The sequence below is a fragment of the Breznakibacter xylanolyticus genome, assembly GCF_003254275.1.
In the GTDB taxonomy this organism is placed as follows: domain Bacteria; phylum Bacteroidota; class Bacteroidia; order Bacteroidales; family Marinilabiliaceae; genus Breznakibacter; species Breznakibacter xylanolyticus.
In genome coordinates, this window is the sequence record NZ_QKZK01000024.1 from 1 (window position 1) to 54,263 (window position 54,263).

General features: G+C 44.0%; 45 protein-coding genes and 2 tRNA genes. 28 read left to right on the forward strand and 19 right to left on the reverse strand.

Annotated features, from left to right (window positions below):
- Both LX69_RS17995 and LX69_RS12665 read left to right on the forward strand, forming a co-directional pair.
- Window positions 1-285: hypothetical protein (locus LX69_RS17995; RefSeq protein WP_221621357.1), on the forward strand; the 285-nt coding region annotated here is incomplete at its 5' end.
- Window positions 286-825: 540 nt separating this feature from the next.
- A complete protein-coding gene (locus LX69_RS12665) occupies window positions 826-2,862 on the forward strand; it encodes a substrate-binding domain-containing protein (protein WP_221621358.1) in 2,037 nt (678 codons plus the stop codon).
- Window positions 2,863-3,014: 152 nt separating this feature from the next.
- On the opposite strand, the gene recA is transcribed toward LX69_RS12665, so the two are convergent.
- The gene (recA, locus tag LX69_RS12670; protein ID WP_111446426.1) at window positions 3,015-4,034 is read right to left on the reverse strand and encodes a recombinase RecA; all 1,020 of its coding nucleotides are present in this window, start codon (window positions 4,032-4,034) and stop codon (window positions 3,015-3,017) included.
- A gap of 8 nt (window positions 4,035-4,042) precedes the next feature.
- A complete protein-coding gene (bcp, locus tag LX69_RS12675; RefSeq protein WP_111446427.1) occupies window positions 4,043-4,507 on the reverse strand; it encodes a thioredoxin-dependent thiol peroxidase in 465 nt (154 codons plus the stop codon).
- 454 nt (window positions 4,508-4,961) lie between these two features.
- On the opposite strand from bcp, the gene LX69_RS12680 reads away from it, so the two are divergent.
- The 6 genes from LX69_RS12680 (at window position 4,962) to LX69_RS12705 (ending at window position 9,583) form a co-directional block, all read left to right on the forward strand.
- A complete protein-coding gene (locus LX69_RS12680) occupies window positions 4,962-7,430 on the forward strand; it encodes a tetratricopeptide repeat protein (protein WP_111446428.1) in 2,469 nt (822 codons plus the stop codon).
- A gap of 48 nt (window positions 7,431-7,478) precedes the next feature.
- Window positions 7,479-7,757 carry an ATP-dependent Clp protease adaptor ClpS gene (locus tag LX69_RS12685; protein ID WP_111446429.1) on the forward strand — a complete coding sequence of 93 codons (279 nt, stop codon included), beginning with the start codon at window positions 7,479-7,481 and terminating at the stop codon, window positions 7,755-7,757.
- A 4-nt stretch (window positions 7,758-7,761) separates the two neighbouring features.
- Window positions 7,762-8,229, forward strand: coding sequence for an NfeD family protein (locus LX69_RS12690; protein WP_111446430.1), 468 nt, complete (start codon window positions 7,762-7,764; stop codon window positions 8,227-8,229).
- Window positions 8,230-8,235: 6 nt separating this feature from the next.
- The gene (gene floA, locus LX69_RS12695) at window positions 8,236-9,228 is read left to right on the forward strand and encodes a flotillin-like protein FloA (RefSeq protein WP_111446431.1); all 993 of its coding nucleotides are present in this window, start codon (window positions 8,236-8,238) and stop codon (window positions 9,226-9,228) included.
- 157 nt (window positions 9,229-9,385) lie between these two features.
- Window positions 9,386-9,476: transfer RNA gene (locus LX69_RS12700), tRNA-Ser, on the forward strand.
- A gap of 33 nt (window positions 9,477-9,509) precedes the next feature.
- Window positions 9,510-9,583, forward strand: a tRNA-Pro gene (locus LX69_RS12705).
- Between the two features lie 893 nt (window positions 9,584-10,476).
- Here LX69_RS12705 and LX69_RS12715 read toward each other — a convergent pair.
- From LX69_RS12715 to LX69_RS12740, 5 genes are all read right to left on the reverse strand, one after another.
- Window positions 10,477-12,390 carry a methyl-accepting chemotaxis protein gene (locus tag LX69_RS12715; protein WP_111446433.1) on the reverse strand — a complete coding sequence of 638 codons (1,914 nt, stop codon included), beginning with the start codon at window positions 12,388-12,390 and terminating at the stop codon, window positions 10,477-10,479.
- 259 nt (window positions 12,391-12,649) lie between these two features.
- A complete protein-coding gene (locus LX69_RS12720) occupies window positions 12,650-13,465 on the reverse strand; it encodes an ion transporter (RefSeq protein ID WP_111446434.1) in 816 nt (271 codons plus the stop codon).
- Window positions 13,466-13,516: 51 nt separating this feature from the next.
- Window positions 13,517-14,128: a YqaA family protein gene (locus tag LX69_RS12725; protein ID WP_111446435.1), complete on the reverse strand. Its 612-nt coding sequence runs from the start codon at window positions 14,126-14,128 to the stop codon at window positions 13,517-13,519.
- Between the two features lie 261 nt (window positions 14,129-14,389).
- Window positions 14,390-15,586, reverse strand: a complete 1,197-nt coding sequence (gene fabV / locus LX69_RS12735; protein WP_317046405.1) for an enoyl-ACP reductase FabV — start codon at window positions 15,584-15,586, stop codon at window positions 14,390-14,392.
- Between the two features lie 316 nt (window positions 15,587-15,902).
- The gene (locus LX69_RS12740) at window positions 15,903-19,385 is read right to left on the reverse strand and encodes a hypothetical protein (RefSeq protein WP_111446437.1); all 3,483 of its coding nucleotides are present in this window, start codon (window positions 19,383-19,385) and stop codon (window positions 15,903-15,905) included.
- Between the two features lie 590 nt (window positions 19,386-19,975).
- Between LX69_RS12740 and LX69_RS12745 the strand changes: the two genes are divergently transcribed.
- Together LX69_RS12745 and LX69_RS12750 are read left to right on the forward strand one after the other, a co-directional pair.
- On the forward strand, window positions 19,976-20,566 hold the full coding sequence (locus tag LX69_RS12745; RefSeq protein ID WP_111446438.1) for a hypothetical protein: 591 nt from the start codon (window positions 19,976-19,978) through the stop codon (window positions 20,564-20,566).
- 29 nt (window positions 20,567-20,595) lie between these two features.
- Window positions 20,596-20,952 carry a hypothetical protein gene (locus LX69_RS12750; RefSeq protein ID WP_111446439.1) on the forward strand — a complete coding sequence of 119 codons (357 nt, stop codon included), beginning with the start codon at window positions 20,596-20,598 and terminating at the stop codon, window positions 20,950-20,952.
- Window positions 20,953-20,967: 15 nt separating this feature from the next.
- On the opposite strand, the gene LX69_RS12755 is transcribed toward LX69_RS12750, so the two are convergent.
- Window positions 20,968-22,275: a DEAD/DEAH box helicase gene (locus LX69_RS12755; protein ID WP_111446440.1), complete on the reverse strand. Its 1,308-nt coding sequence runs from the start codon at window positions 22,273-22,275 to the stop codon at window positions 20,968-20,970.
- A gap of 847 nt (window positions 22,276-23,122) precedes the next feature.
- Here LX69_RS12755 and LX69_RS12760 point away from each other — a divergent pair.
- The 5 genes from LX69_RS12760 to LX69_RS12775 all read left to right on the forward strand — a co-directional run bounded on the left by LX69_RS12760 (window position 23,123) and on the right by LX69_RS12775 (window position 29,069).
- The gene (locus LX69_RS12760; protein WP_111446441.1) at window positions 23,123-23,860 is read left to right on the forward strand and encodes a LytR/AlgR family response regulator transcription factor; all 738 of its coding nucleotides are present in this window, start codon (window positions 23,123-23,125) and stop codon (window positions 23,858-23,860) included.
- Window positions 23,844-24,011 (forward strand): hypothetical protein, encoded by a 168-nt coding sequence (locus LX69_RS17815; RefSeq protein WP_170124384.1) that lies wholly within the window; start codon window positions 23,844-23,846, stop codon window positions 24,009-24,011. The genes LX69_RS12760 and LX69_RS17815 overlap by 17 nt, the downstream gene beginning before the upstream one ends.
- Window positions 24,012-24,263: 252 nt before the next feature.
- On the forward strand, window positions 24,264-26,915 hold the full coding sequence (locus LX69_RS12765) for a sensor histidine kinase (RefSeq protein WP_146260733.1): 2,652 nt from the start codon (window positions 24,264-24,266) through the stop codon (window positions 26,913-26,915).
- Window positions 26,887-27,555, forward strand: coding sequence for a cyclase family protein (locus LX69_RS12770; protein ID WP_111446443.1), 669 nt, complete (start codon window positions 26,887-26,889; stop codon window positions 27,553-27,555). Before LX69_RS12765 ends, LX69_RS12770 begins: the two co-directional genes overlap by 29 nt.
- A 62-nt stretch (window positions 27,556-27,617) precedes the next feature.
- A complete protein-coding gene (locus tag LX69_RS12775; RefSeq protein ID WP_111446444.1) occupies window positions 27,618-29,069 on the forward strand; it encodes a sensor histidine kinase in 1,452 nt (483 codons plus the stop codon).
- A gap of 11 nt (window positions 29,070-29,080) precedes the next feature.
- Here the strand turns inward: LX69_RS12775 and LX69_RS12780 are convergent, their stop codons facing one another.
- From LX69_RS12780 to LX69_RS12800, 5 genes are read right to left on the reverse strand one after another with little or no spacing between them, the layout of a single operon-like run.
- Window positions 29,081-31,210, reverse strand: coding sequence for a Tex family protein (locus LX69_RS12780; RefSeq protein WP_111446467.1), 2,130 nt, complete (start codon window positions 31,208-31,210; stop codon window positions 29,081-29,083).
- A gap of 15 nt (window positions 31,211-31,225) precedes the next feature.
- A complete protein-coding gene (locus LX69_RS12785; RefSeq protein ID WP_111446445.1) occupies window positions 31,226-32,476 on the reverse strand; it encodes a DEAD/DEAH box helicase in 1,251 nt (416 codons plus the stop codon).
- Between the two features lie 32 nt (window positions 32,477-32,508).
- Complete coding sequence (locus tag LX69_RS12790) at window positions 32,509-33,696, reverse strand: class I SAM-dependent rRNA methyltransferase (protein ID WP_111446468.1); 1,188 nt, start codon at window positions 33,694-33,696, stop codon at window positions 32,509-32,511.
- Between the two features lie 39 nt (window positions 33,697-33,735).
- Window positions 33,736-34,314 carry a 3'-5' exonuclease gene (locus tag LX69_RS12795; protein ID WP_245935017.1) on the reverse strand — a complete coding sequence of 193 codons (579 nt, stop codon included), beginning with the start codon at window positions 34,312-34,314 and terminating at the stop codon, window positions 33,736-33,738.
- Between the two features lie 2 nt (window positions 34,315-34,316).
- On the reverse strand, window positions 34,317-34,961 hold the full coding sequence (locus tag LX69_RS12800) for a DUF5063 domain-containing protein (protein WP_111446446.1): 645 nt from the start codon (window positions 34,959-34,961) through the stop codon (window positions 34,317-34,319).
- Window positions 34,962-35,480: 519 nt separating this feature from the next.
- Between LX69_RS12800 and LX69_RS12810 the strand changes: the two genes are divergently transcribed.
- The 8 genes from LX69_RS12810 to LX69_RS12845 all read left to right on the forward strand — a co-directional run bounded on the left by LX69_RS12810 (window position 35,481) and on the right by LX69_RS12845 (window position 43,585).
- Window positions 35,481-36,089: a V-type ATP synthase subunit E family protein gene (locus LX69_RS12810; protein WP_111446448.1), complete on the forward strand. Its 609-nt coding sequence runs from the start codon at window positions 35,481-35,483 to the stop codon at window positions 36,087-36,089.
- Between the two features lie 3 nt (window positions 36,090-36,092).
- Window positions 36,093-36,956: a DUF2764 family protein gene (locus LX69_RS12815; protein ID WP_111446449.1), complete on the forward strand. Its 864-nt coding sequence runs from the start codon at window positions 36,093-36,095 to the stop codon at window positions 36,954-36,956.
- Complete coding sequence (locus LX69_RS12820) at window positions 36,946-38,712, forward strand: V-type ATP synthase subunit A (RefSeq protein ID WP_111446470.1); 1,767 nt, start codon at window positions 36,946-36,948, stop codon at window positions 38,710-38,712. The genes LX69_RS12815 and LX69_RS12820 overlap by 11 nt, the downstream gene beginning before the upstream one ends.
- A gap of 25 nt (window positions 38,713-38,737) precedes the next feature.
- The gene (locus tag LX69_RS12825; protein WP_111446450.1) at window positions 38,738-40,087 is read left to right on the forward strand and encodes a V-type ATP synthase subunit B; all 1,350 of its coding nucleotides are present in this window, start codon (window positions 38,738-38,740) and stop codon (window positions 40,085-40,087) included.
- A 33-nt stretch (window positions 40,088-40,120) separates the two neighbouring features.
- Entirely contained in the window at window positions 40,121-40,723 is a 603-nt protein-coding gene (locus tag LX69_RS12830) for a V-type ATP synthase subunit D (RefSeq protein ID WP_111446451.1), read from the forward strand.
- A gap of 8 nt (window positions 40,724-40,731) precedes the next feature.
- Entirely contained in the window at window positions 40,732-42,528 is a 1,797-nt protein-coding gene (locus LX69_RS12835) for a V-type ATP synthase subunit I (protein WP_170124386.1), read from the forward strand.
- Between the two features lie 21 nt (window positions 42,529-42,549).
- Window positions 42,550-43,005: a V-type ATP synthase subunit K gene (locus tag LX69_RS12840; protein ID WP_111446453.1), complete on the forward strand. Its 456-nt coding sequence runs from the start codon at window positions 42,550-42,552 to the stop codon at window positions 43,003-43,005.
- A gap of 199 nt (window positions 43,006-43,204) precedes the next feature.
- Complete coding sequence (locus LX69_RS12845) at window positions 43,205-43,585, forward strand: hypothetical protein (RefSeq protein WP_170124387.1); 381 nt, start codon at window positions 43,205-43,207, stop codon at window positions 43,583-43,585.
- A gap of 1 nt (window position 43,586) precedes the next feature.
- Here the strand turns inward: LX69_RS12845 and rsgA are convergent, their stop codons facing one another.
- Complete coding sequence (rsgA, locus tag LX69_RS12850) at window positions 43,587-44,654, reverse strand: ribosome small subunit-dependent GTPase A (protein WP_111446455.1); 1,068 nt, start codon at window positions 44,652-44,654, stop codon at window positions 43,587-43,589.
- A gap of 347 nt (window positions 44,655-45,001) precedes the next feature.
- Here rsgA and LX69_RS12855 point away from each other — a divergent pair, with 347 nt between their 5' ends.
- On the forward strand, window positions 45,002-45,835 hold the full coding sequence (locus LX69_RS12855; protein ID WP_111446456.1) for a universal stress protein: 834 nt from the start codon (window positions 45,002-45,004) through the stop codon (window positions 45,833-45,835).
- A gap of 1 nt (window position 45,836) precedes the next feature.
- Here LX69_RS12855 and LX69_RS12860 read toward each other — a convergent pair whose 3' ends face one another.
- Both LX69_RS12860 and LX69_RS12865 read right to left on the reverse strand, forming a co-directional pair.
- Complete coding sequence (locus LX69_RS12860) at window positions 45,837-47,330, reverse strand: peptide MFS transporter (RefSeq protein WP_111446457.1); 1,494 nt, start codon at window positions 47,328-47,330, stop codon at window positions 45,837-45,839.
- Between the two features lie 55 nt (window positions 47,331-47,385).
- On the reverse strand, window positions 47,386-47,580 hold the full coding sequence (locus tag LX69_RS12865; RefSeq protein ID WP_111446458.1) for a hypothetical protein: 195 nt from the start codon (window positions 47,578-47,580) through the stop codon (window positions 47,386-47,388).
- A 338-nt stretch (window positions 47,581-47,918) separates the two neighbouring features.
- On the opposite strand from LX69_RS12865, the gene nrfH reads away from it, so the two are divergent.
- The 4 genes from nrfH to ccsA are packed head-to-tail and all read left to right on the forward strand — an operon-like array spanning window position 47,919 to window position 52,029.
- Window positions 47,919-48,500: a cytochrome c nitrite reductase small subunit gene (gene nrfH / locus LX69_RS12870; RefSeq protein ID WP_111446459.1), complete on the forward strand. Its 582-nt coding sequence runs from the start codon at window positions 47,919-47,921 to the stop codon at window positions 48,498-48,500.
- Window positions 48,501-48,513: 13 nt separating this feature from the next.
- Window positions 48,514-50,013, forward strand: a complete 1,500-nt coding sequence (gene nrfA, locus LX69_RS12875; RefSeq protein ID WP_111446460.1) for an ammonia-forming cytochrome c nitrite reductase — start codon at window positions 48,514-48,516, stop codon at window positions 50,011-50,013.
- On the forward strand, window positions 50,013-51,263 hold the full coding sequence (locus LX69_RS12880) for a cytochrome c biogenesis protein ResB (protein ID WP_111446461.1): 1,251 nt from the start codon (window positions 50,013-50,015) through the stop codon (window positions 51,261-51,263). Before nrfA ends, LX69_RS12880 begins: the two co-directional genes overlap by 1 nt.
- Window positions 51,250-52,029, forward strand: coding sequence for a cytochrome c biogenesis protein CcsA (ccsA, locus tag LX69_RS12885; protein WP_111446462.1), 780 nt, complete (start codon window positions 51,250-51,252; stop codon window positions 52,027-52,029). Before LX69_RS12880 ends, ccsA begins: the two co-directional genes overlap by 14 nt.
- A 101-nt stretch (window positions 52,030-52,130) precedes the next feature.
- Here the strand turns inward: ccsA and LX69_RS12890 are convergent, their stop codons facing one another.
- The 3 genes from LX69_RS12890 to LX69_RS12900 all read right to left on the reverse strand — a co-directional run bounded on the left by LX69_RS12890 (window position 52,131) and on the right by LX69_RS12900 (window position 54,175).
- Window positions 52,131-52,730, reverse strand: a complete 600-nt coding sequence (locus tag LX69_RS12890; RefSeq protein ID WP_111446463.1) for an HPP family protein — start codon at window positions 52,728-52,730, stop codon at window positions 52,131-52,133.
- Window positions 52,731-52,857: 127 nt separating this feature from the next.
- Window positions 52,858-53,196: a hypothetical protein gene (locus LX69_RS12895; RefSeq protein WP_111446464.1), complete on the reverse strand. Its 339-nt coding sequence runs from the start codon at window positions 53,194-53,196 to the stop codon at window positions 52,858-52,860.
- Between the two features lie 61 nt (window positions 53,197-53,257).
- Window positions 53,258-54,175 carry an IS1595 family transposase gene (locus LX69_RS12900; RefSeq protein WP_111446465.1) on the reverse strand — a complete coding sequence of 306 codons (918 nt, stop codon included), beginning with the start codon at window positions 54,173-54,175 and terminating at the stop codon, window positions 53,258-53,260.
- Window positions 54,176-54,263 lie beyond the last annotated feature (88 nt).

Sequence of the window (54,263 nt, forward strand, 5' to 3'; positions counted from 1 at the left end):
TTTGCTTTTCCAAATCATTCGGGCTGTTTCTGGCTAAAGAAATGCTTAAATAGTGTTTCCAGGCTTAGCACGTGTGGGTTACGAGAGAGAGGGAAATGGAATAAAGTACAGGCAATGGGCGGAAACGACGGGAAACCGGCATCTGAGATGCGGTTTGAGCGAAGTAACATGCGTCATGATGAGGCTCTCTCGTGTGGCTTTTTTCTATCAAACGCCCCTTTTGTTTTATCAATCCAACCACAACACACCCTTTTTGACGGGAAAATCACCACATCTACTATATAACAATTTTGAGTTATCTGCTTTGTTATTTAAACGCATGGCGTAACAAAATAACTCAGCGCCTTCGCGCCTTCGCGCCTTTGCGTTTATTCTGACTCCGTGATAACAACACACAAAAAGTAGCATCGTCGAAAACATACCTGTGTCGTACCTAATTCGCACCTTATTCGGGGCTTCTTCGACTCAGAGTCGAAGCCGTATCGAAGCGGGGTCGAAGAACGGTCGAAGAAACCCCGAAGCGGTCCCGAAGATGGGACGAAGCGATGTCGAAGAAAAAAACGCCAACCCAAATGAAAAAATGATCACAAATTTAAAAAGACGAGAATAAATCATTCAAGTGAATCATCGACAGAGAAGTAATTTATTCCATTTATCAACTTTTTAAACGTGTGTATCAAAATGAAATTGGCAAACGCACACAAAATTGATATCATTACAAGATAAATAAAATGACTCTACTATGATTGACACTCCTGATAACACCAAACCCTATTCAATATGACGATGTATCATACCCTGAGTAAACCGACCAGTCGTTAAATGATGAAAAACATCCTCCTTATTTTTCTGGTAGCGCTAATCTTTTGCTTGTTTACAGCGTGCGAGAAAAAAAACAAACATCTCATAGGCATCTCCCATAGCGGATTAATTGGCGAATGGGGACAAAACCAATATGATGAAATCATTCGCGAAGCTTCATTTCACACGCATCTAATTGATTTGAAATTCATTGATGCCGGAAATAATTACATAAAACAACGGCAGGATATCCAACAACTTATAAAGGACAAAATTGATGTTTTAATCGTTTTCCCATCACATCCCGATTCAATATCTGACATTATTACCCAAACTCACGACATGGGTATTCCGGTCATTGTGGTAGATCGGCTTATTAATAACGCCAAATACAACACTTTCGTAGGTACAAATGACGTCCAAATTGGGAAACAAATCGCTCAATACATCGGAAAAAGGTCTCAGTTACCAAAGAGCGCAATAGAAATAAAAGGACCATCAACCTCATTTTCGGCTCTCGACCGCAACAAAGGATTTGCTGATGAAATAGTGAATTGGCCCAACATTAGTGTGACACATTCTTTATTTTGCAAATGGGATGAATCAGCGGCTTATCAACTCTGCGATTCTCTTTTTGCAAATAACATACGCCCTGATTATATTTTTGCGCACAACGATGTACAGGCCAAGGGCATTTCTCTGGCTTGCAAGAAACATCAAATATCACCCATCATCATAGGTATCGATGCCTTGGCCAGAAAAAACGGAGGTGTCGACTTAATAATCAATGGCGAAATTACAGCAACATGGTACAATCCTCCCGGAGGCAAGGAATCTATTGAATTGGCCATCAATCTCCTGGGTCACAAAAGCACTCCCAAACACATTGAACTTGAATCATTTGTGGTTGACAGCACCAATGCAATCGTTTTAAAACGTCAATATCAGTTATTGGTCGACCAACAGCAACGAATTGACCTTCAACAAATAAAAATTAATGATTTAACAACCACCATCACCAATCAGCGACTCATATTCTCATTAATGGGAATCGTTGTGGGATTACTTATATTGGTGATTATTCTCACGGTTTATTTCGTGCGCAAAAAACAAAAATTGCTGACCACCATCAAACACCAAAAGGAACAAATCACCCAACAATTTGAGGAACAAGTTCAACTAAGAGAACTGGTTGAAGAAAAAAACACGATCCTGGCAGAACAAAATGCAGAAATTGAAGCTCAACACGATGCCATTTATGCTCAGAACCAGGAATTGACAGCTTACAGCAACCAAATGGAGCTTTTGGTTGAAAAACGTACCGAAGAACTTAAGGCGGCACTGGATAAAGCCATGGAATCTGATCGCTTGAAGACTGCGTTCTTGTCTAATCTCTCGCACGAACTCCGCACTCCGCTCAATGCCATCATTGGATTCAGTGACCTTTTTGTCATTCCCGATTGTGAATACGAAGAACGACTCGGCCTTCAACGGGTAATGAAAAAAAACACGGAAGAATTACTGGTTTTAATTAACAACATCATTGAGCTGTCAGAATTAACCACTCACCAAATTCAATTACATAAGGAATCTACTGAGCTCACAAGCCTGTTTAATGACATTCGCCAACAAATCAACGATTATCTGCACGAAGGGCTATGGGAACTTCACGAAAGCGTTGAACTATCAACATCTTGCATCGCAATACCTCCCATTATGTGTGATGGGAACCGGATTAAGGAAGTGATGACACACTTGATTCATAATGCCATTAAATACACCCAACATGGACGTATTGAATTTGGATATAAGTACTTTCCAAATGAGAGAAAAGTCAGGTTATATGTAGTTGACACCGGAACTGGCATACAACCGGAGTACCAGCCCCTCATCTTTGAACGTTTCAGAAAAATTGAGAACGACAATCTCGTGTTGTACCGAGGAGCCGGAATGGGACTCACCATCGCCCGCGCTTTAGTGAACCTGATGGGCAGTGACATAGAACTTGCTTCAGTTTATGGTAAAGGCTCCACCTTTTGGTTCGACCTCCCAACAAACTAAACTGTTACATTAAATATCATCAGTTGGTTTTATGCGAAAACAAATGAACAAAAAAAGGAGCAAGACCCATTATTGGGTGGCATTGCCCCTTTACTTATTGTGATAATATGAGTAAATCGTCCGGTGCTTATCCGTTCGATTCTATCGAACCATTAAATCTTTCCTCCAGCCACTTCGGCTCGTACTTTCTGCTCCAGTTCGTCCATCAATTCCGGATTATCACGAATCAGATCCTTAACTGCATCTCGACCTTGACCTAGTTTGGTGTCTCCGTAACTAAACCACGACCCGCTTTTTTTAACGATGTTCATTTCAACTGCCAAATCGAGGATTTCGCCCACTTTTGAAATGCCTTCGCCGTAAAGAATCTCGAATTCAGCTTTTCTGAACGGTGGTGCGACTTTATTTTTAACCACCTTAACGCGGGTTTGACTACCGATGACATTTTCACCATCTTTAATCGCCGTTACTTTTCGAATATCGAGACGTACTGACGAATAAAATTTCAATGCATTCCCCCCTGTAGTTGTTTCAGGGTTTCCAAACATCACCCCGATTTTTTCACGCAACTGGTTAATAAAAACACAGGTGGTATTTGTTTTACTGATGTTTGAAGTTAATTTGCGCAACGCCTGCGACATCAAACGCGCCTGAAGTCCCACTTTGTTCTCCCCCATCTCTCCTTCAATTTCGGCCTTTGGTGTCAAGGCTGCCACTGAGTCAATAACAATGATATCGATGGCTGACGAACGAATCAACTGATCTGCAATCTCGAGAGCCTGTTCTCCGTTATCGGGCTGAGAGATCAGCAAGTTCTCAATATCAACACCAAGCTTTTCGGCATAAAAACGATCAAATGCGTGTTCTGCATCTATAAATGCTGCCACTCCCCCATTTTTTTGAGCTTGAGCAATGGCATGAATGGCCAATGTCGTTTTACCGGATGATTCAGGACCATAAATCTCGATAATACGCCCACGAGGATACCCACCTACCCCCAGTGCTAAATCAAGGGTGAGTGAACCGGATGGAATGACATCCATTTTCTCGACCGCATGATCCCCCATGCGCATAATGGTTCCCTTACCGTAAGTCTTATCAATTTTGTCCATGGTGAGCTGAAGTGCCTTCAGCTTCTCCTTTATGACACTAGAATCTTGTTGTTCTGCCATTGGTTATATTATAGTTTTAAGTTTTGATAAATTTGTTGGGTGTGTTCCTTGGTATCTACTTTTCGAATGATTTTTTCTATCTCTCCGGATTCGTTGATAATAAAAGTTGAACGCAACACTCCTTCGGATACTTTTCCGTACATTTTTTTCTCTCCCCAAGCTCCATAAAGCTTCAAGATATGCTTATCGGTATCGGCAATTAAACTGAATCGCAATCCATACTTGGCAATAAATTTTTGATGTGAAGTTTCACTATCGGGACTAACGCCGATCACATGAAAACCCTTTTGATTTAAATCGTCAAAATTATCATTTAAATTACATGCCTCTGCCGTACATCCGGGAGTATTGTCCTTGGGATAGAAATATAAGATAAGCTTTTTGCCCTTAAAATCGGACAATGTAATTATCTCCCCATGCTGGTTTTTGCCTGTAAATTGTGGTGCTTGATCACCTTCTTTTAACTCTGTCATTGTTCAAAGGTATTGGTTACAAATATATTTCACAATAACAGAGTTTTGAAGTGGGTTGTTTAAAAAGTTACAAATATCCCTGTAAAACACTGATTAACTAAGTATTCCACGGACATTAAGAGGACTTAAAAAAATTCACCCCCTTCCCTGCTTTCAATTCCGATACAACTCAAAAGATTAATATTAAAACCCTTACAAAAACAACAAAACCCAAAAGATGACTCATCCTAAACAAACAGTGACAGAATGCCATCTTAACTTGCTAATTATCTTCATTCAAATAAAAACACACGAATTGTGAACTGAAAAAAGTAACTCACCCATGATTGACATAAAACACAATGCTTTGGCATGAATTAAGGCTTTAATGGAATTATAAAGATCTTTTTAATCTTGTTTTGTTGACGATTGCTTATTTTTGAATGATTAAAACACAGACTAAAGCAACAAAAACATGCTGAAAGGGATTCGAATCATTTTCATTTTTCTGCTTATTGCCTCATCGCTTCAGGCACAAAACATCACACAGGAGCAAGCACACCTATATTTTAAAAACGGAAACTACAGCGAGGCTGCCAAAGCATACGAACAGCTGTTCCGTCTTCAATCGAGGGATGCACGCATCAACTTTTTTTATGGTGCCTCACTGGTTCATCTCAACTCGAATCTGTCTCAAGCGGCAAAATGCCTCCGTTATGCAGTCATGAGAAACGTCAACAAAGAATCTCTCTTCTATTTGGGACGTGCCTCTCAACTCAATTATGAATATGACGAGGCGCTGTTGCATTTTAATAAATTCATTACACAACAGGGCATTGATGCGGCAATGAAGAGCCAGACGCTACAGTACATTCAGGAATGCCAATTTGGCAAATCGATGATCACCAAAATATACCACCCTGAGGTTCTTTCTGCAGATACCATTGATCGTGGCAGTGAACTTGAAGCCTATCAACTGTCCCCTGATGCAGGGAAAATAATGAAAAACAGCGATTTCTTTGAATCGGGCATTGATCCCGACGGGATTGTTTTTGCCACCGAAAGGGGCGATGTGGTTTACTTTACCATGTCATCGGCCAATCAACACGATCTCTATAAAATGGAACGATTGATTGATGGCTGGAGTGAAGCAACCCGACTGTCGGGAGAAATCAATTCCGATTCTGAGGAACGATACCCTTTTCTTTGCTTAGATGGCATTACATTATACTTCAGCTCTAACCGGCCCGGTGGATTTGGCGGATACGACATTTACAAAGCGGTTTACGACACTCAAAAGAAACATTTTTCGGAAATCACCAACCTTGGCGTTCCGTTCAATTCTCCCATGGACGATTATTTTTTTGCCCCGGACGAATTTAACAAAACAGCAACATTTACCTCCAATCGTGCCACCGATCCCCATCAATGCGTGGTGCACACCATCGCATGGACCGACCAACTGATTCGCAGCAACATATCAGACATAAACGAGGTTAAAGTCGTCGCAGCCATGCCTTTGTCGGAAAAAGGAATGCAGATGAGCCAGGAAAACATAAAAAACAAAACCAACATTCCGGCCAAATATGCGAATGCATTGTTCCGTTTTCAAATAGCCGACACGCTTGAATACACCCAATACGAACAATTTCAATCTCTTTATGCCCTTGAGTCATTTAAAAAAGGCTTTAGCCAGGAACAAAAACGTGACTCATTAGCGCAACAAATGACGCAGATGCGCCAAAGATATGCCGCTTCGATCTCCGAAGAGGAACGTAACAAATATGTCAATGAAATATTACGTCTCGAGAGTCAAACGTACGGCATTGGGGATGGTATCGAACGCCTTTATTATGATGCCCGAAAATACGAACAAGATAAAATAAGGGAACTAATTCGACTGGGGAAATACCGTTCTGACGGAAGCACCCGTATTGAAGGTCCTACCTCAATGGAATTAAAACCATCAAACATCCCCCCCGATTTAACCATCTATTCGGATGATGACAGAGGACGCGAACTGGCTGCATTAAAAAGTGTCTACCTAAAGTTTTTTCATGCCGACGATGCTGCACGCTTATTACAGGCCGACTCGATGTATGTGTGGGGAAACATGCTAAATATTGAATCGTCGCGCATGCTCGAAAAAGCATACCAACCGGTAGAACAACCGGTTCAAATGCCACGCCCATTTCAAAACAAGGAAGATATTGCAACAGAAGAAACCCAGGGTCAGATACTTGTAAACGAAGCACGTCAACAGCGCGAAAACGCACTAAAATTATATCACCAGGCGTTTGATACTAAATATGCCATTTACGCAAAAAAATACAGCGAAATGAGCATTTTTTCACTCTCAAATCAGGAGCATGAAAAAATGATGTTGCACCACACCAACGCATCCAGCCAATTTAAAAAGGCGCAAGAACAAACCTCCCAAGCTTTACTCACCCTCGACATTAACAACTATGAAACGGCTGGAGCCATGAAACGTAAAGCTGTTGCAGAACAAGAGTCGGGATTATTTTACCTGAAACAGGTATTGGATGCTCGATCAACCCAAGAAGACTCCACCCCTACCCTGCAGACTGACACATCCAATGAAGTGGTTGATAATACGGTTGCTACCCCACAACAAATAATTACACAGGATACTCCTCTGCATGAAAACTTGGAACAACCCGAATTTCGCATTCAAATTGGCGCGTTTCGCAAACGTCCGGATGCCACCGCGCTTGCGCAATTGCCGGACATCACCACTGAAGTGATTGACGCAGGCAATGTGACCAAATATTTTACGGGACGATATAAAACATATCTTCAAGCATCCAATGCTTTGTCACAAGTTAAAGAAGCCGGTTTTCCGGGGGCATTTATCGTGTCATTTCTCAATCAAAAACAAATACCTGTGAGCAAAGCAAGAGAACTTGAACCTAAAAATTGACAATTCCATATTTAGTAATTATCTTCATTGACTTAAAAATCACGCCATATGGTTCCATCAGAAAAACAACAGCCGTTCAATGAACCTTACGAGAGTCATGAGCCACTGAGCTGGCTGATTCTTCACAATGATGACGTCAACACATTTGATCACGTTATTGAAAGCTTATGCGAAGTGGTGCGCCATGATGAAATTCAGGCCGAGCAATGCGCGATGATTACCCATTACAAGGGCAAATGCGACATTAAAAAAGGAACGCACGACGCACTGGCTCCGCTTCGCGACCAACTTCTGCAACGTTATCTATCCGTCACCATCGACACTTGACTTTATGACAACACTGGTCATCGTACTTCTTATTCTGACAGGATTAATCTTGTTATTGCTCGAATTTTTTGTCATCCCCGGGGTTACCGTCGTCGGTGTGGCAGGTGCGCTATTAATAGCAGCGGGTATTTTTTTCACCTACCGCAATTTTGGTCCGGGAGGTGGCCATATCGCACTCATCATTACGCTGCTCGCCGGCCTTGTGATGGTTTTGTTGGCTCTTAGATCCAAAACATGGGATCGACTGGCTCTAAAATCAGAAATTGATTCGAATATCACAACCGTCGACGAATCGTGCGTGAAAGAGGGAGACGACGGCATAACCATCTCACGACTCAACCCCATTGGTAAAGCGCAAATTGGCAACCAAATCATTGAGGCGCATTGCCCGGGGCATTTTATCGATGAAAAAACTCCCGTGCAGGTCGTCAAAGTTCACAAGACGTATATCATTGTAAAACCTCTAAATTAATCATCTATGGAAGAATTACAGTCCCTCGGACTCATTGTCGCAGGCATTGTCCTGTTTTTCATTATCATGTATTATGTACCCATTGTTCTATGGATATCGGCTCTGGTATCGGGCGTGCGTATCTCTCTCATCCAACTTGTGTTGATGCGCATCCGTAAAGTCCCACCCACAAACATCGTCCGTGCTATGATTGAAGCCCATAAAGCAGGACTTAAAGACGTGAAACGTGACGAACTGGAAGCACACTTCCTGGCCGGAGGTCATATCGAAAAAGTGGTACACGCACTCGTTTCGGCAGCAAAAGCCAACATCGACTTGTCATTTAAAATGGCCACAGCCATTGATCTTGCCGGGCGAGATGTTTTTCAGGCAGTTCAAATGTCGGTCAACCCCAAAGTGATTGACACCCCCCCCGTGGCTGCCGTCGCTAAAGATGGGATTCAATTAATCACAAAGGCAAGAGTCACTGTTCGAGCCAACATCAAACAATTAGTGGGAGGCGCTGGAGAAGAAACCATTCTGGCGCGTGTTGGTGAAGGCATCGTCTCGTCCATTGGTTCATCAACCTCTCACAAAGCCGTGCTCGAAAATCCTGATTCAATCTCAAAACTGGTTCTACAAAAAGGATTGGATGCCGGCACTGCATTTGAGATCCTCTCCATTGACATCGCAGACATTGATATCGGGAAAAACATTGGTGCCGTTTTACAAATGGATCAGGCCGAAGCTGACAAAAACATCGCTCAGGCTCGAGCTGAAGAGCGCCGTGCCATGGCCGTTGCCCTTGAACAAGAAATGAAAGCCAAAGCTCAGGAAGCACGTGCAAAAGTCATTGAAGCCGAAGCTGAAGTCCCCAAAGCCATGGCCGAAGCATTCCGAAACGGCAACTTGGGCATCATGGATTACGTCAAATATCGAAACATTGAAGCCGATACAGCCATGCGTGAATCCATTGCCAAGCCCCAAACACCGCCCTCTCCTAAGAGCGACAACAAATAAAATCAACAATACAAAAGGCTGTCACCCGACAGCCTTTTGCATTGTCCAATAAAGCATTACCCCAGACCAGGAGCATAAAAGCCCAATTGAGCAAATATTTTTCTTGCAAAACCCTTGCATTTATAAAATAAACGCTTACTTTTGCAATCACATTCACGGAGAGATGGGTGAGTGGCTGAAACCAACAGTTTGCTAAACTGTCGTACGGGATTACTGTACCGGGGGTTCGAATCCCCCTCTCTCCGCCACTTTTCTTAAAGTGGATTGCAACCGGAAAAGTTCGGGGTGTAGCGCAGTCCGGTAGCGCACCTGGTTTGGGACCAGGGGGTCCCAGGTTCGAATCCTGGTACCCCGACAAAAAAAGGCCTAACTACATAGTAGTTAGGCCTTTTTTGTCTCATCAAGTATTCCCGTCATATCCCAAAAACAGCCATAAGACGGGGTAATCGCCCTCTTAGGCGATTACCCCGTACAGACGCGAATTATCGCATCTCATGCTTCCAATCTTATTACACTCCCCGCACAGACGCACGACTAGTGCGTCTCTTTCTCTCTCTAATTCATCACAACTTGCAAGACCATCCCTACTGCACCCCCACACCCCTAAAATTAGTATCATTTTCTCTAACCCATTTTCTCCACTTTCCCCAAAATCACCCCGCACACCCATTTCCTCATTTTCTACACCCCGCACCACCAAAGGGATTCATACATTTTACCCATGGCTAATGTATAGATAGTGCCTTGATACTCCCTAGATACTCCCTAGATAGTGTATGAAGAGTGCCTGAAATGCTTAGTTAAGTAGGGCCATTTACCGCAGGGTGCCCGACTATCAAAAAGTGCAAATCAAGTCCTCGAATAATAGCACCATCAAATCCCATTCCCATCACCTCACGAAAAAAGCCCGATTCCTTACAGAATCGGGCTTCCACTATCGTATCGTACAGACGTGTTTCATCACGTCTTTCCATCACTCGCTCTCGGCGCTCCTCATCATACCGACACTCCCTAAAAACATTTCTTTTTAACAATCAGATAATCCCCCCCCATCACAGGAAGGACTGGGAAGTGGCTCCTTTTCCTACCTCCCACACTCGTTGTAACTATTTCAGATCAATCCAAATATCAATAGAACGACAATAAGAGTCACTAAAAAGAAAGAAAGACTTTGGCTCTACTATTTTCATGGACATATTGATGGTGTGAATTGAGAACAATTCTCCACTAAAAACTCGACTTTAAAGCTTAAATCTTAAAGAAATGCATGAGATTCGTCAACTCATCCGAATTTTCCGACAATTGATCAATACTAGAAGCAATGTGATGAGCATCGCGAGCATTTTGTTGAGTTATTTGATTCAATCCTTGTATGGCCGCATTTATTTGCTCAATACCAGAGCTCTGCTCAATACTTGCAGCAGTGATTTCACGAACCAGCTCGGCAGTTTGATGAACCATCGGGACATGATCAGAAAGTTTTACGCCGGCCTCTCGGGCAATTTCCATCCCGGCTTTTGAAACTTTACCAATTTCAACAGCTGCCACACGGCTTCGCTCTGCCAAATTCCGAACCTCACCGGCCACAACCGAAAATCCTCGTCCATGCTCTCCGGCACGAGCTGCTTCAACTGCTGCATTCAATGCCAATAAATTGGTCTGAAAAGAAATATCATTAATAACGGTGATTTTCTGCGCGATTTCATTCAAATACCCTACACTTTCTTGCAACACATCACTACTACTTTGAATATTCACCGCCGATTCCTCTGAAATGGCAGATGTCTTTTTCGCATTAAACGTATTTTGCTCAACAGTGCCGGTAATCTCCTCCATCGATGATGATATCTCTTCTAATGAAGATGCCTGAACATTCGCACCATCAGCAATATTTCGTGATATTTTTGTCAATTCGTCCGTCGTTCCATTAACGGTTTCAACAGTCGATACAATCTTGGAAACAGTCTCTTTGAGCACATCATTCATCCGATTAAGAGACATTCCTAACTCCGCCAACTCATCTGATGAATCAATAGGTATCGTAGCCGTTAAATCACCATCAGAAATACTTTTAGCCTGATTCACAGCCCTATCTAAACGAACAGTAATGGTTTTTGCGATGTAAGTAAGAATCAAATACAAAAACAATACAATCACCACAATGGCAATCACAATGCCGGTACGAAGAGCATATAACGACTTAAAAACCTCACGTTCGGGGATTTCAATCAACATATTATTATAACTCGCCGGAAAATACTTATAGAAAATATACTTAATATCTCCCACACTATCTTTCAATGTCACATAATTGGCAGAATCAATCATTTCCTTAGCAATAATCTGCTTATACGCCGGATTATCGATTATCGTAAAATTAGGAATAGACGGATGGAATGTAATTTCACCACGGACAGAAACCTGGTAACAAAATCCGGTTTCGTGAAACTTTTTGGCATGAAAGGTACGCCCCAACTTCATCTCATCACGCTCTTTAATGCCCACCACAATAGCTCCATTTATTTCGCCATTGTTATTCTTGGTAAACAGGCGTATGGCCTGCACCCATTGATTTCCATCCCAATGACTTACTGTATGTATCGAATCCGACACACCACTCAAATTCCAACGTCCGGTATAATCGTCAGGGAATATGAGTGTTTCATGTTGATCTAATGAAGATTGATTATGACTATTTAAGATCTCAACAAAGTGATCATCAACTCTTTGATAATAAATAAATAATGGAATGCCCATCGCACTTAAATCTTCGTAAATGCGGGAATTGCCATTCAACAACTCCTTACCCATATATACAGCTGGAATATATAGAGTTGTATCCTGATCAGTATCGGACACTTTGGCGTGATATTGAATCCGTTCACTTCCACTTTGGCGGTAATCGCCCATTGAACTAAGATAATGAAATGCTACCTGTCCAAAATATCCAATTTTATCGCGACTGGCATCAATCTCGTTTTGGGTAAATCGAATCAGGTCATCAAGAGTGGCATAACTGTTTTGTTTTGCCTGATCAAAAATAATCCTCTTCTGATAGCGATACAAAAACAGTCCTAAAACAATAATTACCACACTAACCAGAATCGAAACAATCAACTTCAGTCGCTTGCCGATGGGCAAGCTTAATAAATACTTTTTCATCAGCTCCTTACTTCTACACACAATTATTTTATGGCCTAAAACTCGAGATTACAAAACGAATTTGTACACACACAGTCAATCACTTTACTCAAACACGCAACAGAACAGATTCATAATACATTCGATCAATGAATGGGTTACAAAAAGACGTTACACACAAAATTATTTTAAAAAAAAGAAAATACACGACCTTCAAACTTCAGCACTTCTATATATTAAGAAACAAAACCGCTGAAATTTCCCTCAACAAATAAAAAAATCACTCAAATTCATTCAACAACCCGCCACATCTTTTACAATACAGAGCATCATCATCATGCCGATCAAACAAACAATGAGGACACACTTGTGTGTTTCTTGTGTTTCGTTCCGTAATAATTGCAGAAGTTACAATACCGGTGGGAACTGCTATGATGGCATATCCCATGATCATCACCACACTCGAAAGAAACTGCCCCATCGCGGTTTGAGGCGATAAATCGCCATAACCAACCGTGGTGAGGGTAACAATGGCCCAATAAATACTCTTTGGAATGCTTGTAAAGCCGTTAACCTCGCCCTCAATAAGATACATCGCGGTACCTATGATAATGGCTAACGTCACCACAAATATCAAAAACACGCTAATCTTTTCTCGGCTCTGCCACATAGCGTGGGTCAACATTTGTCCGGCTTTTGTATAACGATTTAACTTCAAGATACGAAAGACTCGCAGGAGACGCAATGCACGTATTACCAATAAACTATGACTTCCAATCCAAAAAAGCCCTAAAAAAGAGGGTAAGAGAGAGAACAAATCAATTAACCCATAAAAACTCATCAAATACCTCGCTGGCCGATTCACCACCCATATACGAACCAAATACTCAAAGGAAAAAACACAAGTAATCAACCATTCCAGCACATTAAACAAACCGGTATACCCCTGCTTATATTCCACCACACTCTCAAGCATCACCAAAATAACACTCAAAAGAATAACGCACAACAAAACCACATCGAATATCTTACCAGCTCGCGTATCCGACTCAAAAATTATTTCATACAATCGCTTTCTGATAAATTCCCTTTTCATTCTCAATCACCCATCAAACCGACGATAAAACAGCGCTAAACTGCGAAAATACTATATCACACTAAATATCACCAAGGCATAAATATAAAATCGCAAAAATCGAAAGAGTGCCCATAGGAGATAATACTTTAAATCGTATTTAATAAGCCCACAAGCCATACTCACCAACGAGTGGGGTAACGGCAACATAGCTCCTACAAATACAAACAAACCACCCCACTTCCTAAGATTTTTAATATGGCCTGCTAATTTTATCTCAAGGGAATCACGAACGGGAGGAATTTGATAAACTAAACGCCCCAACATAAATGCGAAAAACCCGCCAATATACGAAGCACTGGACAACAGGAACAAATAAAACCATGGACTGCTCATCTTTGAACTCCATGCAATAAAAATCTCAGGAGGAAGCAATCCCATCAATGTCTCGGACAACAAGAAAGTGGATAAAATCACTTTTTCGGAATAATTTTCCACCAATGAATCCAATAATGCACGCGTATCAATCACAAACAATTCGAGCAAAACAAATAGAGAAACAACCACCGCAATGGTAATCCCTCCTTTGATGGACAGATTTGTTAAGAACTCATAAAAGCGAGTGATGCGATAGTAACGGTTTAGAGCAATGGCTCTGGTTTTTGTACGTTGATTTGGCAGCATTGACCGAAAATTCGTTTGGTTTTCTTCGCTTCAAAGGTACCACTCCATTCAACGCCGTGGTGTTAACAAACATCAAATATGCAACTCAAACCTATTATTTAACACATCAACAAGCACCATCGAAAAAAAACAAAAATCCCGGCATCACAAAACAATGTAATGCCGGGATTTACAATTAATATGAACAGCTAAAAAATTAAGAAAGAGATGAATGCGAATCGAAAATCAGCATGCACCTTCCCCAATAAGATCTGCATAATTTTATTCCACTAAATTATCAATGGCTACCATTTCATTCACCTCATCAGCATAGTTGACATTTTCAAAACCAAATCCAAAGAGGTTGAAGAAATCAGACTTGTATCCTTCCAGATCACCAATTTCGGACAGATTTTCAGTTTCAGCTTGTTTCCAAAGCTCAACAATACGAGCCTGAATGTCTTCTCGCATTTCCCAATCGTCAATGCGGATACGCCCTTTGTCGTCGGTCGGAACGGATTCATTGGTGTAAAGACGCTCACGGTACAAACGGTCGATTTGCTCGATACATCCTTCGTGAATTCCTTCGGCCTTCATGATTTTATACAACAAAGAAATATAAAGTGGAATCACGGGGATGGCAGAGCTGGCTTGCGTCACCAATGCCTTATTTACCGAAACATAAGCCTTCCCACTCACACCCTTCAGCAAATCACTTATTTTAAATGCCGTTGCTTCCAAATGGTCTTTGGCTTTACCAATAGTTCCACGACGATACACAGCCTCAGTCAATTGGGGGCCAATGTACGAATAAGCCACTGTCATGGCGTTGTCCGACAATGCATCAGCTTCCAGAAGCGCTTCCATCCACATTTGCCAATCTTCGCCCCCCATCACAGCAACGGTATTCTCAATGTCATCGCCAACACAAGGCTCAATAGATACTGTGGTCACCTTACCTGTGTGAAAATCAACCGTTTTATCAGTAAAGACCTGACCAATCGGTTTCAGAACCGAACGATGGGTCACGCCTGTCTTGGGATGAGTGCGCACAGGAGAAGCCAAACTGTAAACAACCAGATCGACCTTACCCAAATCACTCTTAATTAAATCAATGGTTTTCTTTTTAATTTCGTCCGAAAAGGCATCGCCATTGATGCTTTTAGCATAAAGACCAGCTTTAGCAGCTTCTTTTTGAAATGCAGCACTATTATACCAACCGGGCGAGGCCGTTTTTCCTTCAGCAGGTGCTTTTTCGAAAAAAACTCCAATGGTAGACGCATTGGAACCAAAAGCACTGACAATGCGTGAGGCCAAACCGAATCCGGTAGATGCGCCAATGACCAACACTTTTTTAGGTCCGGAGACTAAGCCCTTTTTCTTGGTGTATTCAATTTGATTGACCACATTTTTTTCACATCCTACCGGATGTGAGGTCAAACTGATAAATCCTCGCATTAATGGTTTTACAATCATCATCGCATTAATTTTAAACTCTGTGATTAATTCATTCAACCCACAATAGCCTATAGAATGCAAGAATCGCACTCCTTCATCTTTATAATATCCATTGTGACAGGCGCCAAAAATAACAATTATTTGAAGCTAATTAAAATCCATTCGTCAGGGAAAAAAACAAACATGACTTTTCATCGAATAAAGAACGAACAAACAACCTCTAAACTAACATGAAACAACGACTCAACCATCTACAAATAATTACCACACAAGATGACAAAAGCCCCCTGCTCAAAACGAACAGGGGGCTCTATACTTAGAAAAGCGTTGAGTCTGATTATCCTCGATACAATGGATCCACGCCAATGGTGCCTTCCAAATCCTTCAGATATGCATCTGTCTTCACATGCTTTTGTATTTCACGTGCTTTTTCAAGTCTCTTGGCAATTTGCATCTCTTCTACTAAAGAACAATTGGCCGGATTAGACATAAAATTCTCTAAATAAGCCACCTGACGGGTCAGGAAAGCATCGTCTTGTGCCTGCTTACACTTGAGACGTTCCTTATACCAACTGCTATTAATCACCATATCACGATCAAACATGGCACGCAGCGATGGATCGCTTATCTCCTTGCCCTCGTAATGACCATAAGCCATGATGTGCAACAACACTTTCAACGGAGGAATGGCCGCCTCGATACTACCGTCGGCAAAATAATTGAGTGCTACCTTTTGCTGAGCTTCGGTAATATTATTGATCCCGTCAACAAAATCCTCCATGCTTTGGAGTTCAGGCTTAAGCATCTTCTCGTTGAATACAGCCAAAGGCTCATCAAACAGTCGGTTCATGCAACGGAAGGCAAAATTTCCGGTGATACGATACCCTAAACGACTGGCCAATACTTTTTTACCATTGAATTCAAAATCCTCAAGCTTTTCGAGACAATTGGTCTCAATCAACAACTTAGGATTTCGGTCGGCAGGCTCCAAACGAGCCCAAATTTCGGGAATCAGAATACTGATATCGTGATCGAAACGATATTCATGACCAATGTACCCGGCAGCCGAACTAAAGCCCTGATAACCGGTAAGGATATACGACAACAATGCGTTATTCAAGTCGGATGTGGGAGCCAACATGTTAAATGGCCCTTTAGTCAACGCACCTTCCGAGCCGGCTCCGGTTGTCGAAGGCGACTTTCCTGTGAGGCTGCAAATAAAGTCCATGAACAACTCAGGCAACTCCTGATAGTGAATAGGGTTGTAAACGCTCAATGGACGAATACCTGACTTTTTATCGACCGGGTTGTTGCGACGACCGGGCAATACCGCATTAACAGGCGTATAAACGGGTAATCCGGATTCTACCTTGCGGTGCAAACGAGCTCCAACTTCGGCCAAATAGGTATCGATAGATTCTTCCTTAAAACGATTACGCTCAAGATAACGTGGATTTGCAGTGGGTTTACCATTAACAATACGTGTGTGCGATGGCACCACAAAGGTGAAGTCCTCGTCTTCGCTCTCAATAATTCGGGCAATGAAATCCTTAACCGGCTGCGTGTACTGCTCATAATTCATGGCATCTTCCATAATGGCGATGGCATCCTTCTTCGTGAGCGGTTCATAATTGGTCAGGAATGTATTATCTTGAACAATATCAAATTCGGCCTCCTTATCGTATCCACGAATAACGGCATCATCAGGGCGTTGGAACAAATAGCTTTCGCAATTGGCAGTAAACTTAACGCTCTGATTAGTGTACTCGGGATTCAGTTTGCTCAGTTTGCTTGCAGGAACAGTAATGGAAGCGGTGATATCGTCCTCCATCTGAATTTTTTGGCTGGGAACAAAGTCACTTCGCAACTTGTGCAACAACCAGTTACCTTCCTGATTGAACCCAACACGGGCAAAGCTGGCCATAATGGGTTGGTTCTTATATCGCAATGCATTCCCCTGACGACCATTGATAATTTCAACACTAAATTCTTTCTTCCAGTCGATATTTTCATCGGTGCCGCGGTGCAAACGCTTAATATACAACACAAATGTGAGAATATAATCAGGAATACTGCGCAGGAAGGCATTGTACTCATCATTATACTGATCAGATGGTGTGAGCAACTTCACAGCCGACCCCAGCGAACGCTTTGGACTCAGGAATGAACGCGAAGGCTCAGAATCGGGCTTGGCCACTTTCCACCGCTTCGAGTAATCATAATTAATGAGTTTATCGGCCATCTTGGAATCCTCTTCCAGGTTCTTAATATAGAAGAAGCCATATTTAATGGCGTTTTGCATCGATTTGGAAATCTCCGACTTACCACCACCCGACACGGTGCTTGGCTTGTGACAAAACACACCTTCGGGCGCAGTATCAATAATACGCCACATATTTTGTGTTTGGTGCTTGGTAAGTTGAAACTTGTGCCCCGATGGATGCACATAAATCTTCTTGGGCGACATGGTTAACTGAAACTCCTTGCCATTATCGTAGGTCCAGGCAATACTGCTCTTGTACATATCCAAATCGGCATTCTCGGGGATATAGACAATTTCCGGATATTTTTTATCCACAGCATAATTCTCGGCCATCACCTCAATGCGATCCCCCAACAGGCGTGTCACATCACTAAACGTGTACTTTTGGGCAAATTTAGAATTAAAAATATTGCCATACACATGATCACTCATGTTCCCACGAGGGAAAGCAATGGCACCACCGGCATGCTCCTCTTCAACCAATCCAAACAAGTTTGCGGAATAACCGATTTGGGTTTTAATTTCTTTTTTAGAATAACCAAAATAGTTATCAGCCACAATGGTCACCACAACGCCTCGTTCATCCCGACAAGTCAGTTTAAAAGGCACACCATTATTATAAATTTCACTCTCTTCTTTCCAGCACATCCCTTCACGGCGCTGACGCTCGGTCGCTTGATCATAATGAGGCAACCCCACTTCTTTTTTGGTTAATTTCACCAAGTGGGGAGCCAGTATGATACAGCCGGTATGACCGGTCCAATGAGCAATATCAAGCGCAGCATCGTTTTTTGCCAAGTTCGGGTCGCCGGCATTGCCAAATACCGACTCCACAAAATCGAGGTTACTTACAAAACTCCCGGGAGCAAAGAACCGAATCTCCATACTCTTTTCACTGATGACCCCTTTAACTTCAGGCACCACAATGGGACGCATCAATAAAGAAGCCATCACTTTAGCCTGATGATCCTGATTGGCCGTGAAAGGCAACAATTTCAAATCATCGGGAGGCGTAAGGGCCGCACACAACAAATGAGCAAATGTCAAACGAGGAACTTCTTTCTTGTCAAGAGGCACAGGCAATCCGCCGTCCACAATATGAAAAGTACCTTCGGTGGTCCGTTTGTCCTTAGCCGGGTTGTTTAAAACCCCCTGCTTGACACGATATGATGTCACAAATTCATTATGAAACATCTCACCATTGGGGGGTAAACACACTTCGCGTGCCATCCCCGGCTGATTGAGTACAAACGTATTATTAGGCAATCGCCAGCTTTTATCTAATTTGATGTCTTTCAAATAATCATCCAAAAAATTCTGGATGCGGGTATCAACCGGCGAGAGTCGTTCACCCAGTAAACGAGAGTTTTCACGAAAACTGCTAATCAAACCTTCAGTCAGGGAAATAAACTTGGCATTCGACAATTTGTTTTTGGCGTCATTGTCGTCGTAATACAACGGTTGTCCCAAGGCTGCCAACTGAAGGTTGATGTACTGAATCATGTCCTTCCTGTCCTTCTTGGTCAACTTTTCTTTGTTTATCATTTCGTTTTTCATGTGTTTATATTTTTTTCAGTTGCCACATGTAACTCGCCAATCACGATCCTTCTGTGAATGAATTGATTCATGGCTCGTTTCATTTGAAAAGATTTTCTCGAAAGTCGGTTCTCCATGCTTGCATGAAAGAATCTAAATTGAGATAAAAAGAGCCACATCCGCTGTTAAACTTTTCAGAGCGGCGTTAAACTTTTTTATCGCCTGTAAAAATAATAAGTACATGGGATTTGCGGGCACAAAAAGACTTAAAAAAACCAATAATTTACTGCCACCCCCCTTTTACATTCCACTTCATTAGAAATTTAAACAGTTTTATATCAGACACGCAACTTTCTTAACACCTTCATATCAAATCAACTTTAACTTTCAAAATAAAAGAGATGAGCAAACAAGATAGAAACAACATCATTGGATCGCAAGAAGAAAATTGTGGGAGCAAAAAAGATTCGCATTCCGTAATAATTGAATGTCCCCGCCTTCTGTTTTCAAAATTATATTTAATATTGCCATACCGACAAAGACATTTATCACTCATCTGCTTAGGATGCAGAAAGCACAAAATCAACAACTAATTCTAACACATCCTGACCATGAACAAACACTGGCACATCTGCGCCATCCTTTTATTAATGGCACTATACACCTCGTGCACCAAAGAAGATCTCGACAACGACTCCCCCTACGTCTATAATACACAGTCGAGCATCATGTATGGCAACCAATCGGCAACATTTAAGGAAATACTCTTCTACATTCAACCTTACTTGATGATCGATGGCGTAAAAAAATACCCGGCCACCGACTCGCTGCTCAACATCACCATGAAAGTCAACAGACTCACTTGGGGATCAGTTTCATCCTTGCCCATCGACACAACAATATTTGACTTGGAAACAGTGAAAAACTTCCGCGTCACAAACGTCCCAATCAAATATCCGGTAGTGGCTTCATATCAAATCAGCAATACCACAACCACCAATGCCGGTCACTTTGCCGATTTACTACTCAACTATCAATCGCTGTTGGCCGGCGATTACCTTTTCCGCATCGAATCGTTTGACATACGCAGAGCGGATGGCACTATCAAAAAATGCCCCACAGCCGCATCGGTACCTCTGACAGTTAAGCCCGACCAAAGAGGTTCATACATCGGGGAATTCGAAATCGAAATTAAACCTTAATTACTAACAATCATCACGTAACCTCTACCATGAAACATACCATCATTACCACTCTCCTCATTATCATCACACTCACCGGATGCATCGACTACGAAGAAGGCACCATTCGCGTGCAAAACAAAGTGCACAACGTCGCTTTACAAAGTATCAACTGGGGCGAATATGGCATTTACGATTATGTGATGACCGGCGAAACTTCGGCCAAACGAACCATCAGTGACGAAAAGGAAAACTGGCCAAAAACCTTTCAACTCGAATTTTACATGACGGCCAACGGCAACCTGGTGTATCTCAAAACCCGGAACAAATACACACTCAATTACAATGAGGATTTAATAATCACCATCTCCGATACCACTGATGTGTACAACCCGGCATTGGAATAACACTCTTACAATGCCTCACAACATTTGAATTCGAACACTTCGCCCTTTGAGTGGTACACCACGCAAGTGCTTCAATAAAGCGAGTACTTCCGCACGACTCACAGCCACATAAGCCTGGTTATCTTTCACCTCAATAAGCCCAATGTTATCTTTGGACAAACCTCCTTTTTGACAAAAAAAACCGACCACATCAACTTTATTGACCTTATCCTTGCGTCCCTTATTCAACATCAAGGTACACCAGCGGGGTTGAGGAGGGATGATTGCCTCTGCAGGTAACGATTCTCGATACACATCATCCGGAATAAAGTCGGGTAGCACTTCATCACCTAAAGCCAATACATAAGCTGTTCCACCGGCACCCATGCGAGCCGTACGACCATTGCGATGCGTCCATGATTCGGCATTCACAGGCAAATGGTAATGTATCACGGCATCAATATCGGGAATATCGAGTCCTCGGGCAGCCAAATCGGTGGTAATCAAAATGCGACAACTGCCATTTCGAAAAAGCGTTAGAGTACGTTCACGGTCACGCTGATCAAGGCCACCGTGAAAAATCTCGTTCACCACACCGTGATCGTTCAAATAACGGGCAACCCGTTCCACGGCATCACGATGATTCAGAAAAACAAACATGCGAGCTTCGACCAACTTACAGACCAACAGCAACAATGCCTCCAACTTATCTGCCTGCCACACATCGACACGACGAAGTGTCAATTGCCCCGAAGGCACCACCTGAGATATAAAATCGAGCGTATGAACATCATCAACACCCGTAAAAGAAGGCAGATGCTCAATGCGAGTCGCTGACGTGAGAACTCGAGTTTGAACATCGCCAAGATGCTCCAAAATGGCGCCCATCTCATCGGCAAACCCAAAATCGAGACATTTGTCAAACTCATCCAACACCAGCATCCGTACCCCCTTAAGCTGAATGCGACTGTTGCGCAGATGGTCGAGCACGCGACCGGGCGTTCCTACCAGCACGACAGGAGGTTCAATTAGGTTGTTAATTTCAATGCGGATGTCGTGACCACCATAACAACAAGACACCTTATGCCCTGAGCGTAAACGACGAAAAACATCGTCAATTTGTAAAGCCAATTCGCGCGAGGGCACCAATATCAATGCTTGAATCCCATGATTGCCCTCACGTAAAAAATCGAGCAATGGCAAGAGAAAAGCCAATGTTTTACCGGAACCGGTAGGACTCAACAACATCAAGTTGCGATGATGATGCAATGCAGCAATGGCAGCATCTTGCATGGCATTGAGCGATTCGATGCCCAAATGATGAAAATAACGGGTATATGACATGTCGCAAAGATAGAAATAAAAGGGCTCAGAAGAGATGTCATAAGGAGAGCGACAACACCGTTCGCTCCATCAAAACCAACAACAAAAGACAAAAAAGCAAAAACGGCACACCCGAATAACAGATGGCCGCTTTCATAGAGAAGGGGTTATTTATGGTAATCGTTTAAATCAAGAATTAAAGACCCAACAAAAACAATGATAAAACTGAAATAACAACAAAAACTTGAAAACTGAGAAACCAATGCGATGCATCAAGTTGTTTAAACTGTCTCCTTCCTGTTGTTGCCATGATGTTTTGTTAAAAGATAAATAAACCTGCCTTTCAACAGGCTTATTTATCGGGGGAATCTACTTAAATATCAAAAAACAAAAATCAACGAACGTCTTCAACTTCTTCAAAACACATGATTGGTGGAATTCTTATTTCAACCAAACTATTAGAGCGATGCAATCGTCGTGATGCTTTCACAGCACCTTCAGCTTGCTTCTTACATGTTTCGCTACAATATTTACGATTAATAATCAATCGACTGATTATCCCTCGCTTATAGCGATATATCTTACCACACCAATTACAAGTATTAAAAACATCCATCGTATTGCAGTGAGCTAAAAAATGAAAAGTTAATAATATCGGTAAAGAGTTATTTGTGATTGACACTGCAATATTAAGCAATGAACGCCGACCTGGCATGGCCAACAAACGAAAGGGGGTCAATTAGCAATGAAAGGGGTAGTTTTTCAAATAAAGCGACATTCATCCTATCAAAAAACCCCCTCGGTGTGGCACGGGTCAAAAAAATCGCTATTTTCACAGTGATTTCAACGATTAGGTAACCCACAAAATATGCTAAAAGCCGTAATTATTGACGATGAAGTGGCTGCACAAAAAAGCCTCGAGAAAATCATTCAACTATACTTAAACGAATCAGTTAAAATAGAAGGGATTTCAAGTTCATTAAAGGAGGGCATCCAACTCATTCACAAACACAAACCAGAGATTGTATTTCTGGATATTGAAATGCCTTTTCAAAACGGCCTTGAACTTTTTGACTACATGGAGATTAATTTTGATGTGGTGGTCATCAGTGCATACAAAGACTATGCGATTGACGCCCTTCGCAATGGCGCTTCGGACTATCTTTTGAAACCGGTGAACGTTGCCGATTTAAAAAAATGCATCCATCGCATTGAATCACAACACCGCCTTTTACAAGAAAAAGGACAAAACCAAAACCGCTATGAAGTGGGGAAACTCATCGTTCCGTACGCCAAGGGATATTTTGTGATTCCGTACAGCGACATCATTGCCATTGAGGCTGATGGTAACTATTCATGGGTTTACAAATTGAATCAGGAGAAACTACAGGTAAATAAAACCTTAGGAACAATTGAAGAAAACCTGCCCCCACAATGTTTTTTCCGGTGTCACCGCTCGGCCATCGTCAACATCCACTATGTGACCGAAATAAACCGCGAAAAATGCACGCTGGCCATTCACAACAAGCATTTACCCATCACCGAAAGAAACATTAAACCCCTGATGGACAAACTCAAAGCAATCCTCAATGTGGACATGGAGTAAGAGAGCAATCCTAATTGGCTTAGCAGGATGGATTTACGCAGGGATCACAGCCACAGCACAAACATTTTTCACCGAGCAAATCACCACCGAAAGCGGCTTACCATCGAACACCATCCGATGTGCCATCCGCACAACCGATAATGAAACCTAGATTGGAACCGATGCCGGACTGGTAAAATGGAACGGAAAATCAAACAACATTTATCGCCAACAAAATCTTCCCGACAGAAAAATCCAATGCATCACCCAAGGCCAACCGGGTGAAATTTGGGCAGGTACAAGCAGTAAAGGACTTTGTCTGATTAGAAAAGATAAATCGGTTAGGGTTTTCACAACAAAAAATGGTCTATCATCCGACCAAATCACGTCTGTTTACTTTTCTGAAAAACAAAAAAAATTGTTTGTGGGCACCCGACATGGCTTATCTGTCGGAGATAGCACTGGATTTTATGCTTTTAGAACCAATAAAATTGAAATCTCGGCCATTTCGGAAAACGATAGTTGCCTGATTATTTCGACCAATGGCAAAGGGCTGTTTTATTACCACTTCACAAAAAAAAACGTTTTCCCCATTCATGAATTTGCCCACATCAAAGGTTCAACAATCAATTATATCCATTTCACATCATGGGGTGATACGATTATTCAGGTACAAAACCAGGGTTTATTAGTTATCAACAAACAAACGCGAGATCACTACCCTCTTGAAACTCGCATTCAATGGATTGCAGAAGGTAACAATAAGGATATTTGGATTGCGCCCTCCGAAAATGAAGCACCTGTGATTCAAAGCGTGTACCTGATACGTAACAAGCAACTCATTCCAATTAATCATCACCTCACACGACGAGCTAAAGCCGTCAATGTCATTTGGAAAGAGCCCTTTTCCGGATCCATTTTCATGGGAACATCAGGCAGTGGGATACTGGCACTCCCGTCGATGATGTTTGAACAGTACGAAGCTAAATCAGAATATCATCAATATCGCTTGTCCGACTTATGTGAAGATGCCAATCATAATCTATGGGTGGTAGGGGATCATCAATGGCGCATCCCCCTCTTACCAACCAAACTACCATATCAACTAACATTCAGGACTGAATATTTCAACGATTTTTTAGTTTCACCTTCAAGCGATTTCACTCAAACGATCTGCAAAAATCAAACTGGCGCCATCACTTTACAAAACCAAAAAATATACAAAATCAAAGAGTCGTTAAAAAAAACAACCCCCATATTAGAGCACATCCAGAAATGCGACTTTTTGAAAGTAATTGACAATAAAATCATTGCACAACACAGCAGCCGCATTTGGCTGTATAACGACGAAGGCACCATTACGGAAGCCAGCATACATCACGAAGGGTTGATTGCTCAAGTAGAGAAATTTGCCAACTCATACTGGCTTCTCAGTCAGGATGGTCACATCACCAATGCCTCAAACGACTTATCCCACCAAACCCTTATTAACGAAGAGCATCCATTTATCCCCTCATCAATCACCGCCATGGCAACCGATGGCAAGGAGCATTTATTTGTCACAGATGGATATGAAACATTGATACTTCTCACCGAAAAAAAAGGACAGTTACTTGAATTTGGACGCTGGCGGATTGGCAAAGACTTCCCGGGTCATTACCTTCACTGGATACTAATTGATACCCGTCAAAACCTATGGATTGGCACAGACAAAGGACTTACAAAAATGGATCTGCCCCTGTTTTTGCGTGAAGGTCATGCAAAATTCATCAATTGGGGACGCGGCGAAGGCTATGACTGTGCCAACTCCTTCAAAGCCATAGAATCATCAACCGGGTGGATATGGGTCTTAAGCGATGCAAAGCTGATGCGTTTTTATCCCGACAACCTGCAACACCAATCGTCGGCACCACGAATCAAACTGACGCACATCACAAAAAACGGAATTGAAGCCAACGTCTCTCAACTTGTCAAGACTCGCTTTTTTGGAGGTCAAAGCAATGCCATTGACTTGGCCAGTAATGAAAACACCCTCTCTTTTTCATTTGACGCACAGGATCTGACCAACACAGAACGAATTCATTATCAATACCAACTTCTACCACAAGAAACGGATTATGGCAGTCCCACACAACAGCCCATGGTTTACTATCCGGCATTAAGTCCGGGCAGATATCGCCTTAAAGTACGTGCCTATTATGAACACATGCCCACCCACCCCATCGAACAAGAATACCCGTTTACCATCAACCCACCTATTCATCGCAGCATTTACGCGTTTATATTTTATGCCATCGTTACAATTATTGTGGTGCTCATGGTTTTGGACATTCGAATTCGCGGAGTGAAACGAAAAGAGGAACAAAAAAACAAAAACCAGCAACGAATGGCCTTGTTAAAAATGGAAGCCCTCCAATCGCAAATGAATCCCCACTTCATTTTTAACGCATTGAATTCATTACAATGCAGCGTTTTGGAAAACGACACAGAGAAATCACTTCATTTCATCGGACTCTTTTCCAAACTAATGCGTTCAACACTAGACAATGCTTCTCGTCATTTGATTTCGCTAAAAGAAGAACTCGATTACCTGAACAACTACATCGAAGTTGAAAAAATGAGATTTTCCGATGGGTTTGAATACGTGATTAGCGTGGCCGAAAACATTGAAACCGACTCATTATACCTTCCACCAATGCTGCTACAACCGCACATTGAAAACTCCATTAAATACGCTTTCACATCTTCATCAATTGGTTACATCATCATCAACTTCTCAAAAGTTGACAACAACTTAATTTGTATGATCGAAGACAATGGCGTGGGCCGTAGCAACACCCAACACCGCAAAAGGAGTCATCAACCACGAGGACAATCCATTACTCGTGAGCGCTTTGAAATCCTCAATGAGTTTTACAAAACATTCAACGATTATAAATTTGAGATTGAGGACATATACGATCACGAACAAAATCCTGCAGGAACACGCGTAACCCTCATTTTCCCAATCATCGATGCGCCCGATACATATTTAGAAAAAAACCACCATGTATATCCCACAGAATCTCAACGTTGAATGGCTTGACTTATCGCATCCCATTGAGCACCGCATGCCAACCTGGCCGGAAGATCCGCAAGTGAATCTAAAATGCGTTGCAACATTGGAGCACCAAGGTTTTAGCAATTACCGGTTGGAACTGGGGATGCACGCCGGCACACACATCGATGGCCCGTTGCACATGCTCGACCATGGACTGCCAATTTCACAGATTAATCCTTCAACCTTCATCGGGCAGGGCATTGTGATTGATAACGATGAGCAGGCTATTGAACAATTATCAACCAGGGATTTAAAAGATCAAATGGTACTGATTGACACAAAACATGCACAATACTGGGGGCAACCGACTTATCACACCCATTTTCCCAATGTTTTGACATCAATTATCCGCCACCTGATTGATAAAAAAGTACGCCTCATTGGCATTGACTCCCCCTCTCCCGATCATTCGCCATATCATGCGCATCGACTCATTCTTGAAAACAACATCTTCATCATCGAAAATTTAACCAATCTAGTCAAAATACCTAAATTTACGCCAATTCAGATCGTGGCACTTCCATTGAGTATCGTGGCCGACAGCGCTCCTGCAAGGGTTGTAGCCGGATTATATCATCATAAACCAGGAACGCAAAACGACAAAAAGATTACTTGATATTTTTTTTGATTGCATTAATTCATGATATCACATAAATTGCGTACGCCGAACCAAATACCATGAAGAAATTCTCATACTACTTTAAAGACGATGCCATTTGGGGCGAACGGGAAGTCATCAAGTTCAGATGGATTCTCATTGCTGCTATTCTGCTTTTGATTGCTTACATTTTTGGCACAGGAGAATATGCCCGCGGATGGGTTTCACTATCGCTAGCCGTATTTTACATTCTCTACAACTCAGCCTTGGTACAACTGCTCAAAAAAGTTGGAAACACCAAATGGTTGCAATACACGTCATCAATTGTCGACATCACGGTTCTCTCCCTACACATCTACAACTACTCCTACTTCTTTAACCCCATTGCGGTCACAACTGCTGCTTCAACATTTTTGTACGCCATTCTCATCATGCTATCTGTCCTTCGTTACGACGGTAAACTGGTTATTTTCAATTCATTGTATATAATATTCTGCTACAATCTGATTTACATACTGCGACGCCCCTACATCGATCCCGATTTAATCAACCAGGTGGCATCGGCTGATTGGGATGGCCAATTTTATAAAAGCGTCTATTTTTTATTGATGGGCTACTTCCTGTTCAGCATCCCCAAAATGATTGACCGCTTGGTGACAAAACAAAGCATGGCAGTAGATGAACGCAAAAATATGGAACTAAAGCTGGCCTTGGAACAACAAAAAAGAGAACTGGCCATCCAAAAGTTACAAATGGAAAAAAACCTCAACAAGCAGCTGCAGGAACAAAAATTACTGATTGAAGAACAAAAAAGCACCCTTGAAGACCTCATTGCCACCAAAGACAAATTGTTTGCAATCATCGGTCACGACTTACGCACCCCCTTTAACGGACAAGCTGCCTTATCACAACTACTTACCGATGAGTACGATCAGTTTTCAAAACCGGAAATCCTCGAATCTCTAAAAGCCATCAACCAATCAGCTCACAATGGCTTAGAAATCCTTTCGAACCTGATTAATTGGGCCCAAACACAAACCGGCGACAGTGAAACCACACGCACCACACTTCTGCCCATCGACAGAATGGTATCCGAAACCATCGACATGCTGTCATCGACCATCGACCACAAAGAAATTAAAGTAATCACCAGCATTGAACCGGGTTGCAACGCTTCGGGGGATGAAAACATGGTGAAAACCATCTTGCGCAACTTACTCACCAATGCCATTAAATACAGCCACAAAGGCTCCGAAATCATCCTAAAATCATCTTCTAAAAATAACTTGGTTCAAATAGATGTCATTGACAAAGGAATTGGGATTACCAACGAACAAATACGGAATATATTTGAAGGCAAGCACTCCGCATCAACACCGGGAACCGAAAATGAACCTGGGACGGGGCTTGGACTGATCCTCTGCAAAGAATTGGCAGAAAAGAACAAAGGCGACCTGTTGGTTGAAAGCCAGCCCGGCAAGGGCAGCAAATTCTCACTGATATTGCCGGGAATTGAACCGGGAATGAATTAAAAAGGGGATGCTCATTGCAATCCCCTCATGGTAAGTTGTATTCGTTTCCGAGCCACATCGACTTCCGTCACCTTCACCTGCACATGTTGATGTAGTTTGACGATGGTATTGGGATCGCTCACAAATTGATCAGCCAATTGCGATATGTGAACAAGGCCATCCTGTTTTACACCAACATCCACAAATGCACCAAAATTGGTGATATTGGTAACTATACCCGGTAAAACCTGACCGGGTCGTAAATCTTCGATGGTACGCACATTGGGATCAAATTCAAACACCTTGATGCCCTGACGCGGATCGCGACCGGGTTTCTCCAACTCCTTCACAATATCAGTGAGTGTTGGAAGCCCAACCTTATCGGTGATATATTTTTTCAAATCAATTTGGGCACATAACTCTTTGTTTCCAATGAGTTCTTTCACAGACTTACCCAAATCAGCAGCCATTTTTTTTGCAATACTGTACGACTCAGGATGCACAGCCGAATTGTCCAACGGATTTTCAGAAACATCTACACGAAGAAATCCGGCACATTGTTCATAGGCTTTGGCACCCAATCGAGGAACCTTCTTAAGCGCGTCACGGGATTGAAATGGACCGTTCTCGGTGCGATAATCGACAATATTTTTGGCCAATGCAGGCCCCAAACCCGACACATAAGTGAGCAAATGCATGCTGGCAGTATTAAGGTTCACACCCACCAGGTTCACACACGACTCCACTGTTTGGTCGAGACTGCTTTTCAATCGGGCTTGATCCACATCGTGCTGATACTGCCCTACCCCAATACTTTTCGGATCGATTTTCACCAATTCGGCCAATGGATCCATCAATCGACGGCCAATGGAAATAGCGCCACGCACGGTCACATCATATTCAGGGAACTCGTCACGCGCCACCTTACTGGCGCTATAAACGGATGCCCCATCTTCGCTAACCACAAATACCTGCAGATCTTTACCAAAACGAATGCTCCGGATAAACGATTCGGTTTCACGCGAAGCCGTTCCATTACCAATGGCAATGGCATCAATTTTATAGGCATCAACCAAACTATCAATCTTTTTGGCTGCCAACCCCCATTGATTTTGGGGAGCATGCGGATAAATGGTTTCATTATGAATCAACTGTCCCTGTGCATCGAGGCATACGACTTTGCAGCCGGTTCGAAAACCCGGGTCGAGCGCCAAAACGCGCTTCTGCCCCAGCGGTGCAGCTAAAAGTAACTGGCGAAGGTTTTCAGTAAACACGCGTATCGATTCAGTGTCGGCCTTTACCTTCGACAGGTTATGAAACTCAGTTTCGATGGCCGGCTCAATCAATCGTTTGAAAGAATCCTTCACAGCATCGGCCACCAGCGAAGCAGCCTTAGTATTTGACTTCACAAAATAACGCATCAACCGCTCCTGAGTCTGTTCCTCATCGGGGGTAATGGATACACGCAAAAAACCATCATTGGCGCCACGTTGCATGGCCAACAAACGATGCGACTGACACTTGCGCAAAGGTTCTGAAAAATCGAAATAATCTTTATACTTGATACCTTCTTCTTCCTTGCCCTTCACCACTTTTGAGGTGATGTATCCAGTGCGTTCGAAAGAGGTACGCACCATATCGCGAGCCGTTTGATGCTCACTTACCCACTCGGCAATAATGTCTGATGCACCCTGAATGGCCTCATCGGCCGACGAGACCTCGTCGTTGAGAAAACGCTCCACACAGGCATCAATATCACGATCCTGTTGTTTGAAAATAATTTGCGCCAAAGGTTCCAACCCCTTTTCACGTGCTTTGGATGCGCGGGTTTTTCGTTTGGGTTTATAGGGCAAGTAAATATCTTCGAGCTCGGTCAAGTTAAAACAGTCAGTAATGCGTTTCTTCAACTCGGACGTCATTACCCCTTGCTCGTCGATGGTTTTAAGAATGGTTTCTTTGCGTTTTTCTATCTCCTGCAACTTATCGTACCGCTCCTTGATGTTGGCAACCGCCACTTCATCGAGGCTACCGGTCATCTCTTTACGGTAACGGCTGATGAAAGGAATGGTTGCACCTTCAGCCAGCAAAGCAATAGTATTTTCAACTTGCTTGACACCAAGATTTAACTCTCCGGCAATAAGTTTAGAAAAAACGTCGTTCATCATCAATCAATATCGTTACTGGTTATTACCTCCTTGTGGTCGACGGTCACCCCCTCCTTTTTTCTTTCTAAAAGTTTTTTTTCCCGAACGATCACCGGAACGATCGACTCGTTTGTCGGGATTATACTCCGGTCCAGGTGCCATTTCAGCAGGCAATGGAGCTTTATAGATTTCAGTTTCAATGAGTCGCTCAATGTTCCGAAAATCCCGTTGATCTTTATCATTTATAAAAGTGAGTCCAACACCCTGCGTTTTAGCACGAGCTGTTCGCCCGATGCGATGTACGTAATCTTCGGCATCGCGAGGTACATCAAAGTTTATCACCAACTCAATATCCTTGATGTCGATACCACGAGCAATAATGTCAGTGGCCACCAGGATTTGCACCTTCCGATTTCGGAAATCGAGCAACACTTGTTCACGCTCAGCCTGCTCCAAATCGGAATGGATGGCTTGCGAATTGAACCCATTTGAGGCCAACGACTTGGCAATCTCCTTTACTTTTTGCTTAGTCGATGAAAAAATAATGATGCTCGTCAGATTTTTCCCTTTAAGCAAACGATTGATGAGTTCAATTTTCTGATGATCGTACACCACATAAGCAGCTTGCAAAATCCCTTCGGCAGGCTTTGAGATGGCAATTGAAATCTCTCCCGGATCTTTGAGGATTTGCTGAGCCATTTCACGGATTTTAGGCGGCATGGTGGCCGAAAACATCAGCGTTTGACGTTCTTTGGGCAACTGCAACACCACCTGCATGATGTCTTCAAAAAAGCCCATGTCGAGCATGCGGTCAGCTTCATCCAAAACAAGGTGCTCAATTTGGTCAAAAATGACATATCCCATTGAGAGATGCTGCAACATCCGTCCGGGAGTTGCCACGACAATATCAGCACCCTGCACGAGCGAATTCTTTTGACGATCCCACTCAGCCTTGTCGTTTCCGCCATAAATGGCAGTTGAAGTCACGGGAAGAAAATAGCTGAACCCCTCCATCTGCTGATCAATTTGAAGAGCCAGCTCACGGGTAGGAACCAAAATGATGGTGCTGGTACCGGAACTCCCCCCCTTACGCACCAACTTATCGAGAATGGGCAACAGATAAGCCGCCGTTTTACCGGTTCCTGTTTGGGCACAGGCAATCAGGTCGCGCCCCGACTGAATGATGGGCACAGCCTTTTCCTGAATGGGAGTGGCTGTTTCGAAGCGCATGGCCGCCAGACCTTCGAGCACTTCGGTTGAAAAATTGAAATCGCTGAAATTCACAGAATTTTGAATTAGTCGTTAAAGGAATCCGGTTATTCAACAAACAAAACCAAGCCCTTAAGGTATTCACCTTCGGGGTGATAAATATTTATGGGATGGTCGGCCGGCTGTGTCAATTGATTGATCACACGCACCTGCCTACCGGCCTTGGCTGCTGCCGAAAACACGGTGGTTCGAAAGTTCTCTTTGGTAACCACCTGCGAACAGGAAAATGTAAAAAGAATTCCCCCGGGAGCAATCTGCTCAAACGCCTTGGCATTGAGACGACGATAACCCTGAAGGGCGTTGGCCAACACATTTTGGTGTTTGGCAAAAGCAGGAGGATCAAGAATAATCAAATCGTAACGATTCTTTGAGCGCTCCATATAACGGAAGGCATCTTCAGCGAAAGCCTCATGACGGCTGTCACCTGGATAATTAAGCTCTACGTTGGCCTTGGTCAGCTCAATGGCGCGCTCGGAACTATCAACCGAATGCACCATATTAGCACCTCCACGCATGGCATAAAAGGAAAACCCGCCGGTGTAACAAAACATATTGAGCACATTGCGCCCTTTGGCATAATGTTCAACCATGGCACGATTGTCGCGCTGATCGACAAAAAAGCCGGTTTTTTGACCTTTTTCCCAATCAACGTTAAACTTCAACCCGTTTTCGAGAGCCACATGGGTGGCCGACTTTCCTTTGATGTATCCGTTTTCGGGATTAACATTGGCCTTGTAAGGCAGGGTTCCTTCAGACTTTTCGTAGATGGCCTCAAGATTGTTACCCATCACGGCCTGCAAAGCTTCGTATATTAAATCGCGCGACAAATACATGCCCACCGAGTGCATTTGCACCACGGCTGTGCCGGCGTAAAAATCGATGATCAACCCGGGAAGTCCGTCACCTTCACCATGCACCAGGCGATATGCGTTGGTCTGCGGGTTATTTACAAACCCCAACGCCTGACGCAACGCCAAAGCCTTCGACAACTTACCAATCCAAAACTGAATATCGGGCACGACTCGCTGAAACGAGAGAATACGAACAGCAATGGATCCGATTTGATAATGGCCGATGCCCAGAAAATTCTTGTGACAATCGAAAACCTCCACCACATCACCTTCAATCACAGAACCGTCAATTTGCTTGATGGCTCCCGAAAAAACCCAGGGATGAAAACGAAGCAGGCTTTGATCTTTACCCGGCTTTAAAATTACTTGCGAAAATTGGCTCATAAAGATGGTCAATATGTAATGAGTTGAAGGCTTAAAATTTTAATTTTTTGATGTCAAATGGTTATGAATTTGGAGCGAGACCCAGGCATCTGTTGCAGCATAAACGATTTGTGAGGAAGTTAACTCTTCAGCATCCCAATTGGTGAGGCGCTGACGCTTTGAAATGCGGATGCCCAACAACACACCTGCCAGTTTCTTCAGACTTGAATCCTTATATCCCAAATCATGCGCAACATCCTGAATTTCAATAAAACCGGATGGTGTAAACGGCGTTCTTTTTTGCAACGCTCTTAAATCGTCACGAACAGCCACCCCAACTTTTAATATTTGAGGATGCTCAAGCAGTTGCACCAATGCGGGAAACAAACCGGTTCTGTTAATGCGAAACAGATAAGCAACATCAGGCGTTGACAACTGAAGCAATGCCACTTTATTCATCTCACCCTTTTTGAAGGATGGTTTTGTTTCTGTATCAAAGCCCAAAACAGGCTGAGTAATCAATTGATTGACGGCAGCCTTGCCATGTTCAACAGAATCAATCACCACTACGGGGCCATTGAACTGATCGATGGGCAAAAGCCGCAATTCTTCGTCAGTGATGGTTTTCTCTATATTCATAATCAATCCAAGGGAAGGTCGCTATCCAGATTCCACTGTTGGCGGCGTTGAGTAAATATCCAATTATCTGTTTGGCGTTCCGGCTCGTGTTCATCCATCGGAGCGTCGCTTTCATCATCTTCAAGAGGCTCATCACCGTAGTTCACGTTATGAAGTGCCCTCATACAATTGACAGCTTTCTGCCCCCAATAAGTTTCGAAGTTATTGACCAACTCATACAATGCATCATTCATCAGCTCGGTGACCCCGGTTTTAAAAACTTCCAGGAAGTCTTTCACATCCTGATAAATATCCGTCAAATCTTCGGCCATGAAAGCAGCAACAGGCGTATCGGCACGTTGAATATCGGGCGTAAACACCTCCAGGTACACATTATGAGCACCTAACTGTTGTTCCAAAACAGTTTTAACGGTTTCGTACCAAGACTCAGTTACCGACTTCTCAACCATATCATCCAGCACTTGCTCAGGCTTTGGTAGCACCACCGCCTTTAAATAAAGCAACGGCAACATACGCAAAGCCACTTTAAAAAAGTCTTTGCGGGAATAGTCTTCGGCATGCTCCAAAAAATGACAATATTCACGACCAACCGTCACAAATTCAATCACATTCTTTGAATACACCAAATGATCAAACGTCTCGTCCATAAATTAACTCAAACAAATCAAATAATCCGTAAAAACTTCATGCATCGACAAAAAACGGTCATGCATCACCCATTTATTACGAATTGCAAAAGTAGTAAAAAATGAAAGACAAGAGGAAACCTATTTATGGCAACACATTGCAATCACAAAAACACAATCTTTTGAAAACTAATGACACTTGCGCAAAGCCAAATCCCTTGCCACAATTAGCCTACAACGAAAACCGGCTTAAAAAAGTACTTCTCTTTTCAAAAACCATTGACTTTAATTAACTTTTTTTGAAAAATACACACACTTGTTATTACGCTAAAAACTCCAAACACCTGATTTACTACCACATTCACCCACTTTTGCAACTGTTAATTTCGATGAAATTTCATCACTTTTTCTTACAAAAACACCAAAAACACGAAACATCAAACGTCGAAGGCATTTGGAAACTGATTTTTAAAAACTAATTTCACATAACCCAATCTACAAAATTCATCGAACAGAAGACAATAATAAAACCATACGTTTATGCAAAACAAATTGCAGGAACTCACCGACCGCATTTACACCGAAGGGGTTCAGAAAGCAAAAGACGAAGCTCAAAAAATTATCGACAAAGCCAACGAACAGGCGGCTGCCATTGTGACATCGGCCAAAACCGAAGCTGAACGAACGATTCAGAAAGCCACCCACGATGCCGACGAACACAAACGCAACGTCGAAAGCGAGGTCAAAATGGCTACCGAACAAGCCTTGAATGCGCTCAAACAACAAATGTCCGAAATGGTCACTTTGCAAGTGGTTAAACCATCGGTCACAAAACTGTTCGATGACAAAGCATTTCTTCAGGATCTTATCATCAAAGTAGTGGCCGACTGGCAAAAATCGGGCAACACAAACTTAGACATCATGTTATCCGATAAAGATAAGGAGCTGCTTGAAACTTCATTAAAAAACAGCTTGGGGCAACACCTTCACAAAGGAGTTCAACTCACATTCAGTAAGCAAATCAATGCCGGGTTTAAAGTAAGCCCTCAGGGTGAAAACTACCAAATCGGGTTCACCGACAATGACTTCATCAATTATCTGAAAACCTATCTGCGCCCCAAAACCGCTAAATTATTGTTTGAAAAGTAAAGGATGCAGATGTTTGAACGTCACTATTACTGTTTAATCGCCGGATTGCCCGATTTGGTTCTCAACGACAAAAAATCGTTGCCATTTCAGGACGTCCGTGAGATGCTGAATCGCGACCTCCACCCCTCCGATCGGGTGCTGTGCGACCAGCTCTGTCTCCCTTTCGATCATCTGAACATCGTCAATGCCTTGTTCCATCCCGAAAAAGCCTTTCATCCCATGGCTCTTTTCCACAAGGAATTGATTGATCTGCTCATCGACAAAAAGGAGATCGAAAACCCATTGCGCCAAGCGTTTCCCGATTATATTCAATCAACGCTGGATCAATGGTTCACAGCCACTGACCCCATGCACGAAAAGCAGGTCATCATGGCCTTGCAAAACGGCTATTACCGGATGTTATCGCAAAGCTCCAATGCCTTCATGAATAACTGGAGCGAATTCGACAGCAACCTGCGCAATGTGATGGCAGCCCTTAACGGCCGCAAGTACAATTTGGCTTTCGATGACGATTTAATTGGCGACAATGAGATAACCGAAGCCCTGAAAAAAAACCGCTCACGCGATTTCGGACTCTCATCGCTCATCCCCGGATTGGATGCCTGGATTCAACTTCACGAAAATACCAACCTGGTAGATCGGGAGTTGCAACTAGATACCCTACGATGGAAATTCATTGATGACGCAACGTTTTTCAATTATTTCACCATCGAAAAAGTTCTGGCATTTCTGCTCAAAATCATGATCATTGAGCGATGGATGGTTCTCGACAGCGCCCGAGGACGTGAGTTGTTCAACCGCCTGCTGCAAGAGTTGCAAGCCGGCTATGAAATACCTGATGAATTTAAAGTGCGACATGGAAAATAATCATAAAACAACCGGCAAAGTAGCCGGTATCATTGCCAACCTGGTAATTGTAGAAACCAACGGCCCGGTATCGCAAAACGAGATTTGTTTCATTCAGCATCAAGGGGTACCTCTGATGGCCGAAGTCATTAAAATATTAGGTCGAAATGCCTATGTGCAGGTTTTTGAAAGCACCCGAGGGCTAAAATGCGGCACCGAAGTGATTTTTGAAGGGCACATGCTTGAAGTGACCCTGGGCCCCGGCATTCTGTCGAAAAACTACGACGGACTCCAAAACGACCTCGACAAAATGGATGGCGTGTTTTTGCGCCGCGGCGAATACACCGACCCTCTGGATCGAGACAAACGTTGGAATTTCACACCCATTGCCAAGCCTGGCGACCAAGTGAGCGCCGGCGACTGGCTCGGCGAAGTGTCTGAAAACGGCATGCCCCACAAAATCATGGTTCCATTTAAAATGACTGGCAATTACACCGTTAAATCGGTCACCCCGGCCGGCCAACACAAAGTGGACGATACCATTGCCACGATCACCGACGAAAATGGCCACGCCCACAAAATCACCATGGTGCAAAAATGGCCGGTGAAAATGGCCATCCGCCAATACAAAGAAAAACCGCGCCCATTTAAACTGCTCGAAACCGGCGTTCGTTGCATCGATACGCTCAACCCTATCACCGAAGGGGGAACGGGCTTCATTCCCGGGCCTTTTGGAACGGGCAAAACGGTGTTGCAACATGCCATCTCCAAACAAGCAGAAGCCGACATCGTGATTATTGCCGCATGTGGGGAACGAGCCAATGAAGTGGTGGAAGTGTTCACCGAATTCCCCGAACTAGAAGACCCCCGAACCGGGAAAAAACTCATTGAGCGCACCACCATCATCGCCAACACCTCCAACATGCCGGTTGCTGCGCGTGAAGCATCGGTGTACACAGCCATGACCCTGGGGGAATATTACCGCAACATGGGTCTGCGTGTGCTACTGATGGCCGACTCCACATCACGATGGGCACAAGCGCTGCGCGAGATGTCGAATCGATTGGAAGAACTTCCCGGCCCCGATGCTTTCCCCATGGACTTGTCGGCCATTGTGTCGAACTTTTACAGCCGCGCCGGATATGTCATCTTAAATAATGGAGTCAGCGGATCCATCACCTTCATTGGAACCGTGTCGCCTGCCGGGGGTAACCTCAAGGAACCTGTCACCGAATCGACCCGCAAAGCAGCCCGTTGTTTTTACGGACTTTCACAGGCACGTGCCGACAGTAAACGCTATCCGGCCATCGATGCCATCGACAGCTATTCAAAATACCTTGAATACCCTGAAGTACAGTCATATCTCGATCACCACGTTGGCGACACATGGCTAACTAACGTGATCAAATCAAAAGATATCCTTCTGCGAGGGAAAGAAGCCCGCGAACAAATCAACATCCTTGGCGATGACGGGGTGCCCTTGGAATTCCACGAGCGCTTTTGGAAATCGGAGCTCATCGACTTTGTCATTCTTCAACAAGATGCTTTTGATAAAATCGATGCATCAACGCCCATGGAGCGTCAAAAATACATGCTCGAGAAGGTGTTGGAAGTGGCCGATGCATCGTTCGACTTCGACAACTTTGAAGAAGTGGGCAGTTATTTCAAACAGATCATCAACCAGTTTAAGCAAATCAATTATGCCGAGTTCAACAGTGAGAAATTCAATGCTTACATGACCGAACTCAACACAATGATTCAATCACACTTAAACTAATTTGCGGATCACAAACCAAGCAATTATGGAAACTCAGGCTTTTCAAAAGATATACACAAAAATCAACAACATCACCAAAGCCACCGTTAGCCTCAAGGCCGCCAACGTGGGTTATGACGAACTGGCACTCGTACACGGACGACTGGGACAGGTGGTGAAAATCATGGGTGATGACGTGATTCTTCAGGTGTTTTCGGGCACCGAAGGCATTCCCACCAACGCAGAGGTGGTGTTTCTGTCGCGCCCTCCACAATTGAAAGTGAGCGAGCAGTTGGCCGGACGTTTTTTCAATGCCTTTGGCGACCCCATCGATGGAGGCCCGGAAGTGGAAGGCGAAACACGCGACATAGGCAGCCCGTCGGTAAACCCGGTGCGTCGCATGCAACCATCGCACCTCATTGCCACCGGCATTGCGGGCATCGACCTGAACAACACGCTGGTGACCGGCCAAAAAATCCCATTTTTTGCCGACCCCGATCAACCATACAACCAGGTGATGGCCAGCGTGGCGCTTCGTGCACAGGCCGACAAAATCATCCTGGGGGGCATGGGACTCTCAAACGATGACTACCTCTACTTTAAAAACGTGTTCGACAATGCCGGAGCCCTCAACCGCATCGTCAGCTTTGTGAACACCACCGACAACCCGCCCGTCGAACGCCTCCTGGTGCCCGACATGGCACTGACGGCTGCCGAATATTTTGCGGTGGATAAAAATGAAAAAGTACTGGTGCTGCTCACCGACATGACCCTGTATGCCGATGCTCTCAGTATTGTGTCGAACCGAATGGATCAGATTCCTTCAAAAGACAGCATGCCCGGTTCACTTTATTCCGACCTGGCGCGCATCTACGAAAAAGCGGTTCAGTTCCCATCGGGAGGCTCCATCACCATTGTGGCCGTTACCACCCTTTCGGGCGGCGACATCACCCATGCCATCCCCGATAACACAGGTTACATTACCGAAGGTCAGCTCTTCCTGCGCCGCGATTCAGACATCGGAAAGGTCATTGTCGATCCCTTCCGAAGCCTCTCTCGCTTGAAGCAGTTGGTGATTGGCAAGCAAACCCGCAAAGACCACCCGCAGGTGATGAACGCAGCCATCCGCTTGTATGCCGATGCAGCCAACGCACGCACCAAACTTGAAAACGGCTTTGACCTGACAGACTACGATGAGCGCACACTCGAGTTCGCCAAAGCCTATTCGGAACAAATCCTGGCCATCGACCTCAACATCGACACCAAAATGATGCTCGACGTAAGCTGGCAACTCTTCCGCACACACTTTAACAAAGCCGAAGTAGGCATTAAGCAAGAGTTTGTGGATATGTACTGGGATGAACAGCGAGTGATTGACCTGAATATGAACGAATAATGGCCACTATCGGCTCAATAAACCCATTGAACAATGGCCATTAACTTTCAATACAACAAAACAGCCCAACAGACGCTCGAAAAGCAACTGAAGGTACGGGAGCGGGCACTGCCGACACTTAAAAACAAAGAGTCGGCACTCCGGATGGAGGTGAAACGTGCCAAAGACCGTTCACAGGAACTGGACAGTCTCATGGCCGAGAAATTGGTACAATATGACGACATGGTGCAATTGTGGGGCGAATTCGACACCAATCTGGTTCGGGTCAAAGACGTGACCCTTTCGGTGAAGAAAATTGCCGGCGTACGCACCCCTGTACTCGAAGGCATTGAGTTCGATACAGCTCCGTTCAGCCTCACAACCAGCCCCGTGTGGGTACCGGCCGGTATCGCCATCATCAGTGAGCTGGCAAAAACAGGCATCGAAAAAGAGGTGTTTCGCCAAAAAATGATGCTGCTCGATTTTGCTCGTAAAAAAACCACCCAAAAGGTGAACCTTTACGAAAAAGTGCAAATACCCGGCTACCAGGATGCCATCTTAAAAATCAAACGTTTTCTCGAAGATGAGGAGAACCTCTCCAAATCAGCACAGAAAATCGTCAAAAACCGTCAACAACAAATGGAGGAAGCATCATGATAGTGCCCATGAATAAATACGCGTTTCTCATTCACCCGGCCGATTACGACCGGTTTATGGGTGATTTGAAACAGCTGGGCGTGCTTCACATCATTGAACACGACCGCGAACCAACTGCTGCCATGCAGGAGGCCATGCGCAAAACCAAGGAAATCGTTCGTTTGACCAAAGCTTTTGAAAGCAAAAAGCCTGAAGAAGAAACTCCGGCCAACGTATTTACCGATGGTGAAGCGATTCTGCAAGCCTTTCAAAACGCCTCGCAAGTCATTGAAATGGAAAAGCAGCGCATCGTTCAACTGCAAAAAGAACTGGCATTGCTGGCACCGTGGGGTAGTTTTGAACGCGACAACCTCACCCGTCTGCACGACATGGGGCTGAAAACATGCTTTTATTCGGCTTCGACACATCGATTCAGAGAAGAATGGCTAGATCAATACCCGCTCGAAATCATCAACGAAACGGATGACAAACGATTTTTCGTCATTGTGGCACCCGCCCATTTATCCATCGAATTGCCCGAAGCCGACGAATTACGTTTGCCCGACAAAAGCATTGATGACGTGAATTCGCAAATTGCGCAAGCACAAGCGACCATCGATGGGAAGATGGCTGAACAAGCACAACTGGCCAATGGAGGCGCCGCAGTGTTGCGTCAATATGCGGCAGGCTTGCAAAATGAATTTGCAACCAACCATGCACAATTACACACGCTCGACGAAGCCGAAGGAAACATACGCTTGATAGAAGGCTGGGTACCGACCGATGCAGATACACGCTTGCAGAACCTGCTGGATAAAAGCGACATCCTGTGGTTACGAGGCGAAAAAGTAACTCCTGACGAAAAGCCACCCATCTTGCTGCGCAACAACTGGTTTAGCAAACTGTTTGAACCCATCGGGAAACTTTACAGCCTTCCCGGCTATGGTGAGATGGACTTAACCCCCTTCTTTGCGCCATTTTTCATGATGTTTTTTGGCTTTTGCTTTGGCGATGCAGGCTATGGATTGTTGCTGGTTTTGGCCGGACTAATTGTGCGTCCGCGCCTGGCAGCCGAATACAAGCCGATGGCCACACTCATGATTTTTCTTTCGCTGGCAGCCGTCCTGTTCGGCTCCATCACGGGAACGTTCTTTGGTGCCAAGCTCACCGATTTTGATGCCTTGAAAAACCTCAAGCAATACATGCTCGATGACCAACAGATGTTCAATCTGGCACTGGGCTTAGGCGTGGTTCAAATTGTTTTTGGCATGATGGTGAAGGTTTTCAATATCAGTCGACAAAATGGTTTCAAATATTCATTTTCAACCATTGGATGGATTCTGGTCATCGTGTCGTCCATTGCCATGTACGCCCTCGACATGGCCGATGCCGAAAAAGGATGGATGCTGGGGCGCCTGCACATGATTGTATTAGGTGTTGCAGGACTAGGCATTTTCGTATTTAACGATCCTCGCCGCAACATCCTCATCAACGTAGGCGCCGGACTTTGGGACAGCTACAACATGGTGACAGGTATTGCAGGTGATGTGCTCTCGTACATCCGACTGTTTGCACTGGGACTTTCCAGCGGGATTTTAGGAATGGTATTTAACCAGCTGGCATTCAATCTATCGCCCGACGTACCTGTATTGGGTCAAATCATCACCGCACTTATTCTTATTTTTGGCCACTCGCTCAACATTTTCATGGCCGTACTGGGGTCGTTCGTTCACCCCATGCGCTTAACTTTTGTTGAATTTTATAAAAACGCAGGCTTTAACGGTGGCGGAAAAGCCTATTCACCTTTCAAAAAAATTAGTCAATAACCTTTTAATAAATTAAAAAACATGACACCTATTGTATTTGCGTATATCGGAGTTGGATTGATGCTGGCCCTTTCGGGAATCGGCAGTGCCTATGGCGTAAGTATCGCCGGTAATGCCGCCATCGGGGCGCTTAGAAAAAATAGCGACGCATTCGGTAATTATCTTGTATTGAGCGCCCTTCCCGGAACACAGGGTCTTTACGGATTTGGCGGTTTCTTTATTTTCAACAACATGGTGGGCATCCTCACCGAACAAATTACCTGGTTACAAGCAGCAGGCGTTTTTGGTGCCGGGATGGCGCTGGGACTTTTAGGTCTGTTCTCAGCCATCCGCCAAGGACAAATTTGCGCCAACGGAATCTCAGGCATCGGCTCTGGTTATGACGTGTTCGGGAACACCCTCATTTTGGCAGTATTCCCCGAGTTGTATGCCATCCTTGGTTTTGCAGCCACCTTTATGATTGGCACATCGCTTTAAACATTCGTCATCTATTGATACGAATTGACAAGCAAAAGCCCTTCGTTGCTCAAATAACGTGACCGAAAACAGGGCTTTGCTCTTGAAATAATACCGGAATCTTTGTAGATTCCGGTATTATTTCTTTATTGCGGAAAGGTATGATTTTTGATAGCAGAGAAAAAAACACGAACAATCATCCATTTTCGTTACCATGATCATGAAAAAGAAACCCATCGATATCACCGGCGTGTGGCACTTTCGCGAAGACTTCGGCTATGGGGTTGACGAAGGGGAAATGACCATTCGCCAAAACGGTCAAAAAATCACCGGCTCCATGGTTTACGAAGAACGCATCGAAGGCGATGTCCCCTTTGTGGTTTGCGTAGACATCGAAGGTTTTTTAATTGGTGAACAGGTCAAATTCAAAGCGGTGGGCTATGAACTCTTTGATGTGGAAGGCGATTGGGAATTCAACCTCGAAGACCGCATCGGCTGGATTTATGACAACGAGCAAATACGCGGCAGCAGCATCGACGAAGACGGCATAGAGGGGCAATTTATCATGCGCCGAAAATATGCCATCAAAGAGCAATCGTAATTCACGGAAGCTCATCGAACCGCCGTTTGTCTTTCAACACCTGCTTAACCATCTTCCCAAATTTCTTGTTCCCTTTCCGCTTTTCATGCAACGTTTGCTGATAATGATGCTTTTCCCGCTCCAGTCTCAGATAATTCTCATAGGCCTGACGGCTAATATCTCCATTCTCAAGAGCCTGTAGTACGGCACATCCTTTTTCGTGTCGATGCGTACAATCACGAAACCGGCATTGACGAACCAAGTCGGCAATCTCACGAAATGTCTGCTCCACACCATCACCACCATCAGAAATCCCCACTTCGCGCATTCCGGGATTGTCAATCAACACACCCCCGCCGGGCAGCACCACCAACTCACGATGTGTGGTCATGTGCCGACCTTTTTGCGTAGAATCACTAATGGTGAGTGTCTTCATCCATTCGGCTCCGGCAAGTCGGTTTAACAACGTGGATTTGCCAACTCCCGAAGAACCCAATAAACAACAGGTCATCTCGGGCAATATCATAGCCCTGATTTGTTCGTAACCTGTGCCGTTCAGGCTGCTGAACGGAATAATTGTCAACTCGGGCAACCTGTTATGCAATTGTTGGATCATGTCGTCAGACAAAGCCGTATCAGCCAGGTCTATTTTGCTCAACAGCACCACGGGGCGAATGCCTTCGGCTAAACAAAGCGCCACAAAACGCTCCACGCGATTGATATTGAAATCGTGCCCCACCGCTGTGACAATAAACGCTAAATCGAGATTCGCGGCCACCGGCTGCAACTGCCCATATTGCCCTACGGCCAAACGGGTAAGCACATTTTTTCGGGGATAAACGGCATGTATCATATCAAGCTCATCGTGGTGCGAAACAGCCACCCAATCACCCACTGCCGGAAAACCGTTCGATGACTCCGCCAAATAACGAAAAGCCCCGGTCACTTCGGCCAAATGCTCGCCAGTTTCGGATGCCACCACATACCGATCGCGATGCTGCACAATAACGCGCCCCACATCAAACGTAGAATAATGAGACCGATAGCGCTCAATTTCGACATTGTAGCCTAACCTTTCTAATTGAGTCATAGTTTGGAATTTGATAATCGACAAAAAAAACTGAGGTGATAAGTTCATTATCTGACACATGAGGCCATCTTGCTTAAGAAATAAAAAAAATCATTTTCTCATTATTGAAACTTAGCTAAGTCACAATTTAGCAAAAATCAAAAGGCCGGATAAAAAAAAGGCGCACGAACATACACCAAAAACAAAGGAAAGAGTCGAAAGGTGACCATCAAATAAAAAAATTGGAAAAAACACTGAAATGACGTAATTTAATAGTGTAAAAACATGGTTCATCGCCCCTTAAGGGTGTCTCTCATTGTGTAATCTCAAAGCGACTTAATCATTGTCAAACACCAAAATAAACCGCCATGAAACGAATCATGCTACTGACCGATTTTTCGGACACGGCGCGCAATGCTGCCTTATACGCTTTAAAGATGTTCGAAAAGGAAAACATGACATTTTACCTGATGAACGCCTACGACCTGGAATTCAGTGGCAGTCCATACGTGGTTCAGATTCAGAAAGAACTGGAAGAAGAGAGCATGAAAGCCCTCAATGACGAATACGACATTTTGCACCGCCGTTTTCCTGAAGCAAAAATTGAACTCCTCTCCCTCTTTGGCTCGCTCATCGAGGTCATCAACAAAGAACTCACTGAAAACGCTTACGACCTCATCGTGCTGGGATGTCGGGGCGAATCGGCACTTGAAAATTTTTTACTGGGGAGCCGCGCTTATGAAGTCATCAAAAACATTGAAGCGCCCATCTTTGTCATCCCCAAGCACGCCAAATACAGCAAGCCCGAAACCATTGCCTTTGCTACCGACTTGCATGACTTTGAGGACGACCGCATGATTGACCCCATCCGCGACATTGCACACATGCTCCATGCGCCATTGCTTTTTGTTAACGTGCTGGATGAAGAAGATTATTTGAACCGCATTGAATGCGAAGAGAAAATTGCCGAGCACTTCCCCGGCATCAATGTGTCGTTCAATTTCATCGAAGATGAAGACATCGTAAAAGGCATCAACAACTTCATGGAAGAAAACGAAGCCGGCATCGTGGCCATGGTGCGTCACAACGCGGGCATGTTCGAACGACTGTTTCATCCAAGCATTACCCGACAAATGGTGATGCATCCCGAATACCCAATGCTGATATTACATGACCACGGTAAAACAAAAAACGCAAAATAAATCACTTCACCTCTTGCATCAATCGCTTGATGCCCTTTGATGCAACAATGAGAATGAGCCCCATGACAAGAGCGTAGATGGCCAGATTTTGATAGCCTTGCGTATAGGATATAAGCTTCTCCGACTGCGTAGCATTATCATGTACCAAGGCCATGCCTGCCCCCAAAATACCGGCCACATATTGCCCATAAGCACTGGCCAAAAACCACATGCCCATCATCACACCCTGCAGGGGTTTAGGGGAAAGTTTGGTCATAATAGACAACCCGATGGGCGACAGACACAATTCGGCAAAAGTCATCACAAAATAGGCCAGCGTAAAGATTTCGAGCGAAGTAAGTCCGGCTTCATTGGCAAAAAATCGGGTGGTGTAAAGAATGAAAAACGACAACCCTAAAAAGAGAAATCCCAATCCAAATTTGACCACTGTATTGGGCTCACGCCGATGTTTTGCCAACCACAACCATCCTAAACCCAAAAGGGGCGCAAACAAAATCACGAACAAGGCATTGGACGAATTATTCACCCCATTGGGGTCGAGACGTAAACCAAAAAAGGTATCGTGCAAGTTATTGGCAGCAAACAAAGCCAGCGAACCGCCACTCTGTTCAAAGAATGCCCAAAACACGATGGATGAAAGAATGAACACCAATGCGGCAGCCAATTTCTTATTCTCAGCAGCCGAATAGCGGGTCATCTCAAACAAGAGATAAACCAATGTGGCCGGACCAATGAGATACATAAACCAATCGGTGTAACGCGTATGAGCCACCATGAAGACGATAAGCGGAATGACGGCCAAGGACAATAAGTAAACCGATACTTCGCGCCATCGACGCATCGGGATAGGTGCTCCTGATTCATCGAACCTCTGAGGCATTAAACCAATGGGACCCAGCTGCTTTTTGGTAATTAAAAAGGTAACCAAACTGATAGTCATTACAATGGCTGCTAAACCAAAAGCCAGGTTCCAAGAGTACGACTTACCAATCCAGACACACAAATATCCACCAAGCATGGCACCCAAATTGATGCCGGCATAAAACATCGAAAACCCTGCATCACGTCGAGAATCATTGTCTTTATACAACTGTCCCACCATGGTCGAAATGTTGGGTTTGAAAAAGCCGGTTCCAACAATGGTAAAACCAATGCCAACAAAAAAGAAAGCCTTAGGATTGGTAGCCAGGATGATACTGCCCAAAATCATCAACAACGCCCCCCATACAAGTGACTTCCGAAAACCAAGAATCTTATCGGCCAGCAATCCTCCAATGAACGTGAAGGCGTACACAAAAGCCTGGGTGGCGCCATATTGCAATTGCGCCTCATCGTCGCGCATCAGCAGTTGTTGCACCATAAAATAGGCCAACATGCCACGCATGCCGTAAAACGAAAAGCGTTCCCACATCTCGGAAAAGAAAAGTGACCAAAGTTGACGTGGATATTTGCCCTTGAAATTCTGAATTTCGCTGAGCGTAGGAGTTTTTATCATTGAATGATGGTTTTTTTCATGATTCGGTTGGCAAACAGGCCGCCAATAAATGGTGTTAGATAAACCAACCCCAGATAGGTACCATAAATATCTGACTTTTAATGGGGAGCAAAGCCCATCCCCCCTTATGAAGGGCATCGAGCATATAAAGCGAAAAAATACCCAACATGAGATAATAACCGAAACGCTCCCACATTTCGGTAAAAAAAAGCACCCATAACTCTTGGGGGTGTTTGCGAACTGGCTCCATCGTAGTTTTGATTATTAAGCTTTCACACACAACATACCATCAATGAAAACTTCATTCATGGCATGAATATGCAAAAATAGAAATTAAGGGGTCTTAACAAGACATGTAAAAAGCCAAATAGACATTTTAAAAAAAATATCATGAAAAAAGTTGTTCCTGCAAAAACGGAAAAAATGATGACTTGCTAGAACACGACAGCGAACCACAAAATTGGATTTAAAACAAACTATTCCTTTTCTAAAAAAAATTCATAACTTGAACATTCAAAACGGACAAAGCGAAAAGCAACCCCAAACGAAGAACCAACAGCAAAACACGCAAGCTAACCCGTCAATCAAATGAAAAACCCCTTCACTATACTACCCCGGCAGTTTATTGTTCCGCTCATTTTATTGGGGGGCATTGCCACCGGCCTTGGTGCTTACACCATATACATGTCGCGGGCACACAGCTATGTATCAGACGATCCCACGGCCTGCATCAACTGCCATATCATGACACCTTATTATCAATCGTGGCAGCACAGCTCGCACGGCAAACAAACCCATTGCAACGACTGCCACGTCCCGCAGGACAACGTTTTTAACAAATACGCATTCAAGGCCATGGATGGCTTGTACCATTCGGCCGTTTTTACCATGAAAGCAGAACCACAGGTGATACGCCCTCGTGATGCCAGCAAAAACGTGATTATGAACAACTGCATTCGTTGCCACTCGCAGTTGAACACCGAATTTGTAAAAACCGGAATGATTGCGTACACCCAAGTGAAGGCAGGCATGGGAAAAGCGTGTTGGGATTGCCACCGGGATGTACCGCACACAGTGGTGAGCAACCTTTCATCGGCACCCAACGTGGTGGCTCCCTTGCCTAAATCGCCCGTGCCGGGATGGTTGAAAAAAATGATGACTAACAACTAATCGAAATCATACAATGTTACGAAAACTAACCGAATCAATCAGACGCAAACCCATTTTGGGATGGGCTTTGTTTACCGTCGTTATGGTGGCAGTATTTTTACTGGGACTCTTGGCCGCTTCCATCACCGAGCGGAGAGCCGAAATCGCCACGCTCTACAATAACAAGAGAATTGCGATTTCGGGGATCAATGCCAAAAACGAAGAGTGGGGTATCAATTATCCTCGCGAATACAACACCTGGAAGAAAACCAAGGAGATGAATTTCAAAAGCAAACATTTGGGCAACACGCCCGAAGATGTGCTTGAACATCGTCCTGAAATGGTGGTGCTATGGGCCGGATATGCATTTGCCCGCGACTACTCGGCGCCTCGTGGACACATGCACGCGGTGGAAGACGTGACCCACACGCTGCGCACCGGCACCCCCGACGAAACCCATAAAGACATGCAACCATCGACCTGCTGGACTTGTAAAAGCCCCGATGTGCCCCGCCGAATGATGGAAGTCGGCATCGAAGCCTTTTACAAAGCCGCCTGGAGCGCCAACGGAGCAGAAATTGTCAATCCAATTGGCTGTGCCGATTGCCACGACCCGCAAACCATGCATCTGACCATTACCCGTCCGGCACTCATTGAAGCCTTTGAACGACAAGGGCGCAAGATTTCGGAGGCCACACCACAACAAATGCGGTCGCTGGTTTGCGCGCAATGCCATGTTGAATACTATTTTAAAGGAGAAGGCAAGTACCTAACCTTCCCATGGGATGGCGGATTCACGGTTGAAACAATGGAAGCCTATTACGATACCATGAGCTACAGCGACTGGACACATGCACTGAGCCGAGCCCCGATGCTAAAAGCCCAGCACCCGGACTACGAACTTTTTCTCCTCGGCCCTCACTCTCAACGCGGACTGGGATGTGCCGACTGCCACATGCCTTACAAAGCTGAAGGTGGCATCAAATACAGCGACCATCAAATCATGAGCCCGCTAAAAAATATATCTTCGACTTGTCAAACCTGTCACCGCGACAGCGAAGATAATTTGCGCAACTATGTTTACACTTATCAGGACAAAGCACTGGAAATACGCAACCGCATAGAACAAGAACTAAGCAAGGCACACATCATGGCCAGAACAGCCTGGGACAATGGCGCCTCCGATGCCAATATGCAACAAGCCCTGCAACTGATTAGGCAAGCTCAATGGCGATGGGACTTCGCAGTCGCATCTCACGGCGGTGCTTTCCATGCCCCCGTTGAAACACAACGCATATTGGCACACAGCCTTGATCGATCGCTGCAAGCACAACTGGAATTGCAAAAAGTGCTATTTTCACTTGGCGTAACCGACATACAACTCCCCGATATTTCCACCAAATCCAAAGCACAGGAATACATTGGACTGGACATGAAAACCTTAAGGACAGAAAAAGACAACTGGCTTAAAACCACACTGCCCGCCTGGCTCGAAAAAGCCAAATCAGAAGGCAAAATTGTTTCATCATTATAATGACATCAATCAATAAAAGAAAATTCTGGCAGTCACCATGGGGATATCCCGAAAGCATTGCGGTGACTGCCGGCATCATTGCCATTGGCATTATCCTACAACTCACGGTCGGCTCCTTTAATTTTTACCTGCTGGCGTTCCCGTCCAATCTCATCATTGCCGGTCTGCTGACTGCCGCCTGTGTAACAATGGGGTTCAAAGCTCCCAACAACCATTGGGTTCGATGGCTGTCGGGGGTTAGCATGGCAGTCTCATTGCTCATGGGGTTATTGATTTTAGGTATCATCATGGGCTTTACTCCCCAACAAGCCGACGAAACGGCGACCAATTCCAAACCTGGGTTCGACATCATGACGCGATCGTGGCCATTTGTGCTCATCTACAGCCTCACGTTACTATCCCTTGGCACACTCAACGCACGGCGACTCATCGCATTTCGGTGGCGCGACTATGCTTTTTACCTGAACCACATTGGTCTCTGGCTGCTCTTAATGGCCTCGGGACTAGGTTATGCCGACATGGAACGCTACGTGATGTACGTCAGGGAAGGGGAAACAGAATGGCGCGTTTACGATGACGAAAACAACATCAGGGAGTTGCCTTTGGCCATTGAACTAAAGGATTTTGACATGGATGTTTATCCGCCACGACTGGCCATCATCGACCGTCACAACGGGCAAGTGCTCCCCTTTGAGAATCCGCAGTTCTTTGCCATCGATACAGATACACCAACAGGAGTACTTGCGGGTTGGACCATCCAATTGGAACAATACATTCACCAAGCCGTCCGTAACAGCGACAGCACCTATCGCGAAGTTCCCATGCCGGGGGCATCGCCGGCCGTGCTGGTTCGGGCATATAACGATTCCCTGCTACGCAAAGGATGGGTGTGTGCAGGCAATCAGACACAAATGGTGATGACACTTTCGCTCGATGACCATCACAGCCTGGTGATGACAACCGCCGAACCACGTAGTTTTGAATCGGACATCGTGGTGTACACAAAGGATGGCAAACAAAAGTCGGCACTTCTGCGCGTGAACCATCCCGTGAGCGTGGGTGCCTGGACCATTTATCAATATGGTTATGACAACAACGCCGGACGTTTGTCTGCGTTCAGCAGCTTTGAACTGGTATATGATCCGTGGTTGATGCCGGTGATTGCAGGCATCATCATGATGATGCTGGGGTCGGTGTGCATGTTGTGGATTGGCCGAAAAGTAAAGACAACAAAACATGACTTGGAATAACTTTATATGGTTTGCTCTGCCGGCCATGGCATGCTGGTGCGGTGCCGGAACAACAATTTATCACAAGCGGGGAAGCACACCCGCCAACTGGCTGATGTTATTGGGCATTGCCATTTTTGCAGTGTTCATTATCGGTTTTTGGATGCACTTAGAACGACCACCATTACGCACCATGGGTGAAACACGGTTGTGGTACTCGTTCTTCCTCTCGTCGGTGGGATATGTGGCATACCGCCGCTGGCGCTATCCGTGGTTACTGAGCTTCTCGGCTGTGGTGGCAACAGTGTTTGTGCTGATGAACCTGATGAAACCCGAAATCCACTCCAAGAGTCTAATGCCGGCCTTGCAAAGCAATTGGTTTGTGCCACATGTCACCTCCTACATTTTGTCGTATGCCATGCTGGGAGCGGCCACCATCGGAGCCATCATTCAACTGAACCGACCGCAAGGTTACGCCCCCGGCATCTTCGACCTCATCGACAACCTGATATATATTGGATATGGATTCCTGATGCTTGGCCTTTTGATGGGCGCATTATGGGCAAAAGCAGCATGGGGGCATTACTGGTCGTGGGATCCTAAAGAAACATGGGCCTTCATTACCGCAACAGCCTATGTGGCATACATTCACATCAGACTTCGCAAAGGAACTGCATCTGAAACATTTGCATTGTGGATGTTGCCGGTTGCATTTGTGCTACTAATAATTACCTGGCTGGGGGTAAAATATTTGCCGGCTGCACAGGGAAGCATTCATGTCTATTAAACAGGAGATTGGAATGAGTCAAGTTTTACACAACCAGAAGGATGAACATAAAAAGAATATCTAATCCGTTAAACTCAAATACAATTGAACATTAAACAACCTCACGAATACCTCCTAAAATAATTCCTCATCCATCGCATCCGTTTAATGCCATTGCCTACCGGATAGCGGTACAACCCACTCATATTATTAAACACGATGGCAACAACCAATAAAATCAACGCACCTGTAAACACCGGGAATACCACGTAACCATATCCCAAAGCCTGAATCCGATCACCGCCAATCACGGCAATCAAAGCCGTAGCACCTCCGGGGGGATGTAACGTTTTGGTGAGTTGCATCAACACGATGGATCCGGCTACGGCCAACGGTGCTGACAACCAAATGATATCAGGCACAAAACGCCCAATAGAAACCCCCAGTAACGCAGAAACAACATGACCGCCAAGCAAATTACGAGGTTGAGCCAATGGACTTTGACAAGCACCATAAACCAACACACTCGACGCACCAAACGATCCGATTAAAAACACATTATCAAGTTGCCGAAATAATAAACTCTGCAAAAAAGCAATCAGCCCGATCCCCAAAAAAGCGCCAATAAAGGACCAGAAAAATGTTTTAAAATCAACCATCGTTTCACGATACACCACATACCGAGAAATACGCCATCCACGAGTTACGCGCTTTAAAACCATCACAACAAATTAATTGGATTTTTAGGCTTTAATATCTTTGGAATTGCCCATTTAGAGTTAGTTGATATTACATGAAAGAATATGTATATTACTATCAATACACACTCAATGGATATTCATTGTAAAATTAGTCTTTGATTACCTTAAATAAGGGACTATTAATGCCTTGTTGTTTAAATAGATATGTCACGCTAAAGCTATCTTCTTCATCAACATCATACGAAAATTCCAATGTTAAATTACCTGTACTTTTATCTTCGGAAAGCGTACCAGTATCATAAACATGGTCAAGACTGAAATATTGAATACCTGTAATTTTTTTCAGTTCTTGTTCAGCAGCTTTGCATATGGCCTTAATTTCAGGTGACACCACTGAAATATCACTAAAATCATACTTTGATAAATTTATATCAAATTTATCTTGATTAAAATTTTCAAACAATTTTATGTATTTTAATTTCTTCATATACTACGTTTTTTGTAGTATATATTGAAATCAAAATGTCATTTTTTGTAAATATTTAGGCTTAAACGGCACATGGAATTAATTTCTTTGGAAATGGTTGGTGAGCAATACCTTTAAGAATAGCCGAATGAAAGTGAGTTTCTTTCCACTGACTTCTATTGATTCTGAAACAGAACTCATTCAAATATGATTCTATGTGTTCATGTGAAGATTTGTGATAAACACCACGAATCCATGATTTGAATTGTTGAATCATTCGATTCATCGGGTTATTGTTCTTTTTCATTCCTGATTTATCCTCAATCATATCATAATCACCATCCATTCGGTTGTAGCCTTTCCAACCATCTGTAATGACTTCTGTACCTAATGCAATGTGTTTATCAAATATTCTTCGTAGTTCTTTACCTGAGTAATTCTTGATTTTCAATCCATAGACTCGTTTGATTCCATTACGTTTCGTGGCTTCAACCACCATAACGATTTTGCGTTTCTTTGCATCATTGCTTCGTCCTGTTTTACCCCCTTCATATTCACCAACGACAAATTCATCAACATAAACCACTGAATCACCGCCATCATTATCTACTGGATAATCCCCACTTGATTTAAGGCTTTCACGGTATTTACGCATGAATAACCATGCAGTTTTTCTATTGATGTCGTATTTTCTTGCCATCTGTAAAGCAGAAAGAGATTTAGTCGTTGTAGCCATTTCAAAGACAATGTGAAATGCAGTCCTCAATGGAAATTTGATATTATGAAATATTGTATGTGCCGTTGCAGAATGTGGTCTTAAACAATGCTTACATATCTTAGTAAAAGGTTCGCTTGGACTATTCCATGCATCATTATGACTACATTTTGTGCAGGTAAAGCCTTCTTTCCATTTGTAGTATGCAAGATATTCTCTACAATCATTATCAGTCTTAAATCGCTCTTGAAACTGAAATAAACTCATGCCTTTGAAGATGTCCATAGCTGTATCCTTTTATTTGATACAAATATAAATTATAATCAACTAATTTGCAACATTTATTTCACTAACATTATGTGGGCAATTCCAA

Bases quoted from the DNA above. Each gene is read 5' to 3' on its own strand.
- LX69_RS12665 (WP_221621358.1), top strand. From the start codon at position 826: ATGAAAAACATCCTCCTTATTTTTCTGGTAGCGCTAATCTTTTGCTTG.
- recA (WP_111446426.1), bottom strand. From the start codon at position 4,034: ATGGCAGAACAACAAGATTCTAGTGTCATAAAGGAGAAGCTGAAGGCA.
- bcp (WP_111446427.1), bottom strand. From the start codon at position 4,507: ATGACAGAGTTAAAAGAAGGTGATCAAGCACCACAATTTACAGGCAAA.
- LX69_RS12680 (WP_111446428.1), top strand. From the start codon at position 4,962: ATGCTGAAAGGGATTCGAATCATTTTCATTTTTCTGCTTATTGCCTCA.
- LX69_RS12685 (WP_111446429.1), top strand. From the start codon at position 7,479: ATGGTTCCATCAGAAAAACAACAGCCGTTCAATGAACCTTACGAGAGT.
- LX69_RS12690 (WP_111446430.1), top strand. From the start codon at position 7,762: ATGACAACACTGGTCATCGTACTTCTTATTCTGACAGGATTAATCTTG.
- floA (WP_111446431.1), top strand. From the start codon at position 8,236: ATGGAAGAATTACAGTCCCTCGGACTCATTGTCGCAGGCATTGTCCTG.
- LX69_RS12715 (WP_111446433.1), bottom strand. From the start codon at position 12,390: ATGAAAAAGTATTTATTAAGCTTGCCCATCGGCAAGCGACTGAAGTTG.
- LX69_RS12720 (WP_111446434.1), bottom strand. From the start codon at position 13,465: ATGAAAAGGGAATTTATCAGAAAGCGATTGTATGAAATAATTTTTGAG.
- LX69_RS12725 (WP_111446435.1), bottom strand. From the start codon at position 14,128: ATGCTGCCAAATCAACGTACAAAAACCAGAGCCATTGCTCTAAACCGT.
- fabV (WP_317046405.1), bottom strand. From the start codon at position 15,586: ATGATGATTGTAAAACCATTAATGCGAGGATTTATCAGTTTGACCTCA.
- LX69_RS12740 (WP_111446437.1), bottom strand. From the start codon at position 19,385: ATGAAAAACGAAATGATAAACAAAGAAAAGTTGACCAAGAAGGACAGG.
- LX69_RS12745 (WP_111446438.1), top strand. From the start codon at position 19,976: ATGAACAAACACTGGCACATCTGCGCCATCCTTTTATTAATGGCACTA.
- LX69_RS12750 (WP_111446439.1), top strand. From the start codon at position 20,596: ATGAAACATACCATCATTACCACTCTCCTCATTATCATCACACTCACC.
- LX69_RS12755 (WP_111446440.1), bottom strand. From the start codon at position 22,275: ATGTCATATACCCGTTATTTTCATCATTTGGGCATCGAATCGCTCAAT.
- LX69_RS12760 (WP_111446441.1), top strand. From the start codon at position 23,123: ATGCTAAAAGCCGTAATTATTGACGATGAAGTGGCTGCACAAAAAAGC.
- LX69_RS17815 (WP_170124384.1), top strand. From the start codon at position 23,844: ATGTGGACATGGAGTAAGAGAGCAATCCTAATTGGCTTAGCAGGATGG.
- LX69_RS12770 (WP_111446443.1), top strand. From the start codon at position 26,887: ATGTATATCCCACAGAATCTCAACGTTGAATGGCTTGACTTATCGCAT.
- LX69_RS12775 (WP_111446444.1), top strand. From the start codon at position 27,618: ATGAAGAAATTCTCATACTACTTTAAAGACGATGCCATTTGGGGCGAA.
- LX69_RS12780 (WP_111446467.1), bottom strand. From the start codon at position 31,210: ATGAACGACGTTTTTTCTAAACTTATTGCCGGAGAGTTAAATCTTGGT.
- LX69_RS12790 (WP_111446468.1), bottom strand. From the start codon at position 33,696: ATGAGCCAATTTTCGCAAGTAATTTTAAAGCCGGGTAAAGATCAAAGC.
- LX69_RS12795 (WP_245935017.1), bottom strand. From the start codon at position 34,314: ATGAATATAGAGAAAACCATCACTGACGAAGAATTGCGGCTTTTGCCC.
- LX69_RS12800 (WP_111446446.1), bottom strand. From the start codon at position 34,961: ATGGACGAGACGTTTGATCATTTGGTGTATTCAAAGAATGTGATTGAA.
- LX69_RS12810 (WP_111446448.1), top strand. From the start codon at position 35,481: ATGCAAAACAAATTGCAGGAACTCACCGACCGCATTTACACCGAAGGG.
- LX69_RS12815 (WP_111446449.1), top strand. From the start codon at position 36,093: ATGCAGATGTTTGAACGTCACTATTACTGTTTAATCGCCGGATTGCCC.
- LX69_RS12820 (WP_111446470.1), top strand. From the start codon at position 36,946: ATGGAAAATAATCATAAAACAACCGGCAAAGTAGCCGGTATCATTGCC.
- LX69_RS12825 (WP_111446450.1), top strand. From the start codon at position 38,738: ATGGAAACTCAGGCTTTTCAAAAGATATACACAAAAATCAACAACATC.
- LX69_RS12830 (WP_111446451.1), top strand. From the start codon at position 40,121: ATGGCCATTAACTTTCAATACAACAAAACAGCCCAACAGACGCTCGAA.
- LX69_RS12835 (WP_170124386.1), top strand. From the start codon at position 40,732: ATGAATAAATACGCGTTTCTCATTCACCCGGCCGATTACGACCGGTTT.
- LX69_RS12840 (WP_111446453.1), top strand. From the start codon at position 42,550: ATGACACCTATTGTATTTGCGTATATCGGAGTTGGATTGATGCTGGCC.
- LX69_RS12845 (WP_170124387.1), top strand. From the start codon at position 43,205: ATGAAAAAGAAACCCATCGATATCACCGGCGTGTGGCACTTTCGCGAA.
- rsgA (WP_111446455.1), bottom strand. From the start codon at position 44,654: ATGACTCAATTAGAAAGGTTAGGCTACAATGTCGAAATTGAGCGCTAT.
- LX69_RS12855 (WP_111446456.1), top strand. From the start codon at position 45,002: ATGAAACGAATCATGCTACTGACCGATTTTTCGGACACGGCGCGCAAT.
- LX69_RS12860 (WP_111446457.1), bottom strand. From the start codon at position 47,330: ATGATAAAAACTCCTACGCTCAGCGAAATTCAGAATTTCAAGGGCAAA.
- LX69_RS12865 (WP_111446458.1), bottom strand. From the start codon at position 47,580: ATGGAGCCAGTTCGCAAACACCCCCAAGAGTTATGGGTGCTTTTTTTT.
- nrfH (WP_111446459.1), top strand. From the start codon at position 47,919: ATGAAAAACCCCTTCACTATACTACCCCGGCAGTTTATTGTTCCGCTC.
- nrfA (WP_111446460.1), top strand. From the start codon at position 48,514: ATGTTACGAAAACTAACCGAATCAATCAGACGCAAACCCATTTTGGGA.
- LX69_RS12880 (WP_111446461.1), top strand. From the start codon at position 50,013: ATGACATCAATCAATAAAAGAAAATTCTGGCAGTCACCATGGGGATAT.
- ccsA (WP_111446462.1), top strand. From the start codon at position 51,250: ATGACTTGGAATAACTTTATATGGTTTGCTCTGCCGGCCATGGCATGC.
- LX69_RS12890 (WP_111446463.1), bottom strand. From the start codon at position 52,730: ATGGTTTTAAAGCGCGTAACTCGTGGATGGCGTATTTCTCGGTATGTG.
- LX69_RS12895 (WP_111446464.1), bottom strand. From the start codon at position 53,196: ATGAAGAAATTAAAATACATAAAATTGTTTGAAAATTTTAATCAAGAT.
- LX69_RS12900 (WP_111446465.1), bottom strand. From the start codon at position 54,175: ATGGACATCTTCAAAGGCATGAGTTTATTTCAGTTTCAAGAGCGATTT.